Genomic DNA, 56872 nt, shown 5'->3' on the forward strand with positions numbered 1-56872 from the left:
TGGTTTGTGGGCTGACGGCAAACTGTTCCACCAGCTCTTCGGTGCTGACGTATCCCTGTTTTTTTACCAGTTCGATAATGGCGTCATGACGTTGTGTTTGTTTCATGAAATATCCCTGGGAATTATGTTCGTTTTCGCGCATGGAGCGTGTCGGCAAACGCCATTGCCAGCCCGACGGCCAGCCCGGTGACGTGTGCACCATTGGCGATAGACATACCAAACAGATCAAACCATCCGGCAATTAGCCATATTAACGCAAAGGTTATTAATCCGCGCTGCAGATAGATGCCACTTTCGGGGTCGCGCTCGCCTCTGAGCCAGACATAGCCCATCAGGGCATACACCACGCCGGATAAACCACCGAACCACGGGCCGCTGAATTTATGCTGCACATAGCCGCTCAGCAGGGCGCTGATAAGAGTGATAACAATCAGCTTGCCGCTGCCCAGACGCTTCTCCACCGCGCCACCGAGATACCACCACCACAGCAGGTTAAAGAGAATATGCATCACCGAGAAGTGCATCAGCGCGTGGGTGAAATAGCGCCAGACGTCAAAATCGAGAGACGGGTCGTACGGCCACGCAAGCGCGATCATCACGCTCTGGTCACCCACCACGTTCATAATGATGAAGACGATAATGCAGGCCGCCATCAGCAGCAGCGTAAACGGACCTGCGCGCTCGCGAATGGTGGCAAGGAAGGGGAAGCGCCGATAGTGCAGTCCGCTCCCCGTCTGCCCCGACTGCCAGCTCGCGGCCAGATAGCGAGGGTCGCCGGGATTCTCAAGAAAGCGGGCCAGTTCCGCATTCACGCGATCGGCCTGGCTTTCATCCGCCAGCCAGACATCGGTTTTCGTGTGCTGCTGAACGGTCAGGATGATGCCCTGGGTTGCCATATAGTCGACAAACGCCTGGGCGACGCGCGGATTGGTAAAAGAGGTGATCATCAACATGGGCGGCGGTCGCTTATTTCCACACAAAAGGGGACAGTATAGCGGGATCAGCGCTCAAAAGCGTATTCCACTTCTGCCGGGAAATGACGATGCCAGGCATCGAAACCGCCGTCGACGCTGTAGACCGCATCATAGCCCTGCTGAATAAGGTACTGCGCCGCACCTTTGCTGCTGTTGCCGTGATAGCACATCACCATCACCGGCGTATCGAAGTCGTTATCGCGCATAAACGCGCCCAGCGTATCGTTGGTGAGGTGGAACGCACCCGGGGTGTGGCCCATCGCAAAACTCTGCGGATCGCGGATATCCACCAGCACCGCCGTTCCCTGGTGCATCTTCTGGTGGGCTTCTTCTACGTTAATACATTCAAACTGATCCATGGTGTTCTCTTTCTGTTGTTCAGGTTGGGTGCGCTCTGATGCCCTCACCCCAGCCCTCTCCCACGGGGAGAGGGAGAAAAGTTAGTCGCACTATTTTACCCCGTAGTGTACGTCCTGGCGGCGGGTAAACGCCATTATGTTATCCATATCACTCTAAATTGTTTTTTTGATGTTACCAAAAGCGCGTTCCTTTGCTATTATGAGCGATATCGAACATTTCTGAGCTTTAACGAAAGTGCGTGAGGGTGTTATGGAAACCAAAGATCTGATTGTGATAGGCGGTGGCATCAACGGTGCCGGTATTGCGGCAGACGCCGCAGGACGCGGATTATCCGTACTGATGCTGGAAGCTAACGACCTCGCCTGCGCGACGTCGTCCGCCAGCTCCAAACTGATTCACGGTGGCCTGCGCTACCTGGAACACTATGAATTCCGTCTGGTCAGTGAAGCGCTGGCCGAACGTGAAGTGCTGCTGAAGATGGCACCGCACCTGGCCATCCCGATGCGCTTCCGCCTGCCCCATCGCCCGCATCTGCGTCCGGCGTGGATGATTCGAATCGGTCTGTTTATGTACGATCATCTGGGTAAACGCACCAGCCTGCCGGGTTCAAACGGTTTGCGTTTTGGCTCAGAATCGGTCCTTAAGCCTGAAATCGTGCGCGGTTTCGAATATTCCGACTGCTGGGTGGACGATGCGCGTCTGGTGCTGGCTAACGCACAGATGGTTGAGAAGAAAGGCGGCGAAGTGAAAACCCGCACCCGCGCCACCGCTGCGCGCCGTGAAAACGGCCTGTGGATCGTCGAAGCGGAAGACGTAGATACCGGCGAGAAGTTCAGCTGGAAAGCGCGCGGTCTGGTGAACGCCACCGGCCCATGGGTGAAACAGTTCTTCGACGAGGGTATGCATCTGCCATCTCCGTACGGTATCCGCCTGATCAAAGGCAGCCACATTGTGGTACCACGCGTGCACACCCAGAAGCAGGCCTACATTCTGCAGAACGAAGACAAGCGCATTGTGTTTGTGATCCCGTGGATGGACGAATTCTCCATCATCGGCACCACCGACGTGGAGTACAAAGGCGATCCGAAAAACGTCGAGATCGACGAGAGCGAAGTGAACTACCTGCTGAAGGTGTATAACGCGCACTTCAAGAAACAGCTGTCCCGCGATGACGTGGTCTGGACTTACTCCGGCGTGCGTCCGCTGTGCGATGACGAATCTGACTCACCGCAGGCGATTACCCGCGACTATACGCTCGATATTCACGACGTGGACGGTCAGGCACCGCTGCTCTCCGTGTTTGGCGGCAAGCTCACCACCTACCGTAAGCTGGCCGAGCACGCGCTGGAAAAACTGGCGCCGTACTACAAAGGCATTGGCCCGGCATGGACCAAAGGCGCGGTACTGCCTGGCGGTGATATCGGCGACAACCGCGATGATTACGCCGCGAAGCTGCGTCGTCGCTATCCATTCATCACGGAAGGCATGGCGCGCCACTATGCCCGTACCTACGGCAGCAACACGGAATTGATCCTGGGTGACGCGAAAGAGATTGCCGACCTGGGCGAACATTTTGGCCACGAGCTGTATGAAGCCGAACTGCGCTATCTGGTGGAACATGAGTGGGTTCGCCGTCTGGATGATGCCATCTGGCGTCGTACCAAAGAGGGTATGTGGCTGAATGCCGAACAGCAGTCGCGTGTGGCGCAGTGGTTGCTGCAGCATGCGGGGAAGCGTGAGCTGTCGTTGGCGTCGTGATGTAAAAAAGCCGGGTGGCGGCTCCGCTTTACCCGGCCTACTCGATCCCGTAGGCCCGGTAAGCGCAGCGCCACCGGGCTTTGTTTTTACAACCGCACCGGATCAATATGCCAGATATTCTCGGCATACTCCTTAATGGTCCTGTCGGACGAGAAATACCCCATATTGGCGATGTTATGCATCGCGACGCAGGTCCACTTCTCCTGCTGACGATAAAGCTCGTCCACCCTGTCCTGACAATCCACGTAGCTGCGGTAATCCGCCAGCACCTGATAGTGGTCGCCAAAGTTAATCAGCGAATCCACCAGGTCCCGATAGCGCCCTGGCTCGTCTGGGCTAAACACCCCGGTGGCGATTTGCGTCAGCACCTGACGTAGCTCCTCATCCTCTTCGTAATACTCACGCGGCGAGTAGCCTTTCTTGCGCAGCGCCTCCACCTCTTCCGTGGTATTTCCGAAGATAAAGATATATTCCGCCCCCACGTGCTCCAGCATTTCGACATTGGCCCCGTCCAGCGTGCCGATGGTCAGCGCGCCGTTAAGGGCAAACTTCATGTTACTGGTGCCGGACGCTTCCGTCCCGGCGGTGGAGATCTGCTCAGAGAGATCGGCCGCCGGAATGATCAGCTGCGCCAGGCTGACGCTGTAGTTAGGAACAAAGACCACCTTCAGCTTGTCGCCGATATCCGGATCGTTGTTGACCACCTTCGCCACATCGTTGATGAGGTGAATGATGTGCTTCGCCATGTAGTAGGCGGACGCCGCCTTACCGGCAAAGATCTTCACGCGCGGCACCCACTCCGCCGTCGGATCGGCCTTGATGCGGTTATAGTGGGTGATCACATGCAGCACGTTCATCAGTTGGCGCTTGTACTCATGAATACGCTTGATCTGTACGTCGAACAGCGCTTTCGGATTCGCCACCACGTTCAGATGCAACGCCAGCCAGACTGACAGACGTTTCTTGTTCAGCAGCTTGGCTTCTCGTACGGCTTTGTTCACCGCCGGAAAATCAATGTGCTGTTCAAGCTCGCTCAGCTGGCTGAGATCGGTTCGCCAGGTGCGGCCAATGTGCTCATCCAGCACCTCAGAAAGCGGCTGGTTTGCCAGCGCCAGCCAGCGACGCGGCGTGACGCCATTGGTCACGTTGCAGAAACGCGTCGGGAAGATCTTCGCAAAGTCCGCAAACAGCGACTGGACCATCAGGTTCGAGTGCAGCTCTGAAACCCCGTTCACCTTGTGGCTGATCACCACCGCCAGCCAGGCCATGCGTACGCGACGACCGTTCGATTCATCAATGATAGAAGCGCGGCTCAGCAGGCCGGTATCGTTCGGATACTGCTCCTGCAGCGTCTTGAGGAAGTAGTCGTTAATTTCAAAGATGATCTGCAGATGGCGCGGCAAAATTTTGCCGAGCATATCCACCGGCCAGGTTTCCAGCGCTTCGCTCATCAACGTGTGGTTAGTGTAAGAGAAGACCTGACAGGTCACCTCAAACGCATCGTCCCAGCTGAACTTATGCTCGTCGATAAGCAGACGCATCAGCTCCGGGATCGACAGCACCGGATGGGTATCGTTGAGGTGAATGGCGGTTTTTTCCGCCAGATTGGCGTAGGTCTTGTGCAGCTGATAGTGACGGCTGAGGATATCCTGAATCGTCGCGGAGACGAGGAAATACTCCTGACGCAGGCGCAGCTCGCGCCCGGAATAGGTCGAGTCGTCCGGGTAGAGCACGCGGGAGACGTTCTCGGAGTGGTTTTTATCTTCCACCGCCGCGAAGTAGTCGCCCTGGTTAAATTTACCCAGGTTAATCTCGCTACTGGCCTGCACGTTCCACAGACGCAGCGTATTGGTCGCATCGGTGTCGTAGCCCGGGACAATCTGGTCATAGGCGACGGCAAGGATCTCTTCGGTTTCCACCCAGCGGGACTTTTTCCCTTCCTGCTGAATACGTCCGCCAAACCGCACCTTATAGCGCGTATTGTGACGTTTAAACTCCCACGGGTTGCCGTATTCCAGCCAGTAGTCCGGGGACTCTTTCTGACGTCCGTCCACGATGTTCTGCTTGAACATCCCGTAGTCGTAGCGAATGCCGTAGCCACGCCCCGGCAGGGCCAGCGTCGCCAGCGAGTCGAGGAAGCAGGCGGCAAGTCGCCCCAGGCCACCGTTACCGAGCCCCGGGTCGTTCTCTTCGTCAATCAGCTCTTCCAGGTCCAGCCCCATCTCTTCCAGCGCGGTTTTAACGTCATCGTAAATACCGAGCGATAACAGCGCGTTAGAGAGGGTGCGGCCAATCAAAAATTCCATCGACAGGTAGTAAACCTGACGCGTTTCCTGCGACAGCTGGGCGCGGTTGGAGCGCAGCCAGCGTTCAACCATGCGGTCACGCACCGCAAACAGGGTGGCGTTGAGCCACTCGTGTTTGTTGGCGATGACCGGATCTTTCCCGATGGTAAACATCAGCTTATAGGCGATAGAGTGCTTCAACGCCTCAACGCTGAGCGTGGGGGAAGAGTAGCTAAAAGGAGCGTTCATATCAGTAACTTCGCCTCGTTACATCAAGCGTTGATAGAGATCGCGGTATGACTGCGCCGCAACGTGCCAGCTAAAGTCCATGGACATCGCCTGACGTTGAACGTAACGCCACAGCGACGGACGGGACCACAAGACGAAAGCACGCCGAATCGCCCGAAGCAGCGACCAGGCATTACTGTCCTCAAAGACAAACCCGCTGGCGATACCGTCCGCCAGGTTTTCCAGTGAGCTGTCAGATACCGTATCCGCCAGCCCGCCCGTGCGTCGCACCAGCGGCAGGGTGCCGTACTTCAGGCCGTAGAGCTGCGTCAGGCCGCAAGGTTCAAAACGGCTCGGCACCAGAATGATGTCCGCGCCGCCCATGATCCGGTGCGAGAACGCTTCGTGATAGCCAATCTGCACGCCCACCTGCCCCGGGTGTTCCGCCGCTGCCGCCAGGAATCCTTCCTGCAATACCGGGTCGCCCGCGCCGAGCAGCGCCAGCTGTCCGCCCTGCTCCAGCAGACCCGGCAGGGCCTCCAGCACCAGGTCCAGCCCTTTCTGGCTGGTCAGACGGCTCACCACCGCAAACAGTGGCACTTTGTCGTTGACCTTCAGCCCCATCGCAATTTGTAACTGGCGTTTGTTTTCCGCTTTGTCTTCCACGGAATCACGGCCATAGCGGGCCGCGAGCAGCAGGTCGGTCTCCGGGTTCCAGATCTGTTCATCGACGCCGTTGAGGATCCCCGACAAACGCCCTTCACGATGGCGCTGACGGAGCAACCCTTCCAGGCCGTAGCCGAACTCCGGCTGCGTAATTTCACGGGCGTAGGTCGGGCTCACGGCCGTGATGTGGTCGGCATAGTAAAGCCCGGCCTTCAGGAACGAGATCTGCCCGTTAAACTCCAGCCCGTGCATGTTATAGAACGACCATGGCAGATCGATGTCATTCATGTGATGGGCGTAGTACATGCCCTGATACGCCAGGTTATGCACCGTAAAGACCGATTTCGCCGGATGGCCGCGCGCCGCCAGATATGCCGGAGCGAGCCCCGCGTGCCAGTCGTGTGCGTGCACAATGTCCGGGCGCCAGAACGGATCCAGCCCTACCGCCATTTCAGCCCCAACCCAGCCGAGCAGCGCAAAACGCAGCACGTTGTCGGTATAGGCAAACAGGTTCGTATCGTGATACGGGCTACCTGGTCGGTCATATAAGTGCGGCGCGTCGATCAGGTAGATGCCCACGCCATTGTAATGTCCATACAGCAGGGTGATGCGTCCGGCGAAGGTGTCACGGCGCGTCACCACCTTTGCATCGGGAATGCCGCGCCGGATATCCGGGAAGGCAGGCAGCAGGACTCGGGTATCGACTCCGCCAGCGATTTGCGCCGCGGGTAATGCACCAAGAACATCCGCCAGGCCGCCCGTTTTTAACAACGGGAACATCTCAGAACATACGTGTAAAACCTGCATCATCGCTCCTGTTTGATCTGCAGCTTCCGCAACATTTCCCGTGTGACTAACACGATCCCCTCTTCAGAACGGTAGAAGCGACGTGCATCTTCTTCCGCGTTTTCACCAATCACCATTCCTTCAGGAATGACGCAGGCACGGTCGATCACGCAGCGACGCAGACGACACGAACGCCCGACCCAGACATCCGGCAGCAGCACCGCCGAATCGATATTACAGAATGAGTTTATACGCACGCGCGGGAACAGCACCGACTGCACCACCACCGAGCCGGAGATAATGCACCCGCCGGAGACCAGCGAGTTCAGCGTCATGCCGTGGCTGCCGGAGCGGTCCTGAACGAATTTCGCTGGCGGCAGGGATTCCATATGGGTACGGATCGGCCAGTTCTGGTCGTACATATCCAGCTCAGGCGTGACGGAGGCCAGATCGAGGTTGGCTTTCCAGTACGCTTCCAGGGTCCCCACATCGCGCCAGTAAGGTTCCGCATTCGGATCTGACTGCACGCAGGACAATGGGAAAGGATGTGCATAGGCCATGCCAGCTTTGGTAATTTTCGGAATGATGTCTTTACCGAAGTCGTGGCTGGAGTGTTCGTCTTTGTCGTCTTCTTCCAGCAGCTCATAAAGGTAATCTGCATCAAAGACATAGATCCCCATGCTGGCGAGCGATTTGGTGTCATCTCCCGGCATGGTTGGTGGGTTGGCCGGTTTTTCAACGAAGTCGATAATTTTATCGTCCGCGTCCACGTGCATCACGCCAAACGCCGTCGCCTCGGCAACGGGCACCGGCAGACACGCCACGGTGCAGCGCGCCCCTTTCTCGACGTGGTCGATGAGCATGTGGGAGTAGTCTTGCTTGTAGATGTGGTCCCCGGCGAGGATCACGATGTACTCCGCGTTGTAGCGGCGAATGATATCGAGGTTCTGGGTCACCGCATCAGCGGTGCCGCGGTACCAGTTTTCACCGTGAACACGCTGCTGGGCAGGCAGGAGATCGACAAACTCATTCATCTCTTCGCTGAAGAATGACCAGCCGCGCTGAATATGCTGCACCAGGGTGTGCGACTGATACTGCGTAATGACGCCAATGCGGCGAATACCTGAGTTCAGGCAGTTGGACAGTGCAAAATCGATAATTCGGAACTTACCACCAAAGTGAACAGCCGGCTTGGCGCGCTTGATGGTCAAATCTTTAAGACGGGTTCCGCGCCCGCCAGCGAGGATCAGGGCAACCGTTTTTAAGGGGAGCTGGCGTGCCAACATTAAGGGATCGTTCTTCTCTAATCTAACCATGACTAACTCCTTTTTTATCATCTTGGAATACGCACACTCCGTGCGCAGGCCCGTGCCAGACAGCCATTACTACCGGATTATCCGCTCCGGCAAAGGGGGGAACGGCGCGCCATTCCCCGTCAGGTAAAACAATCTCAGCGACGTCATCCGTCGCGTTCAGCGTAACCAGCCAGCGATCCGAAAGCAGGATCTGCAGGCGCGGTACGCCGTGTTGCCACTCTTGCGCGCTTAACGGTTGCGCGTCTTTATTCAGCCAGCGAACGTTGCCGTCGCCCTCCTCCCACCAGCGGTTGGCGGTGAGCGCGGGGATCTGCTGACGAAGGTGGATCAGCGCCGCGGTAAAGTGGATCAGGCCGCTGTTCGCTTCTCCCCAGTCGAGCCAGGTTAAGGTGTTGTCCTGGCAATAGGCGTTGTTGTTACCGTGCTGGCTGTGGCCGTGTTCATCCCCTGCCAGCAGCATCGGCGTACCCTGCGACAACAAAAGCGTCGTCAGCAGCGCATGCACGCTGGCGCGTCGCCGCTCAATAACATCCAGACTTCCGCCTAACCCTTCTATACCATGATTAAAGCTATGGTTATTGTTAGTGCCATCGCGATTCTCCTCGCCATTTGCCTCATTGTGTTTCTGATTGAAACAAACGCAGTCCCGGAGCGTAAAACCGTCATGCGCGGTCACCAGGTTGACGGTGGCAGACGGTCGTTTGCCATCACGTTTAAACAGATCGCTGGAAGCGGCAAAGCGTCCGGCGAACTCCCCCAGCGACAGGCTTCTCTCCAGCCAGAAGCGGCGTACGGCATCGCGATAGTGGTCGTTCCATTCGGCAAACAGCGGCGGGAAGTTCCCCACCTGGTAGCCGCCTTCACCAATGTCCCACGGCTCGGCAATCAGTTTCACCCGCGAGAGCACCGGGCAGTTTTTGATTGCCTCAAACAGCGGCGCCTGCTGGCTGAACCCCGGCGTGCGGCCCATCACCGGCGCCAGGTCAAAACGAAAACCGTCGACGTGGAACGTTTCCACCCAATATTTCAGGCATTCATACGCAAAATGCGTCACCGCCGGATGGCTGAGGTTGAGCGTGTTACCGCAACCGGTCCAGTTGTGGTAATCACCATCCTCTCTGATCCAATAATAGCTACGGTTATCAATTCCGCGCATGGAGAGCGTCGGACCGTCGAGATCGCTTTCCGCGCTGTGGTTCAGCACCACGTCCAGAATCACTTCGATACCGGCCGCATGAAGCGCTTTCACCGCATCACGAAACTCGTCCCGCGCCTTGTCCGGGTGGACGGCGTAGCGGGGGGCGAGCGCAAACATCGCCAGCGGGTTGTAGCCCCAGTAGTTGCTCAGGCCCAGTCGCTGCAGGCGAGGCTCGCTGGCGAAATGGGCGATGGGCAACAACTCCAGCGCGGTGATCCCGAGATGTTTCAGATAGGCGATCATGGTCGGATGGCCGAGCGCCTTATAGGTGCCGCGCATCTCTTTGGGAATAGACGGATGGAGATAGGTCAGCCCTTTTACATGGGCCTCGTAAATCACGGTGTTGCCCCACGGCGTGCCCGGCGGAGCATCGTCTTCCCAGTCGTAGCGATCGCCCACCACCACGCTTTTTGGGGCCACGTGGGCGCTGTCGCGGTGGTCGGGTTCCCCGTAGCCGACGTGGAAAATCGGGTCGTCTTTAAACTCGCCTTCCACGCGGTGGGCGCAGGGGTCAATCAGCAGCTTTGCCGGGTTAAACCAGTGCCCCTGAGCAGGCGCCCAGGGACCGTGAACGCGAAAACCGTAATGCATCCCTGGCCGCCCACCGGCCAGGTAACCGTGCCAGGTATCCCCGGTGCGCGCCGGTAAATCGTAACGATGTTCGTTACCTTCCCCATCAAACACACAGAGTTCGACCCGCTCCGCGTGAGCAGAAAAGAGGGTGAAATTCACACCCTTTCCGTCAAAGCTCGCCCCGAGCGGTTCGGGTTTACCTGCCGTAAGCTGCGTCATTCGCCCTCCCGCACCAGCCAGATGGTACCGAGCGGCGGCAGCGTCAGGCTCAGGGAGTTGGGGCGCCCGTGGCTTTCGATGGCATCACTCTGGACCAGTCCGCCATTACCGGCGTTACTGCCGTGGTAATGCATAGAATCGGTGTTGAGGATTTCGCGCCATTTACCGGCCTGATTAATGCCAAAGCGGTAATGATGACGTGGAACCGGCGTAAAGTTGCTGGCAACGATAATCTCGTTGCCCGCTTTATCCCGGCGCACAAAGACAAATACCGAGCGCTCATGGTCGTCCACCACCAGCCACTCAAAACCGTACGGATCGAAGTCCAGCTCGTGCAGTGCTTTATGGTGGCGGTAGGTCAGGTTCAGATCGCGGACCAGCCGCTGCACGCCGTGGTGCCAGTTGTCAGCGCCCTCCAGCAGATGCCAGTCGAGGCTGGTATCGTGGTTCCACTCGCGCCCCTGGGCGAACTCGTTGCCCATAAACAGCAGTTTTTTGCCCGGGAAGGCGAACATCCAGCCGTAGTAGGCGCGCAGGTTGGCAAACTTCTGCCACGCGTCGCCCGGCATGCGGTCGAGAATGGATTTTTTACCGTGCACCACTTCATCGTGCGACAGCGGCAGCATGAAGTTTTCGGTGTAGTTGTAGAGCAGCCCAAAGGTAAGCTTATCGTGATGATACTGACGATAAACCGGGTCGAGCTTCATGTAATCAAGCGTGTCGTGCATCCAGCCCAGGTTCCACTTGTACCAGAAGCCCAGGCCACCCATTGACGGCGGACGCGAAACACCGGCGAAGTCGGTGGACTCTTCCGCCATCGTCACCGCACCCTCAACCTGCTCGCCAATAATGCGGTTGGTGTTGCGCAGAAACTCAATTGCTTCCAGGTTCTCGCGACCGCCATACTCGTTCGGGATCCACTCGCCCTCTTTGCGGCTATAGTCGCGATAGATCATCGACGCCACCGCATCCACGCGCAGGGCATCAATGCCGAAACGCTCGATCCAGTAAAGCGCGTTCCCGACCAGGTAGTTCGCGACTTCACGACGACCGTAGTTGTAGATCAGCGTATTCCAGTCCTGGTGATAGCCTTCGCGCGGGTCGCTGTGCTCGTACAGTTTTGTGCCGTCGAACTCGGCCAGCGCAAAATCATCCGACGGGAAGTGGCCCGGCACCCAGTCAAGAATGACGTTCAGCCCGGCGGCGTGTGCGGCATCAACGAAATAGCGGAAGTCGTCGCGCGTGCCAAAGCGGCGAGTCGGTGCGTATAACCCGGTGGGCTGATAGCCCCAGCTTCCGTCGAACGGGTGCTCGTTAACCGGCAGCAGCTCCAGATGGGTAAAGCCCATCCATTTGGCGTACGGTACCAGCTGGTCAGCCAGCTCACGATAGCTCAGCCAGAAATTGTCATCGGTGTGGCGACGCCAGGAGCCGAGATGCACCTCATAAACGGAGATTGGCGCGTCGAAGCGGTTAGCCTGCTTGCGCTCTTCCGTCTGGACCACCTTCTCCGGCAGGCCGCAAATAAGCGAGGCAGTATTCGGGCGCAGCTCCGCTTCAAAGGCGTACGGGTCAGCCTTAATGCGCAGCTTGCCGTTGGCATCGATCATCTCAAATTTATAGAGCTGACCGTTATGCGCGCCGGGGATGAACAGCTCCCAGATGCCGGTTTCCCGACGCAGGCGCATGGGGTGACGACGACCGTCCCAGTAGTTGAACTGCCCGACGACGGAGACGCGCTGGGCGTTTGGCGCCCACACGGCAAACCGCGTGCCGGTAATACCATCCATGGTATCCGCATGGGCACCCAGCGTTTCATAAGGCCGCAGATGGGTACCTTCGGACAGCAGCCAGGCATCCATCTCTTTTAAGAGCGGGCCAAAGCTATAGGGATCGTCAATCAGGTTTTGCTGACCGTGCCAGATGACGGCAAGCTGATAACGAAAGGGGTTTTTACGACGGGGCATGACGCCCGAGAAGAAGCCACGTGAGTCGAGGCATTCCAGATTACCCACCTTGCGGCCGGTTTTGGGTTCGATGACCCACACTTCTGTGGCATCCGGTAACAGCGCGCGAACTTCCAGCCCGGCCTCTGTACGCTGCATCCCTAGCACAGAAAAGGGGTCGGCAAAATGACCCGCAATAAGCGCATTAATCACGTCTCTCGAAATACGATCGGACATGGTATTCATCCTGTTTTTTTATGTCGCCCTTTTTATTCGCTCCGGGACGACTTTTAATGTGACCTAAACGGTGCAGCTCATCCTCTCTGCTCCGCCCTACCCTCAGGTGAGAAATAAATCTTCCTTAAAGCATAGCCAACGACGAGGTTCCTCCTGATAAAAAATAAGACATCTGCGTTTTACTCCATGTAGTACGCAAAAAAAGGGGGTGAAAATCACCCCCGGTAGTTAACAAATTATTACGCCAGCTGGCGCAGCATGCGGCGCAGCGGCTCTGCGGCACCCCACAGCAGCTGGTCACCCACGGTGAACGCGGAGAGGTACTCTGGCCCCATGTTCAGCTTGCGCAGACGGCCAACCGGCGTGGTCAGCGTGCCGGTGACGGCCGCAGGCGTCAGTTCGCGCATGGTGATATCGCGATCGTTTGGCACCACTTTCGCCCACGGGTTGTGTGCGGCAAGCAACTCTTCCACGGTCGGAATAGACACATCTTTTTTCAGTTTAATGGTGAAGGCCTGGCTGTGGCAGCGCAGCGCGCCGATACGCACGCACAGACCGTCAACCGGAATGGTGTTCGCGGTAGCGAGGATTTTGTTGGTCTCCGCCTGACCCTTCCACTCTTCACGGGTCTGGCCGTTATCCAGCTGTTTGTCGATCCATGGGATCAGGCCACCGGCCAGCGGTACGCCAAAGTTATCTACCGGCAGTTCGCCGCTGCGGGTCAGCTCGGTGACCTTACGCTCGATATCGAGGATCGCGGACGCCGGATTTGCCAGCTCGGTCGCAACGCTCTGGTGCAGCTGGCCCATCTGGGTCAGCAGTTCACGCATGTGACGCGCACCGCCGCCGGATGCGGCCTGGTAGGTCGCCACGGAGACCCACTCAACCAGGTCCTGCGCGAACAGGCCACCGAGGGACATCAGCATCAGGCTGACGGTACAGTTACCGCCGACAAAGGTTTTCACGCCGTTGTTCAGGCCGTCGGTGATCACGCCCTGGTTCACCGGGTCGAGGATGATGATGGCATCGTCTTTCATACGCAGCGAAGAGGCCGCGTCAATCCAGTAGCCCTGCCAGCCGCTTTCACGCAGCTTTGGATAGATTTCGTTGGTATAATCGCCGCCCTGGCAGGTCACAATAATGTCGAGTGCCTTCAGCGCTTCCAGATCGTAAGCACCCTGCAACGTCCCTGTGGTACCACCAAAGGACGGTGCAGCCTGGCCGAGCTGGGAAGTGGAGAAGAAGACCGGGCGGATAGCGTCGAAATCGCGCTCTTCAACCATGCGTTGCATGAGTACAGAGCCGACCATACCGCGCCAGCCGATAAAACCAACGTTTTTCATAGCATTTGTTTCCTGCAGAGGGTGTGTGCTGTTTGTGCAAGCCAGTATTGAACTGGGATATGCTTCACATTACAAAATGCTGCCAAAGTCGCAAGCGAAATTAATCGATGATTGCCCGGCAATCAGAAAAAGAGCTAATCATCCTAATAACCATAGAGAAATTCAGGGCTAATTTACATGAGTGAAATCATTTCTGCGGCGGTTTTATTGATCCTGATAATGGATCCACTGGGAAACCTGCCGATCTTCATGTCGGTGCTGAAGCACACCGAACCCAAGCGCCGCCGGGCAATCATGATCCGCGAGCTGCTCATCGCCCTGCTGGTGATGTTTATCTTCCTGTTTGCCGGCGAAAAAATTCTCGCTTTCCTGAATCTGCGTGCCGAAACGGTCTCCATTTCCGGCGGAATTATTCTGTTCCTGATTGCCATTAAGATGATTTTCCCGAGCGCAGAAGGCAGCAGCAGCGGCCTGCCTGCGGGTGAAGAGCCGTTTATCGTACCGCTGGCGATCCCGCTGGTCGCCGGGCCGACCATTCTGGCCACATTGATGCTACTGTCGCATCAGTATCCCAACCAGATGAGCCATCTGGTGATTGCTTTGCTGATTGCCTGGGGCGGAACGTTCATTATTCTGCTGCAGTCGTCGCTGTTCCTGCGCCTGCTGGGCGAAAAAGGGGTCAATGCGCTGGAACGCTTGATGGGGCTGATTCTGGTGATGATGGCGACGCAGATGTTCCTGGACGGGATACGTGCGTGGATGAAGGGATAGCAAGGTAAATGCAAAACGGAGTGACTTGTAGGTCGGGTAAGGCGAAGCCGCCACCCGACAAAATAAGATCTCTGCGGCCTGATGCCCTCACCCCAACCCTCTCCCACAGGGCTGAGGGATCCCCAGTAATTTTTTTACCGGAAGCGACGAATGTTGTTTCAGGAAAATGAATGATTTACAGCGACGTCCTGGTCCGGCTGTAAATCGCTGAGGCGTTTCCTGCAGGCCGGGGCGAGGCGCATGGATGCGCCGAGAGGGCGGCTTTACAGGGACGTTACATCCGCCCGTCCCCGATAAGCCGGAAGGAATAAGCCGAGGGCACCGCGAAGCGGCGATTTACCGCCGGGAGCCCGGGTCGCCAGGGTGGTGGCGATTGAGCCACCCTGGCACGTTCACGGGTCATGTTGTTACAGAGCAGCAAGGAACGTAAAGTGAACGGAATTACCTCTACAGCCATATGTTCCCCCTCACCCCAGCCCTCTCCCTCAAGGGAGAGGGAGTCCTCCGTGCAGGCATTATTTTGTGGGGAACCCTCAGCCCACAGGGAGAGGGAGAAAACCGGGGTTAGCTCAGCAGCGTAAACGCAATCATCCCGACAATCGCACCCGTAGTGCCGAGGATAGTTTCCATCAGCGTCCAGGTTTTCAGGGTTTGCGCTTCGGTCGCACCGGTAAATTTACCGAACAGCCAGAAGCCCGCATCGTTCACGTGCGACACCACAATCGAACCACCCGCGATACAGATAGACAGCGCCGCCATCTGCGCACCGGAATAGTTCAGCTGTTCAATCACCGGCATCACCAGGCCAACAGCCGTTAAACAGGCAACGGTCGCGGAGCCCTGAATGATACGCACCGCCGCCGCCAGCACAAAGCAGGTGACCGCGATGGGCAGTCCCATTCCGGTCAGCGCTTCACCCAGCGCCGGACCGACGCCTGAATCCACCAGCACCTGCTTGAACACGCCACCCGCACCGATCACCAGCAGGATAATGCCCGCTGGCTGCAGCGCAGCACCGCAGATTTCCATCACGCGGTCTTTCGGCATCCCCTGACGCATCGCCAGGCCATAAATCGCCACCAGACACGCCACCAGAATTGCCGTGAACGGGTGACCGATAAATTCGAACCATTCGTACGCGGTAGAGCCCACCGGTACAAAGCGCGCGGCAATGGTTTTCAGACCCACCAGCACCAGCGGCAGCAGGATCAGAGACAGGCTGAAGCCGAAGGACGGCATTTTACCTTCGCCCAGGTGCGGCTCGGTAATATCATCAGGAATATGCAGTTCAACGTAGCGGCTGATGAAGTTGCCCCACAGCGGACCGGCGATAATCATTCCCGGGATTGCCGCGCACAGGCCAATCAGGATCATCCAGCCAAAGTCGGCGTGCATCTGAGAAGCCAGCAGCATCGGCGCAGGCCCCGGCAGCAGAAACGCCGCGGCTGCCGCCACGCCCGCAAACAGCGGAATAACCAGCTTCACAAGGTTAGTACCGGTATGGCGCGCCATGGAGAACGCCACGCTAATCAGCAGCACCACGGCCACTTCAAAGAACAACGGCAGCGCGCAGATCAGACCGGCCAGGCCAATTGCATAGTGTGCACGACTGTGACCAAACGATTTCAGCATCTTGACGGCAATCTGGTCGACCGCGCCCGTCTCATGCAGGATCTTGCCAAACATCGCGCCCAGCGCGACCACAATAGCCAGGAAGCCCAGTGTGCCCCCCATCCCTTTTTCCATCGTCGCAGCGATCTTGTCGAGCGGCATACCGGAAAAGAGACCTGCACCAATAGAAACCACCATCAAAGCAACAAAAGCATGCATACGCGCTTTCATCACTAAAAACAGCAGCAGCAATACCGAACCCACTGCTGTCAAAACTAGCGTTAATGTACTCAAAACTTACTGCCTTTTATTAATGACCTCGATGGTGCTGGCAACAACACCCTCCAGTGACTGATCGATATCAACCACTAAGACGTCTTTTTCATCTTCACCTGGCTCCTGCAGCGCTTCGAACTGTGTGACCAGCATCTGGGTTTTGAAGAAGTGGCCTTTGCGCGCCTTGAGACGGCTTTCGATGACGTCGAAATCGCCTTTCAGGTAGATGAAAGAGAGGTTCGGGTTGCCGTCACGCAGCAGATCGCGGTAGGTTTTTTTCAGCGCAGAGCAGACGATCAGGGAAACTTTATTGGTGCGCTGCATGGCAAACGCGGCATCGTTCAGCGCCTGTAACCACGGTTTACGATCGTCGTCGTTCAGCGGCTCGCCGGAAGCCATCTTCATGATGTTGCTGCGCGGATGGAGGAAGTCGCCATCAAGAAACGCCGCATTAAGTTGATGCGCCACTTCGCTTGCCACGGCAGATTTACCGCTACCGGAAACGCCCATCAGGACGTAAACGTGGTGATCATGATTAGTCGTGCTCAAAGGGTGTCCCTCAGTCAATTGTTACGGGTAACAGTTATCGGTAACATTGTCCTGCCGGGGCAAAAGAGAAGCAATATCCAAACGTGCGCGATGTGAATAAGTGTGAGCTACTTCAAATTTGTCGGATTAAATAGATCCACCCGGTGACAAGGTGAAACCTAAATCTAACATTTTTGGCGTAACCGCTTCACCGCGAATGCGCGCCAGCAGGCGTTCTGCGCCAATGCGGCCCATGCGTTCACGCGGTGTCAGGACGCTCGCCAGACGCGGCTCCATCACCTGGCCGATGTCATGGCCGTGGAAACCGGCTATCGCCATATCATCGGGGATCTTCAGCCCCAGGCGCTGGCATTCGAACGCTGCACCGACCGCAAGGTCATCGTTGGTACAGAAAATACCGTCCAGTTGTGGATACTCGCGCCGTGCCTGCCGCATCAGCTCAATACCCGACGTATAGGAAGAGGACTGCTCCACCATCACGCTGTACGGGGTTAAATTTGCGTCAAGCATCGCCTGCTCGTATCCCTTCTGTTTGATGATAGTACGTTCATCAAGACGCGCACCCAGGTAGGCGATATGACGATGACCGCGCGCGATGATCGCCGCCGTCATCTGCCGCGCCGCTTCGAAGTTGTCAAAACCCACGGCAATATCAAGGCACGGCGACTGGCTGTCCATCAGTTCCACCACCGGTATCCCGGCCACTTCGATCATCTTCAGCGTACGGGGGGTGTGAGTACGTTCAGTTAAAATCAGGCCATCGATGTTCCAGGAAAGCATCGATTCAAGACGTTCTTCTTCCAGTTCCGGTTTGTAGCCGTAGTGTGCCAGCATGGTCTGGTAACCAAACGCATCCGTGACGCTTTCAATACCGCGCAACACTTCGGCAAAGACCTGGTTAGTTAAAGAAGGCAGGAGGACGCCCACCGCACGACTGGTGGCATTAGAGAGAATATCGGGTGCGCGGTTGGGGATATAACCCAGTTCATCGAGAGCAGCGGCAATCTTGCCACGCAACGCTACGGAAACCTGTTCCGGGTTACGTAAAAAACGGCTGACCGTCATTTTGGTCACACCAACACGATCGGCGACATCCTGAAGTACGGGGCGTTTCTTTTTCATCGTCCTGAGAAATCTTGAAGAGAGAGATTTGCTCAGTTTATCACGGACAAAGCCCATCCTTCCCCTGTCAAAGGGAAGGATGGGCATTTATTTATGATTTATTACACCGGTGGCAGATCAAACAGCAGAATTTCACTTTCGCTGTCGGCATGCACGGAGAGCGCTTGCTCATCCCAGATGGCCAGACCATCTGCCGTTGTCGCTTTGGTGCCGTTGATGGACACTTCACCTTTCACCACCTGGATCCAGACGCGGCGGTTCGCGGCGATCTGGTGTACAGACTGTTCGTCTTTCGCCAGCGCCCAGCGGTACAGTTCCATATCCTGATGCACTTTCAGCGAACCTTCACGCGCATCCGGGGAGAGCACCAGCTGTTTGCCCTGTCTGGCGTCGAAGCGGCGCTGCTCGTAGCGCGGCGTGATGCCGGTTTCTTCTGGAATGATCCAGATTTGATACAGGTGCAGTTTTTCCGTTTTGCTCGGGTTGTACTCCGAGTGACGAACACCGGTACCCGCACTCATGATCTGGAACTCGCCCGCCGGAACCTGCTCTTTGTTGCCCATGCTGTCCTGGTGCTCAACCGCCCCTTCCAGCACATAGGTCAGGATTTCCATGTCTTTATGCGGGTGGGTACCGAAGCCCTGGCCTGCATCAATCACGTCATCGTTAATCACGCGCAGTGCGGAGAAGCCCATGAAGTTCGGGTCGTAGTAGTCGGCAAACGAGAATGAATGCCATGAGTCCAGCCAGCCATGATTCGCGTGACCACGTTCGTTTGCTTTGCGTAAGTAGATCATTGTTTTCACCCTCAGTTCGTTTCGATGGAGTAAGTGTGGACGCAAACCGCCTGGGATCATAGAGGGTGAAAATTGACTCCTCTGTTCAAAAATTATGAACAAGTGCAGAGGAGCCATTTTTGCTTATTTCGCAAGGGTTACCGTGGCAGGAGAAGCCTGTTCGAAGGCCCGTTCGAGGATTTCGAGGTTGGTCAGAACGTCAGATTCCTTGACGTAATTCGCCACGCCGCGGGTCAGGGTTGCATGCAGCGCGTCGTAGACGCGACCATAGTCGCCGGTTTCAGGCGTCAGCTCTTCTCTGACCGTCACACCTTCTGCGTTCACATACTCCAGTACGCCAACCGAATCATCCGCCGCAAAGCCCGGTTCACCCGGCATGATATTGGCCTTCAGGCTGGTCTCCTGCTGATCGATACCGTACTTGATAAACGAACCTTTCGTGCCGTGAACGATAAATTTCGGGTAGTCGATTTTCACCAGATGGCTGGTTTTAACGATGGCTTTCAGGTCGCCGTAGAACAGCTGCGCTTCAAAAGTATCGTCCGGGTTGGCTTTATTACGCAGGCTGCGAATGTCATACGCCACGTGGTCCGGGCGGCCAAACAGGGAGATGATTTGGTCCATGGTATGGACGCCAAGACCGTAGAAGGAACCGTCCTGCGGCAGGCCGGACTTGGTCTCCGCCACTGGGCGGTAATAGTCAAAATGGCTTTCCATTTCGACGATGTCGCCAAGCTTGCCGCTCTCAATCGCCTTTTTCGCCGTCAGGAAGCAGCTGTCGAAGCGACGGTTCTGATACGGCGTGACGGTCAGCCCTTTGCTTTTCGCCAGTGCGAAGAGGGTTTTCGCTTCAGCGATGGTCGGGGTGAAGGGTTTTTCTACCAGCACGTTTTTACCCGCCTCGAGCGCGCGTTTCGCATAGTCGAAATGGCTGTCGGCATGGGTACAGACGATGACCAGTTTAACCTGCGGATCGCCCAGGACTTCATTGAGATCGCTGGTGAAATGAATATGGGAATACTGCGGAGACTGCTCTTCCGGCTTCGCGCTGCGGCGGTAGATATGCGCCACATGCCAGCTGTCTTTACGGTTGAGAACATACGGAAGGTGATAGCGGGTCGTACTTTTACCAAATCCAATAAATGCGCAATGTAAGATCATAGCTCAGTCCTTTTGGAAGGTTACTGGGTTTTACCATAGCGCATGTTTTGCCCTCACCCCAGCACTCTCCCACGGGGAGAGGGCGAAAAAGGGCAAAAAAAAAGCCAGCTAAAAGCTGGCTAAAGTAATACTGGAAGCAATGTGAGCAATGTCGTGCTTTCAGGTTCCCGTAGTGGTCTTCCTGAATGCAGAGCAATAATAATCATTCTCATTCGCACTTGTCCAATACTTTTTGCAAAAAATAGCGGTTGACTCAAATTTCAAAGTCACTGATGTTGGAAAGGATGTTTAACTGACTGAGGAATAAGGAATGAGTGAGATAGTGATACGCCATGCGGAACCGGGAGATGCCGAAGCCTTACGCCAGAACTACACGCATCCAGGGGTGTATCACGACACGCTACAGCTACCTCATCCTTCCCTTGAGTACTGGCAAGAACGTCTTATTGTAAAACCCGGGCAAAGACGGCTGGTCGCCTGCATTGATGAGCAAATCGTTGGCGATCTGATGCTTCAGGTGGAAACCAGCCCGCGACGCAGCCATGTGGCCACGTTCGGTATCAGCGTTGCGGCGCACGCTCAAGGGCGCGGCGTCGGGAGCGCGCTCATGCGCGAGATGATCAACCTGTGCGATAACTGGCTGCGCATCGAACGTATCGAGTTTACGGTTTTTGCCGATAACCCTTCCGCACTGGCGCTGTACCGGAAGTTTGGCTTTGAAATCGAAGGCACCGGCAGAAAATTTGCCCTGCGCAACGGCGAGTATGTGGATGCGTATTATATGGCGCGAATGAAGTAGTTAGTTGCCCTCTCCCACCGGGAGAGGGAATTACACAACAGATTAATACCCCGCCGTTAAATCATCCACCGACCGCGGGTCTGACGCGCCAAACAGCGCCCCGTCCGGCCCCACCATAATGCTCTGGGTGCTGCCCATCGCCTCTTTTACCGCTACCTTCTGTCCGCGCTGCTCCAGCAGTTTGAGGGTGTCCGGGCTAAAGCCCTTCTCGACGCGCAGCTCATCCGGCAGCCACTGGTGATGGAAGCGTGGGGCGTTGGTCGCCTCCGCCACGTTCATACCAAAATCGATACTGTTCACCACCATCTGCAGCACGGTGGTGATAATCCGGCTGCCGCCCGGGCTGCCGGTTACCAGCCAGGTTTTGCCGTCTTTCACCACAATGGTTGGTGACATCGACGACAGCGGACGTTTCTTCGGCCCCACCGCGTTGGCATCCCCACCGACCAGCCCGTAGACGTTCGGTACGCCCGGTTTGGCAGAGAAGTCATCCATCTCGTTGTTCAGCAGAATGCCGCTGTTGCCCGCCACAATCCCGGTTCCAAAGGTGGTATTGAGCGTATAGGTAACCGCCACCGCGTTACCGTCTTTATCCACCACCGAGAAGTGGGTGGTCTGGTTACTTTCATACGGTGCCAGCTTGCCGGGGCGGATCTCGCTCGACGGCTTAGCCTTATTGATGTCGATCTGATCGGCAATGGATTTGGCATACGCTTTGTTGGTCAGCGCCTGCCACGGCACCTTCACAAAGTCCGGGTCGCCAAGGTATTCCGAGCGGTCGGCATAGGCGCGTTTTTCCGCCTCGGCCATCACCTGCATGGCATCGGCACTGCCGAAGCCAAACTTGTGCATATCGAAGTTTTCCAGAATATTGAGGATCTGCACGATGTGGATCCCGCCGGAGGACGGTGGCGGCATGGAGAAGACCTCATAGCCACGGTAGGTGCCGCTAATTGGCTCGCGCTCCACCGCCTTATACTCCGCCAGATCCGCTTTGGTGATGAGCCCGCCGTTCTTTTGCATCTCTTCGGCAATCTGGTCGGCAATCGCCCCTTTGTAGAAGGCGTCCGGGCCATGCTCCGCAATCAGCTCCAGGCTTTTGGCTAGGTTCTTCTGCACCAGCTTATCGCCCTTCTTCAGCGGCTCTCCGTCTTTCCAGAAGATCGCCTTACTGTTTTCATGGTTCGGAATGACTTCGCTGCCGTAGGTTTTAAGGTCATCGGCCAGGGCGTCGTTCACCACAAAGCCGTCGCGTGCCAGCTTAATGGCAGGCTGGACCACTTTGTTCAGCGGCATCGTGCCGTATTTTTCCAGCGCCAGCGAGAAGCCTGCGACGGTGCCCGGCGTGCCGGACGCAAGGTGCGAGGTCAGCGATTTTTTACTGTCCGGATTGCCCTGATCGTCAAGGAACATATCGCGGGAGGCCTGAGCTGGCGCCATTTCGCGGAAGTCGATAGCCGTCGTCTTCCCGTCTTTGGTGCGCAGCATCATAAAGCCGCCGCCGCCCAGATTCCCCGCCTGCGGGTGTGTTACCGCCAGCGCATAGCCGACCGCCACCGCGGCATCCACCGCATTACCGCCCTGTTTGAGAATATCGACGCCCACTTTCGTTGCCAGCGCATCCACCGAGGCCACCATCCCGTGCGTGGCCCGCACGGGATGAAACACATCTTCCTCCACGCCATAAGAGACCGGAGGAGCCGCAGGCGGGTTAGCCGCCACGCTAAATGTACCGCCTGCCATCAGCGCAGCGATGGCGACCCAGCGCAAAAGGGTTGGTTTCATCATTATTGTTCTCCAGGTGAAGGGAGCCATATTCCCCGCTTAAGCCTGGTTCACAACTCCTAAAAAATCATCGTCATGGTGAATTCGGGGTAAACTTAAGAGAAACCTCAAAGAAGGAGATGATCATGAAACGCTTCCTGATCCTTACGGCGTTGCTCCCGTTTGCCGCACTTGCACAGCCACTCAATACGATGAATAACCCTAACCAGCCGGGCTATGTCATTCCGAGCCAGCAGCGTATGCAGACGGAGATGATGAGTCAGCAGCAACAGCAAAAAGGAATGCTAAACCAGCAGTTGAACACGCAGACCCGAATGCAGCAGCAGAGCCTGCAAAATCAGATGAACACTAACACCCAGCGCGTGCAGCAGGGGCAGATGCGCGAGCAACCGCTGCCGAATAAAAACGGCGGGATGCTGGGAGGGATGAGTTCGTCAGGCAGCGGACAGCAGCATATGCTGCCGTCGCAGTCGAATGGCAGTATGCTTAATCCGCAGAACTAAAGTCCGGACCGATCAGGTCAATCGCATCGGTACAGATGCTGTCCACACCCCAGCGCAGCAGCTCAGCCGCACGCTGGGGTTTGTTGACGGTATACACCAGAATATGCAGCTCTGCCGCTTTCAGCATCTTAACCCTCGCCTCATCCAGCAGCTTATGATTGAGATGGATCGACACGCACGCTAAGCGGGTGGTCAGCTCACGCCAGTCCTCGCGCCACTCGTCCAGCAGCAGCCCGCGCGGCAGCTCCGGCACCGCAGCCTGTGCCGCTTCAAGGGCATCAATTTCAAATGACGACAGCAGCGGTGGGGTCATGCCTTCCCACAGCTCGCGCGCGGCCAGCGCAATCACTTTGCCCGTGAGCGGCCCGGTACCGGTCGTCGGTTTGATTTCGATGTTGGCCATCATCCCGTGTTGACGACAACGGTCGGCCACTTCCGCCAGCAGCGGCAGCGGTTCGCCTTTGTACTCGCCGCTGAACCAGCTTCCGGCATCCACCTTTAGCAGATCGCGCCACGGCAGTTCCCCCGCCACGCCCCAGCCGTTGCTGGTGCGTTCGAGATTGTCATCATGCAGCAGGAAAATTTCGCCGTCTTTCGACAGCTTGGCATCGAACTCAATCATCGTGTGGCCGTAGCGTGCGCCAACATCAATTGCCGCCAGGGTATTTTCCGGCGCCAGTTTACCGCCGCCACGGTGGGCGACGATGTGGGGATAAGGCCAGTTGCTCATACTCGTTGTCCTGTTTCACCGTCAAATAAGTGCAGGTGATTTTCCGGCAGATGCAGCCACAGCGTGCTGCCTGCTTTCGGGCGTTCCTGATGCGGCAGACGCACCACCATTTTTTGCTCGCCCCAGCGTCCGTGCGCCAGGTTATCTGCACCCAACATCTCCAGCGTGTCCATCACCAGCGGCACGCCGCCGTCCGCCTGAGAGGTTAAACCAATATGCTCCGGGCGAATACCGAGCGTCATCTTACGCCCGGCGTAGCCACGATAGTACCAGTTGATGGGCAATGCCATCCCGCTTTCCAGCTCAAAGTGGGTGCCCGCGCTGCTGATCCGCCCTTCCAGCAGGTTCATTGCCGGGCTGCCGATAAAGCTCGCCACAAAACGGCTGGCCGGTTTTTCGTACACCTCCACCGGCGTGCCAATCTGTTCGGCAACGCCTTTGTTCATCACCATCACCCGCTGGGCAAGGGTCATGGCTTCGACCTGATCGTGCGTCACGTACAGGGAGGTGGTTTTAAGACGGCGATGCAGTTGCTGCAGTTCCAGACGCATCTGCACGCGCAGCTTGGCATCGAGGTTAGAAAGCGGTTCATCGAACAGGAACACCGCCGGATCGCGCACGATGGCACGCCCCATCGCCACGCGCTGGCGCTGGCCGCCGGAGAGCTCGCGCGGACGGCGCTTAAGCAGGCCATCCAGCTCCAGAATGCGCGCCGCCTCTTTCACCCGCTCCTCGATATGCCCCTTGCCCATGCCGCGGATTTTCAGCCCCCAGGCCATGTTCTCTTCCACGCTCATGTGCGGATAGAGGGCGTAGTTCTGGAACACCATCGCGATGCCGCGGTCTTTGGGCTCCATCTCGGTCACGCGCTGGCGGTCAATCCAGATATCGCCGGAGGAGACGCGCTCAAGCCCGGCCACCATGCGCAGCAGCGTGGATTTGCCGCAACCGGACGGGCCGACCATCACGATGAACTCCCCGTCCGCCACGTCGAGGGTGAGCGGCTGAATCACCTGGGTTTTGCCATCCCAGCTTTTGGTCACTGCCTGAAGTTTTAAACCTGCCATCTTATTTCTCACTGTCCACTAAACCACGCACAAACGCACGCTGCATGGCTAAAACGATAACGACCGGGGGGATAAGGGTGAGCAGCATCGCCGCCATCACCTGGTTCCAGAGGGTGGTGCCTTCGCCGGTGGCGATCATGCCCTTGATGCCCGCCACGGCGGTGCCGAGGTTGACGTCCTGAATAATCAGCAGCGGCCACAGGTACTGGTTCCAGCCGTAGATAAAGGTGATCACAAACAGCGCCGCGAGGTTGGTTTTCGACAGCGGCAGCACGATGTCGCGGAAAAAGCGCATCGGTGAGGCGCCGTCAATGCGCGCGGCTTCAATCAGCTCGTCCGGCAGCGTCATAAAGAACTGGCGGAACAGGAAGGTGGCGGTCGCAGATGCCATCAGCGGCAGAGTTAAGCCCGCGTAGCTGTCGAGCATCTTCAGGTTGGCGATCACTTCCACCGTCGGGAAGATACGCACCTCCACCGGCAGCATCAGGGTGATAAAAATCATCCAGAAGAAGAGGTTACGCAGCGGAAAGCGGAACCAGACGATGGCGAAGGCCGAGAGCATCGACACCGTGATTTTGCCCACCGTAATGCCGAACGCCATGATGAAGCTGTTGAGCATCATCAGCCAGAACGGCGCGCTGTTGGCCCCCACGCCCTGGGTCCAGATGGTTTTCATGTTCTCAAAAAGATGCGTGCCTGGGATCAGCGTCATCGGCGTGTCGAACACCGCTTTGGTGTCCAGCGTGGCGGCGACAAACGCCACGTACAGCGGAAAGAGGATGACGATAATCCCCAGAATCAGCATGGTATGGCTGAAAATCGTCAGCCCGCGACGGTTCTCAATCATTGGTAGCGCACCTTACTTTCGACATAGCGGAACTGCACCACTGTGAGGATGATGACAAGGAACATCAGCACGACGGACTGCGCGGCGGAGGCCGAGAGATCCAGCCCGGCAAAACCTTCGCGGTAGATTTTATAAATCAGCGTCGTCGTGGCCTGCACCGGGCCACCGGCGGTGGCCGCGTCGATGACCGGGAAGGTGTCGAAAAAGGCATACACCAGGTTCACCACCAGCAGGAAGAAACTCACCGGGGCAATCAGCGGCAGCGACAGCCTGAAGAAGCGGCGGATCGGGCCTGCGCCGTCAATGGCGGCGGCTTCCACCAGCGAACGCGGAATGGACTGTAGCGCGGCAAAGAAGAACAGGAAGTTGTAACTGATTTGCTTCCACACCGAGGCGAACACCACCAGGAACATCGCCTGGCCGCTGTTCTGGGCGTGGTTCCAGTCGTATCCGAATTCCGCCAGAAAATGGGTAATTAACCCGCGTCCGGGGTTAAACAGGAAGATCCACAGCACGGCGGCGACCGCTGGTGCTACGGCGTAGGGCAGCAGCATCAGGGTCTGATACAGACGGCTGCCACGCACCACGTAATCCACCAGCGCGGCGAAGAACAGCGAGGCAACAAGGCCGCTCACGGTGACCAGCGCGCTGAATTTGATCGTCGTCCAGAAAGAATCCAGGTAGTAGCTGTCGTGGAACAGCGCGGTGAAGTTGTCCAGGCCAACAAACTGGCTGGAAAGCCCAAACGGATCAACGCTTTGCACCGAGTACCAGAGCGCTTCGCCCGCAGGCCAGATAAAGAAGATAACGGTGATGACCAGCTGAGGCGCGACCAGCAGATACGGCAGCCAGCGGGAACGAAACACCGGACGGGATGATGACATTGAGATTTGGTTCCTGAACAGTGCCGGGTGGCGGCTACGCCTTACCCGGCCTACATATGGCACGTCGTAGGCCCGGTAAGCGCAGCGCCACCGGGCATTTTTTTACGATTTGGTGGACTGCTCAAAGCGGCGCAGCAGCTGATTTCCGCGCTCTACCGCTGAATCCAGCGCCTGCTGTGGCGTTTTCTTGCCGGTCCAGACGCTTTCCAGCTCTTCGTCGACAATGGTGCGGATCTGCGGCATGTTGCCCAGACGCAGACCTTTGGTGAACGGCAACGGCGGCTTGTTCAGCATCTGACGCGTCGCGATATCCGCACCCGGATTCTTGCTGTAGAAGCCCTGCTCGCGGGTCAGGTCATAGGCAGCTTTGGTGATCGGCAGGTAGCCGGTTTTCTGGTGCCATTCGGCCGCGTTTTCAGGTTTCGTCAGGAAGTCGAGGAACTCGGCCACTCCTTTGTAGGTGCCGGCGTCTTTACCCTGCATCACCCACAGGCTTGCTCCGCCGATGATGGCGTTCTGCGGCGCGCCTTTCACGTCTGCGTCGTACGGCATCATGCCCACGCCGTAGTTGAATTTGGCGTAGTGACGGATATCCGCCAGCGAGCCGGACGAGGCGGTGGTAATGGCGCAGTCACCGTTGTAGAACTTCTCGGTGGATTCGTCTTTACGTCCGAAGTAGCTGAAATCACCCTTCTTGTTCAACTCTTCCAGCAGCGCGATGTGCTTCACCTGCTCTGGCTTGTTGAACTCCAGTACCGCGTCGGTGCCATCGAAACCGTTGTTTTTGGTGGCTACCGGCAGGCCGTGCCAGGCGCTGAAGTTTTCAATCTGGATCCAGCCCTGCCAGCCGCTGGCGTAGCCGCACTTCATCCCCGCCGCTTTCAGCTTCGCGGTGTACTCCGCCAAATCCTGCCAGGTTTTTGGCGGCTGCTCCGGGTCTAGACCGGCTTTCTTAAAGGCGTCTTTGTTGTAGTACAGCACCGGCGTCGAGCTGTTAAACGGCTGAGACAGCAGATGGCCGGTTTTAGAATCGGTGTAATAACCCGCTACGGTCGGCACAAACTGGGATTCGTCGAAGTTGATCCCCGCCTCTTTGAACACTTCGTAGACCGGTTTGATGGCTTTGGAGGCCATCATGGTCGCGGTGCCTACTTCGTATACCTGCAAAATGGCAGGCGCATTACCGGTACGGAAGGCGGCAATGCCCGCGCTCAGGCTCTGCTCGTAGTTACCTTTGTACACCGGCACAATTTTGTAATCCGGATGGGAGTCGTTGAAACGCTGCGCCAGGGAGTCAACCTCTTTACCCAACTCCCCTTCCATGGAATGCCAGAACGGAATGGTCGTCACAGCCATTGCGTTCGTCGCAAAAGCCAGACCCAGTGCCAGACCCAAAGCTGTGTGTCGTAACGATGTCATTGTCATCTCTCTTATTGTGCCGGATGCGCGATATCACGCGTTTTATGCTCGCGAGGTAACATGACATGCTCGAATGACAGAAAAATAACTGTTTGTTTACAGATAAGTGACAACAAAAGGTCAGCGGGATGATGGTTGTGTGAAGGGGTTTGGGGTGTGGTTGGGTGCGGTATGGTGCCCTCACCCCGGCCCTCTCCCACGGGGAGAGGGAGAAAACACTAAAAATGGCAACGTGCGTTGCCATTTTGCTTTTACCTATCCGCCTAAATACGCACTCCGCACCGCTTCATTGGCCAGTAGCGCATCGCCGGTATCCTCAAGCACCACGTGGCCGTTCTCCAGCACATAACCGCGATCGGCGAGCTTCAGCGCCTGGTTGGCGTTCTGCTCGACGAGGAAGATGGTCATCCCCTCTTTACGCAGCTGTTCAATGGTGTCGAAGATCTGCTGAATGATAATTGGCGCAAGACCCAGCGACGGTTCATCCAGCAGCAGCAGGCGCGGCTGGCTCATCAGGGCGCGGCCGATCGCCAGCATCTGCTGCTCACCGCCGGACATGGTCCCCGCACGCTGAATACGACGCTCCCACAGGCGCGGGAAGAGTTCGTACACCCACTTGATACGGGACTGATACTGGTCGCGGTCAGCGAAGAAGCCGCCCATCGCCAGGTTCTCTTCCACCGTCATGCGCGAGAAGACGCGACGCCCTTCAGGGACTATCGCCACCGCTTCACGCATGATTCTGGCGGTCTGCCAGTCGGTGATGTCTTTGCCATCAAACACAATCCGACCGCTGGTGGCGCGCGGGTCGCCGCACAGGGTACCAAGCAGCGTGGTTTTGCCCGCGCCGTTAGCCCCAATCAGGGTGACGATTTCGCCCTGATTGATATGCAGGCTGACGTCGTGCAGCGCCTGGTTCTTGCCGTAGTGGGCACTTACCTTGTCAAACGTTAACATCGCTTTTTCCATCTTATGCCTCACCCAGGTATGCGCGGATCACGTCCGGGTTGTTGCGGATCTCATCCGGCGTGCCGTTTGCCAGCGGCGTCCCCTGGTTCACCACGTAGATACGGTCAGAGATCCCCATTACCAGCTTCATATCGTGCTCAATCAGCAGGATAGTGGTGTCGTGATGATCGCGAAGCTCAGCAATCAGCTCGTCCAGCTCTTTGGTCTCTTTCGGGTTGAGGCCCGCAGCGGGTTCATCGAGCATCAGGATTTCCGGCTGCGTTACCATGCAGCGCACAATCTCAAGGCGACGCTGGTCACCGTACGCAAGGTTACTTGCCTGGCGGTTGGCATGCGGCAGCAGACCGATACGGTCAAGCCATGTTGCCGCACGATCCAGCGCTTCGCTCTGCGCCCGGCGGAAGGCTGGCGTCTTCAGCAGGCCGGAGAACAGACCGGTTTTCAACTGCTGATGCTGTGCCACCAGCAGGTTCTCAATCACCGTCATCTCGCGGAACAGACGCACGTGCTGGAAAGTACGCACTACGCCCATGCGGGCAATCTGCTGGCCCGGCAGCCCTTCCAGGTGCTGGTCGCGCAGCATGATGGTGCCGCCCGTCGGCTTGTAGAAACCAGTCAGGCAGTTAAAGACCGTGGTTTTTCCCGCACCGTTCGGGCCAATCAGGGAGACGATCTCTTTCTTGTGCAGATCCAGATTCACATTGTTGACCGCCAGCAGGCCGCCAAAACGCATCATCAGACCGTTAACGGATAATAATGGCTGACTCATGCCTGCTCTCCTTTTGCTTGCCCGTTCTTCAGCTTCAGCTGTGGACGGGTCATCGGCAGCAGACCCTGCGGACGCCAGATCATCATCAGCACCATCAAACCACCCAGCATCAGCATGCTGTATTCGTTAAAGTCACGCATCAGCTCGCGTGAGACCACCAGCAGAATGGCGGCGAGGATAACGGCAAACTGCGAACCCATCCCGCCGAGTACCACAATCGCCAGCACAAAGGCGGATTCGGCAAAGGTGAACGATTCCGGGCTGACAAAGCCCTGACGCGCGGCAAACAGCGTGCCGGCAAAACCGGCGAACGCGGCGCTGATGGTGAACGCAGTCAGCTTAATGCGGGTCGGGTTGAGGCCCAGGGAGCGGCAGGCGATTTCATCTTCACGCAGCGCTTCCCACGCGCGGCCCAGCGGCATACGCAGCAGGCGGTTAATCACGAACAGGGTGATGACCACCAGCAGCAGCGCCACCATGTAGAGCCAGATGACGCGATCGGACGGATCGTATTTCACGCCGAAGAAGTTGCTGAAGGTATCCCAGCCGCCTTCACGGGCGGTACGGCTGAACTCCAGACCAAAGAAGGTTGGTTTCGGAATCTGGCTGATGCCGTTCGGGCCGCCGGTCACCTCGGTATTGTTGAGCAGCAGGATACGGACGATTTCGCCGAAGCCTAAGGTCACAATCGCCAGGTAGTCACCGCGCAGGCGCAGCACCGGGAAGCCAAGCAGGAAACCTGCCGCGGCAGAGACCAGCCCCGCCAGCGGCAGGCACGTCCAGAAGCCGAGACCGTAATAGTGGTTCAGTAGCGCAAAGGTATACGCGCCAATGGCGTAGAAACCGCCGTAGCCCAGTACCAGCAGGCCAGAGAGCCCCACCACCACGTTCAGGCCCAGACCCAGAATAACGTAGATCATGGTCAGGGTGGCGATATCTACCGTGCCGCGCGAGACCACGAACGGCCACGCCACCGCAGCCACCAGCAGCGCCACGAGGAACAGCTTCTGCTTAACGGTGGAGCCGTCGATAGCTGGCAGGACAAACTTCGGTCCCGAGACGCCTTTCAGCGTTTTCTGGAACAGCGGACGCAGCAGCTGGAACAGGAACACCACGGCGGTGCCGATAAAGACCCACTGCCAGCGAATGTCAGCGGCGGTGTCTACCACAAGCTTTGTGCCGTTCAGCTCTAACTGAACGCCCATAAAGACGCCCGCCAGCACGAAGAACATGGCGGCAGAGAGCAGCGCCATTGCAAAATGCATCGGTTTCATACTTTCTCTACCTCCGGACGACCCAGAATACCGGTAGGCATCACCAGCAGAACCAGAATCAGCAGGGCAAACGACACCACATCTTTATACTCGGTACTCAGATACGCTGAGGAGAGCGCTTCTGCCACGCCCAGAATCAGGCCGCCAATCATCGCGCCAGGAATACTGCCGATACCGCCCAGTACCGCCGCGGTAAAGGCTTTCATCCCGGCCATAAAGCCGATGTACGGATTAATTACGCCGTAGAACTGGCCGAGCAGGACACCCGCCACCGCCGCCATCGCCGCGCCGATCACAAAAGTGAGCGCAATCACGCGGTCGGTGTTAATACCGAGCAGGCTCGCCATCTTCAGGTCTTCCGCGCAGGCGCGGCAGGCGCGTCCCATGCGGGAGTAGCGGATGAATAGCGTCAGGGCGAGCATCGCAATAAAGGTCACCACCCAGATCACCAGTTGCATGGTGGTGATAGAGGCAGAGAAGTTTTCGCTGGCGCCGACAATCCACTGGCCGTTGAACAGGCTTGGCAGCGCCACATCGCGCGAGCCTTCGGTCAGGCTGACGTAGTTTTGCAGGAAGATAGACATCCCAATCGCGGAGATCAGGGCAATCAGGCGCTTGGAGCTGCGTACCGGCCGGTAGGCCACCCGCTCGATGCTCCAGCCGTAGGCGCTGGCAATCACAATCGCGCCGACAAACCCGGCGGCGACCAGCAGCCAGCTGCTGTCGATACCCATCATCATCAGGGCGGCGATAATCATAAAGGAGACGTAGCTACCGATCATGTACACCTCGCCGTGGGCGAAGTTGATCATGCCGATAATGCCGTACACCATCGTATAGCCGATGGCAATCAGCGCGTAGGTGCTTCCCAGCGTGACGCCGTTAAACATCTGCTGCAGGAAATAGAGAAACTGCTCGGACATATGCAAACCTTTTTATACCCGCCCGGCGGTCCGGGCGGCGGGATAATTATTTGGCGGCCGAAGACGAACCGTCGGCGTGCCACTTAAAGACACCAAATTCAAATCCCTTCAGATCGCCTTTCTCATCCCAGTTCAGCGGCCCAATCACGGTGTTCGCCCCGTGTGCTTTTAAATCTTTCACCAGATCCAGCGGTTCTTTGCTGCCAGTACGGTCCAGCGCGGTGGCCAGTGACTGCACGGCGGCGTAGGTGATCCAGACGTATGGACCACTTGGATCTTTCTTCTGCGCCTTGAGCGCATCCACGATAGCCTTGTTCGCCGGATCCTGGTCATAGCGTTTTGGCATCGTCACCAGCATGCCTTCAGCGGCATCCCCGGCGATGTTAGACAGGGAGGCGTTACCCACGCCTTCTGGCCCCATGAACTGGGTTTTCAGACCGACCGAGCGCGCCTGGCGCAGCATCTGGCCCATTTCCGGGTAATAACCACCGTAGTAAACGAAGTCGATATTCTCTTTTTGCAGACGGGCGATCAGCGCAGAGAAATCTTTCTCACCCGCGGTAATCCCGTCGAAGAAGACGATATTTGCGCCGCCTTTTTTCAGCCCGTCCTGAACGGAACGCGCCAGGCCTTCGCCGTACTGCTGTTTGTCATGAATAATGGCAATGCGCTGCGGTTTAACTGTCTCGAGGATGTATTTCGCCGCGGTTGGCCCCTGGGAGGAGTCCAGACCGGCGGTACGCATAATATGCTGGTAGCCGCGCTGGGTCAGCTCCGGGTTGGTGGCACCAGGGGTAATCATCAGAATACCTTCGTCTTCGTAGATATCAGACGCAGGCTGAGTGGACGATGAGCACAGATGGCCGATCACATACTGGATGCCATCGTTCACGATTTTGTTCGCCACCGCGACGGCCTGTTTTGGATCGCAGGCGTCGTCGTATTCCACGCCCACCAGCTTGTCGCCTTTGATGCCACCTTTGGCGTTGATGTCTTTAATTGCCTGACGTGCGCCGTTGAACTCCATGTCACCCCACTGGGCAACAGGCCCGGACATGGCACCGACCACCGCAACTTTAATCTCTTCCGCCATGGCTGCATGCGAGAGAGACAATGCAACCATGCCCGCGATTAACGTCTTCGCGTTCCTTTTCATCTCTGAATCCCCATTCGTGATGTCGTGTATATATTTTGTTTTATTATGGTTAAAAAGCATTCTGTACTTTTAATGCACAACGCTATTTTTACCAGTGCCTTTAATGGTTTAGCGCAGGTTTTTATCAAAAACCAGACTAAAATCTCTATTTTTCAGGCGATTAAGCAAAGATAATATTCTGAAATCAGGCAGAGATAAACAAATAAAAGTGCAGTTTGCAGCATAAAATAACGGCACAAAGCGCCGAATAAATCACTGCCATTCAGGTTAAAATTCTGCTTATTTTTCGATCCATGTGTTTTCAAACTGCACTTCGCCCTGGCAAAAAACTAATCACCTGGTAACGGGGAATAAAAAGAGGAAGCCGCTGAGCGAATAAATTGAGTACACTGCCTCTACTCAATTTGATTTGGACAAGCAGCTAATGAAACTGACTATCGTTCGTCTGGTGACCTTTAGCGACCAGGATCATATCGACCTGGGCAAGATCTGGCCGGAATATTCCCCTTCGTCGCTGAGCGTTGACGAAACCCACCGTATTTACGCCGCGCGCTTCAACGAGCGTCTGCTGGCTGCTGTGCGCGTGACGCTGAGCGGCACGGAAGGGGCGCTGGACTCTCTGCGCGTGCGCGACGTCACCCGTCGTCGCGGCGTAGGACAGTACCTGATTGAAGAAGTGATCCGTGAAAACCCGAGCATTACCTCCTGGTGGATGGCCGACGTAGGCGTGGAGGACCGTAGCGTGATGGCGGCGTTTATGCAGGCGTTAGGGTTTACGGCGCAGAAAAATGGGTGGGAGAAGCACTAGATTTGTGCGGCCTGATGCCCTCACCCCAGCCCTCTCCCACGGGGAGAGGGGGCAAACATTAAAAAAGGCAACTTACGTTGCCTTTTTGCTTTTATTTGGCGTCAGTAGCAGTACCGTTGGCATGCCAGTCAAACACGCCGAACTCGAAGCCCTTCAGATCGCCCTTCTCATCCCAGGAGAGCGGCCCCATCACGGTATCAACAGAGTTCGCTTTCAGCCAGGTGGCAATCTCAGCCGGATCGGCTGACTGGTTCAGACCCGCCTGCAGAGACTGCAGTGCTGCGTAGGTGGTCCAGACGAATGCGCCGCTTGGATCCTGTTTCTTCGCCTTAATGGCATCTACAATCGGTTTGTTCGCAGGGACCTGGTCGTAGTTCTTCGGCTTGGTCACCAGCAGGCCTTCCGCAGACTCACCGGCAATGTTAGACAGGGAAACGTTCGCCACCCCTTCCGGCCCCATGAACTGGGTTTTCAGACCCGCTGCACGAGCCTGACGCAGGATCTGCCCCATTTCCGGGTGGTAGCCACCGTAGTAAACGAAGTCGATATTCTCTTTCTTCAGACGCGCTACCAGGGTAGAGAAGTCTTTCTCACCGGCGGTGATACCATCAAAGAAGACGATGTCAGCATTCGCTTTCTTCAGGTTGTCCTGCACGGAGCGCGCCAGACCTTCACCGTACTGCTGTTTGTCATGAACGATCGCGATACGCTTCGGCTTCACTTTTTCGACAATGTATTTGGCGGCCGTTGGGCCCTGATCGGAGTCCAGACCGGTGGTGCGCAGGATCAGCTTATAGCCGCGCGACGTCAGCTCCGGTGCCGTTGCCGCCGGGGTGATCATCAGGATGCCTTCGTCTTCGTAGATATCAGACGCAGGCTGGGTGGAAGAGGAGCACAGGTGACCGATAACGTATTTGATGCCGTCGTTCACCACTTTGTTCGCCACGGCAACCGCTTGTTTCGGGTCACAGGCATCATCATATTTTACGATCTGCAGTTTTTCGCCTTTGATACCGCCCTTCGCATTAATATCGGCAACCGCCTGCTCTGCGCCCGTAAATTCCTGGTCGCCATACTGTGCTACCGGACCGGACATCGCGCCCACCACGGCCACTTTAATATCGGCCTGCGCCATGGTGCTGAATGCCAACGCGATACATCCTGCCAGTAACGCTTTACCCTTCATGTTCATCCTGAGATTCCCCATTATTATGGTTATTACGATTGTTGTGATGTTGTTGTGTAGCGCTTTATTTCAGTTATAGGTATACCAGTCGCGCTTTTTCAGCATACTCTGCTAAAACATACCCCATTTTTATGATTTTGGAATAGCAAATTTGAAATGAATATATGATAAGCCCGGCAGGAATTTCACCGGGCTTCTGGCTTTAACGAGTCAGCGACGCAGAAATAATGTCCAGCGCTTTACGGAACTGCACTTCAGGGATTGTGAGCGGATAGAGGAAACGGATGACGTTACCGTACACGCCGCAGCTCAGAAGCAGAAGGCCTTCCTGCAGGGCTCGCTCCTGAACCTGACGGGTGAATTCCGGTGACGGCAGCCCGGATTGCGGATCGTTAAACTCCACCGCCACCATTGAGCCTTGCGCGCGGATATCCGCGATATACGGACAATGTTCCTTCGCTTTGTTCAGTACTTCCACCAGATGATGACCCAGGTGCGCTGAGCGCGTGCAAAGATCGTCTTCATCAATCACGTCCAGCACGGCATGTGCGGCGGCGATCGCCAGTGGGTTACCGGCGTAGGTACCGCCCAGTCCACCAGGCGCAGGCGCGTCCATCACCTCGGCGCGGCCCGACACCGCCGAGAGCGGCATACCACCCGCCAGGCTTTTCGCCATGGTGATCAGATCCGGCTTCACGCAGTGGTGTTCCATCGAGAACAGTTTTCCGGTACGCGCAAAACCGCTTTGCACCTCGTCGGCGATCAGCAAAATACCGTGGGTATCGCACAGGGCGCGCAGGGCCTGCATAAAATCCGCCGGTGCGATATTGAAACCGCCCTCGCCCTGAACCGGTTCAATAATGATGGCTGCCACCTGGTCCGGGGCAATGTCCGCTTTGAAGATACGCTCTAGGCTTTTTAATGCCTCCGCCGTACTGACACCGTGCAGTTCATTGGGGTATTGGGCGTGATATACCGAGCCAGGAAACGGCCCGAAACCCAGCTTGTAAGGGGCAACTTCCCCCGTCAGCGCCATGGTCATCGAGGTGCGTCCATGAAAAGCACCGCCAAAGGCGATCAGGCCAGGGCGTCTGGTGTATGCGCGGGCAATTTTTACCGCGTTTTCGACGGCTTCTGCCCCCGTTGAGAAGAAGGCGGTTTTGGCCGGGCCGTCAATCGGCACACGCGCGTTGATTCGCTCGGCAAGCGACACATAGCCTTCGTACGGCACAATCTGGTACGCCGTGTGGGTGAAGGCATGAAGTTGTTTTTCAATGGCGGAAATGATTTTTGGATGGCGATGCCCGGTGTTCAGCACCGCTATTCCGGCGGCAAAGTCGATATACTCGTTGCCCTCGACGTCCCACACCGTGGCGTTTTCAGCTTTATCGGCATAGAAGTTACACATCACGCCGATGCCGCGCGGCGTCGCCTGTAAACGCCGGTCGTTCAGTTCGTTATTTTTCACCCTGTCCCCCTGAAAAAGTCGCCTGCTTAGCGCATCAGTAAGTGTTTGCCAGGGGGGAGAAATTCGCCAGAGCGGGCGCTAAAAAAACAAAACCCCCGGATTCGCATCCAGGGGCTCTCGTCATACTTCGCGGAAATTACGCTTCAATCGCGGCGCGAAGTTTTTTCATGGCGTTCTTTTCAAGCTGACGCACACGTTCAGCGGACACGCCGTAGCGGTCGGCCAGCTCCTGCAGCGTGGACTTGTTGTCTTCGTCCAGCCAGCGGGCACGGATAATATCCTGGCTACGCTCGTCAAGGCCTTCCATCGCATAGCTCAGCTTGTTCGCGGCCTGATCTTCCCAGTTGTCCTCTTCAATGCCGTCAGCAAAGTTAGAGGTCTTATCCTGCAGATACAGTACCGGCGCCATTGGCTGGCTGTCGGACGCATCGTCATCGGAAGACATGTCAAAAGTCATGTCCTGCGCGGCCATACGGGATTCCATCTCACGCACGTCTTTGCTGGAAACACCCAGCTCGCGCGCCACCATTTCTACTTCATCCTGATTGAACCAGCCCAGACGCTGCTTGGTTTTACGCAGGTTGAAGAAGAGTTTGCGTTGCGCTTTTGTCGTGGCGACTTTCACGATACGCCAGTTGCGCAGCACGTATTCGTGAATCTCTGCTTTGATCCAGTGCACAGCGAAGGAGACCAGTCGTACACCCACTTCCGGGTTAAAGCGACGTACAGCCTTCATCAGGCCGATGTTACCTTCCTGAATCAAGTCCGCCTGCGGCAGGCCATAGCCCGCATAATTACGAGCAATGTGAACAACAAAGCGCAGGTGAGACAGGATCAGCTTTTTCGCTGCTTCCAGATCGCCCTGGTAATGCAGCTTTTCAGCAAGCTCCTTTTCTTCCTCGGCCGTTAACATCGGCCAGGTGTTCGCAGCCCGGATATACGATTCCAGGTTACCAACAGGGGCTAAAGCTAAAGTTTGCATTTCTTTGGTCATTCATTCCTCTCAATGTTTCTTCTGGTCCAGGTTGTCCCCATCAGGCAACAACCATGCCAAAGCGTTTGAGCAACGAGATTAGCATTCACTCTTTTATCAGACAGTGATTTTATCCACAAGTTCCAGGTGCAACGGTGAATAAATTACGCACAAAATGTGACATGGAGATGATAACAGGGGAAGAGACAACAGGGACGCTTTCCCTGCAGAGCGAACATCTCGGTGCAGGGAAAGATTATATCACGCTTTTCTTAGTCGGGAGTAAAGTGGCGTAAATGTTGAACCGTCGCCAGCCATGCTGCCACCCAGCCAATCATGGAGCAGACCAGCAGCAGAAGAAGGCACTCATCGAACCCTAAGCCACTGATATCAAACTTAGTTCCGAAGACCTGCGCCACCTCGGTCACGGCGGAGGAGAGCCGCATCACCAAAATTTCTGACAATATCAGTGAAAGAAATGCGCCGGAAAAACCGAGCAATGCGCCGCCATAAAGGAACGGACGCAGGATGAAGCCATCCGTCGCACCAATCAGCTTTTGCACGTTGATGGTATCGCGGCGGGCGAAAATGCTCAGGCGCACGCTGTTACCGATGACGAGGAACACCGCCGCAACCATCAGCACGCCAATCATCGCCGACACGCGCCCCACCAGCCCGGTCAGTGCGGCAAGACGCGCAAACCAGCTGTCGTCCATACGCACTTCATCAATGCCTTTAATGGTAGAGATGCGGTCGCGCAGCGTATTAAGTGAATCCGTTCCCTGGAAGTCGAGCTTCGGGATCACCACCGCCACGGCCGGCAGCGGGTTCTCTTCGAGCATATCCAGCGCGCCGCCAAAGCCTGACCAGTTACGGAACTCACCCAGCGCTTCTTCGCGGGAAAGGTAGTTCACCTTCTCCACGCCCTTCTCGGCCTGGATTTGCCCCACCACCTGCGCCGCGGCGTTATCGTCGAGCGCTTTGTCCAGATAGACCGTGATCTGCGGAGACGGATAATACTGCGACGCCGCCTGATTCACGTTCTTATAGACCATATAGCAGACGCTTGGCAGCGTCAGCGAAATGGCGATAACCATCACCGTCAGGAACGTCGCCAGCGGTTTACTTTTCAGATCCTGCAACGCGCCGTGGAAGGCGTAGCGTACCTGTTCATTGAACACGTTGGTTTTGCGGGAGTTTGGCTTCGGCGCGGCTTTCGCCCGCTTCGGCGCATTACGGTTACCGTCACCGCCACCCTGCGGCTTACGGAAACGGTCAAACCGGTTCCCGAACTGCCGAATCTGGTTCATTGCATCACGCTTGTTCACCGTGGCCTCCGTGCAAATGCCCGTCGCTCAGGGTCAGCATGCGGTACGAACGGCGGGAAATGAGCCCGATGTCGTGCGTCGCCATCAATACCGTCACCCCAACGCGGTTGAATTCCTCAAACAGACGCAAAATCCCTTCAGAAAGGGCGTCGTCCAGGTTACCGGTCGGTTCATCCGCCAGCAATACCGCAGGCTTGTTCACCACCGCACGGGCAATGCCCACACGCTGCTGTTCACCGCCAGAGAGCTGGATCGGAAAGTTCTTCGCTTTGTCCAGCAGCCCGACCTTATCCAGCGCCGCAGAGACGCGACGGCGGATATCATCATAGCTGGCACCGGCAATAATCAGCGGGATCGCCACGTTATCGAAAACGGTGCGATCCATCAGCAGGTGGTGATCCTGGAAAATCATCCCGATCTGGCGACGCAGGAACGGCACTTCGCGGTTCTTAAGACGGCTAATTTCATGGCCGCTGAACCAGATTTTCCCGGCGCTTGGCCGTTCAATCCCACAGATAAGCTTGAGCAGGGTACTTTTCCCCGCGCCGGAATGGCCGGTCAGGAATGCCATCTCGCCTGGCTGCAGGTGGAAGGTCACCCCCTGCAGCGCTTGTCTCCCACCGAGATAGGCCTTGCTGACGTGTTCAAAGCGAATCATTGTTAGTCCTCTCGGGCAAATAATGCCTCAATAAAGTCGTCCGCCTTAAACGGACGCAAATCCTCAATACGCTCGCCCACACCGATGTAACGAATAGGAATGCCGAACTGATCGGCCACGGAGAAGATCACCCCGCCTTTCGCGGTGCCGTCCAGTTTGGTCAGCGTGATCCCGGTCAGTCCTACCGCTTCATGGAACAACTTCGCCTGGCTGACGGCGTTCTGTCCGGTGCTGGCATCGATGGTCAGCATAATTTCATGCGGTGCGTCTTCGTCCAGCTTCTTCATGACGCGGACGATTTTCTTCAACTCTTCCATCAGGTGCGATTTGTTCTGCAAACGCCCTGCGGTATCGGCAATCAGGACATCCACATTTCGCGACTTCGCCGCCTGGATGGCGTCAAAGATCACGGACGCGGAATCTGCACCGGTGTGCTGCGCAATCACCGGAATGTTGTTGCGCTGGCCCCACACCTGCAGCTGTTCAACCGCCGCCGCGCGGAAGGTATCACCCGCCGCCAGCATCACCGTTTTACCCTGCTGCTCGAACTGACGCGCCAGTTTGCCGATGGTGGTGGTTTTCCCGACACCGTTAACGCCAACCATCAGAATAACAAATGGCGTTTTGCCTTCAATATTAAGCGGTTCGTCAACTTTTGCGAGAATTTCACCCATCTCGTCTTTCAGCAGGCCGTACAGCGCTTCGGCGTCGCGCAGCTGTTTGCGGCTCGCCCCTTCGGTCAGGTTGGCGATGATCTTACGGGTGGTTTCCACCCCAACGTCCGCAATCAGCAACTGCTCTTCCAGCTCTTCAAACAGATCGTCGTCGATCTTTTTGCCGCGGAACAGACTGATAAATCCGGAACCTAAATTTTCTTTGGTTTTTAACAGGCTGCGTTTCAGGCGGGCAAAGAAACCTTCTTTGGTCGGTTTTTCCTGCTCCTGAACGATCTCCTCTTCGGCCTGCTCTTCCACGGGCACGACGATAACCGCTTCTTCAGCCGCCTGAGCGGCCAGCGCCTGGGCTTCCAGCTCTTCGTCGGTCAGCGCCGGCTCATGTGCCGCTTCTTCTTCCACCGCGTCGACAATTTCCACGGTTTCCGCTTCGGCCTGCCACTCTTCAGGGGAAACGTCCTCCGCTTTTACCTCTTCCGGCAGCGGCAACTCTTCATGTTCGATAACGGCCTGCGGCGCTTCAGTAACCGCTTCAACAACAGGTTCTGGCTTTTCGCTCTCCTGAACCTGTTCGGTGACCTCAACCACCTCTTCAGCAAAGGCTTCAGTCTCTTCTTTGCTGTGCGCATGCTCTTCCGCTTCGACAACCGCGGCGGTTTCTACAGGCGTTTCAGGCTGAGACTGCTCTTCAACGGCTTGTTGTTCTTCGGTTTTCTGTTCTGTTTCTTGCTCTTTTTCACCGAAACCCAGCCAGGAAAAGAAGCCACGTTTTTTTTGTTTTGCCATCTGCGACTACACTCCTCGCGGCGCTATATACATGGAAGCTAAAAAAATGATGAAATAGTCTAACACTTTACTTAATTGACATCACCGCCCGCAATCGCAGGCCAATTGTTAACAGAGCTTTCCTGAGATGAAGAAACCCAACCGCGCCCCAGCCGGTCAAATTCGTATTATCGGTGGCCAGTGGCGAGGCCGGAAACTCCCGGTGCCGGACAGCCCCGGTTTACGCCCAACCACCGACCGCGTGCGTGAAACGCTGTTTAACTGGCTGGCCCCGTCAATGGTAGACGCCCACTGCCTCGACTGCTTTGCGGGCAGCGGCGCATTAGGGCTGGAAGCCCTCTCGCGCTACGCCGCCAGCGCCACGCTGCTGGAGATGGAGCGCGGCGTCGCGCAGACGCTGCAGCAAAATCTGGCGACGCTGAAAGCCACCAACGCCAAAGTGGTGAACACCAATACGCTCAGTTTCCTCGCGCAGCCTGGCACGCCACACAACGTGGTGTTTGTCGATCCGCCGTTCCGTAAGGGGCTGCTGGAAGAGACGTTATCCCTGCTGGAAAGCAACGGCTGGCTGGCGGATGACGCGCTGATTTACGTTGAAAGCGAAGTGGAAAACGGGCTACCGCCAGTGCCGGTTCACTGGGATTTACACCGCGAAAAAGTGGCGGGTCAGGTCGCTTATCGTCTGTATCATCGTCAGGCACAAGGAGAATCCAATGCCAGTACTGATTAATCTGGGACGTTTGCTGATGCTGTGCGTCTGGGCGTTTTTACTGCTCAATCTGGTGCATCCGTTCCCGCGCCCGATGAATATCTTTGTGAACGTGGCGTTTATCTTTACCACCTTCATGCATGCCCTGCAGATGGTGATGCTGAAAAATGGCCTGCCAAAAGACGGCCCGCAGATGACCGGCTGGCAGCAGCTGCGCGTGTTTATTTTCGGCGTGTTTGAACTGCTGGTGTGGATGAAGAAGTTTAAGGCGCAGGTGAAGAAGTAAGGTGCGGTCTGATGCCCTCACCCTAACCCTCTCCCACTGGGAGAGGGGACCGTATTATTCAGCCCTGACCCCTTCAAACCGCGACCCTTTGTAACTCAGCATCCCTTTCTCACCTACCGTCAGCTGATGGTACTGCTGCGCCTCCAGGCGGAAGGTCATCTCCAGGCCGCCCGTTTCCGGCTTAAAGCTCGCTTCATAGCGCATGGTCGTTCCCGCAGGGGTAACCTGTTGCTGGCGCGATCGCCGGTCATTTAGGGGTTTTTCGCGTTTATTGCTCACCACCACGCGCTTTTGCATCAACGGCACGGCGTCGTTATCCGCTTTCTCGCGGCGCTGCTGCACAAAACGGAACGAGGCGGCAATGACGATAATAGCCACCACGATAATGAAAAACAGCGGCATCTTGCTCATTCAACAATCCCATAAGATTATGCGGAATTCAGGATACCCTGACTCCCCCGGCATTGCCAAACGCCTGCCCGCATCACTACACTGAAGATGAAACTGATTATTCAGCCTTAACAGATACAGGGAGTTAATATGCTTTGGTCATTTATCGCTGTCTGTTTTTCCGCATGGCTTTATGTCGATGCGTCATACCGCGGTCCGGCCTGGCAGCGCTGGTTGTTTAAACCCGTCACGCTGTTGCTGCTCCTGCTGCTTGCCTGGCAAGCGCCGATGTTTAACGCCATCAGCTACCTGGTCCTCGCCGGGCTGTGTGCTTCTCTGATTGGCGATGCCTTAACCCTGTTGCCGCGTCAGCGTCTGCTGTATGCCGTGGGGGCGTTCTTCCTGTCGCATCTGCTTTACACCATCTACTTTGCCAGCCAGATGACGCTATCCTTCTTCTGGCCGCTCCCGCTGGTGCTGCTGGTGATCGGCGCGCTGTTGATCGCGGTGATCTGGTCACGCCTGGAAGAGATGCGTCTGCCCGTCTGCACGTTTATTGCCATGACGCTGGTGATGGTGTGGCTGGCCGGTGAACTGTGGTTCTTCCGCCCAACCTCACAGGCGATGTCCGCTTTCTTTGGCGCGGCGCTGCTGTTAATCGGCAATATCGTCTGGCTGGGCAGCCACTATCGCCGTCGTTTCCGGGCTGATAACGCGATTGCCTCCGCCTGTTACTTTGCCGGGCACTTCCTGATTGTGCGTTCGCTGTATATCTAAATAAGCCTTGACTCTGGAGTCGACTCCAGAGTGTATGCTGCGGTTAATGAGAAAATTATCATTACCGGAGAGTGCCATGTCGACTCCAGAAACACCTAAAAAAGCCCCACAATTTTCAGCATTTAAGCTCAGCCCGGTGCCGGCGAAAGATGACTGCTGCTGTGAAGGAGCATGCGAAACGCAAAACGCGCAGCCGCTGCCTGAAAGCGGAAACCATTACAGCTGGGTGGTTGACGGCATGGATTGCGCGGCCTGCGCCCGCAAAGTCGAAAATGCGGTAAAACAGATCCCCGGCGTCAGCCACGTGCAGGTGCGCTTTGCGACCGAAAAACTGCTGGTCAGCGCCGAGAGTGACGTTAGCGAGCAGGTTGTGTCCGCCGTCAGCCAGGCCGGTTATTCCCTGCGTAGCGAAACGACCCCCGCCGAAAAAACCGCTCCGCTGCGAGAAAATCTGCCCCTTATCGCGCTCGTGATGATGATGGCCCTGAGCTGGGGTCTGGAACAGATCAACCACCCGTTTGGCAATCTGGCGTTTATCGCCACCACGCTTGTCGGGTTGTATCCCATTGCCCGTCAGGCGCTGCGGCTGATGAAAAGCGGCAGCTGGTTCGCCATCGAAACGCTGATGAGCGTGGCGGCTATCGGCGCGCTGTTCATTGGTGCCACAGCGGAAGCGGCCATGGTGCTGCTGCTGTTCTTAATTGGCGAACGTCTTGAAGGCTGGGCGGCAAGCCGGGCGCGTAAAGGGGTCAGCGCCCTGATGGCGCTTAAGCCCGAAATCGCCACACGAGTAACAGGAAACGAACGCCAGACGGTGGCCATTAACGCGCTGCGTCCGGGCGATGTGATTGAAGTCGCCGCCGGAGGGCGCCTGCCTGCGGACGGTACCCTGCTCACCGCCACCGCGAGCTTCGACGAAAGCGCCCTCACCGGGGAGTCGATTCCGGTTGAACGCACGGCCGGTGAAAAAGTACCTGCGGGCGCCACCAGTGTCGACCGTCTGGTCCAGCTCACGGTACTTTCCGAACCCGGTGACAGCGCCATCGACCGTATCCTGAAACTGATCGAAGAGGCCGAGGAGCGTCGCGCCCCCGTCGAGCGATTTATTGACCGCTTCAGCCGGATTTACACCCCCGCCATCATGCTGGTTGCCCTGCTGGTCACTATCGTTCCGCCGCTGTTCTTTGGTGCGCCGTGGGAAGGCTGGATTTACAAAGGTCTGACCCTGCTGCTGATTGGCTGTCCGTGTGCGCTGGTGATCTCCACCCCGGCGGCCATTACCTCCGGTCTGGCGGCAGCGGCACGTCGCGGTGCCCTGATAAAAGGCGGCGCGGCGCTGGAACAGTTAAGCCAGGTGCAGCAGGTGGCGTTCGATAAAACCGGCACCCTGACCGTGGGGAAACCGCAGGTCACCGGCGTGTATCCGCAGGATATCGGTGAAGATGAACTGCTTACGCTGGCCGCCGCCGTAGAGCAGGGTTCCACTCACCCGCTGGCGCAGGCGATTGTGCGTGAAGCGCAGTCGCGCGGGCTGGCAATTCCGACGGCAACGGCACAGCGGGCGCTGGTTGGGTCCGGGATTGAGGCCGACATCGACGGTAAAAAGGTGCTGATTGTCGCGGCGGGTAAGTCTTCTAACCCAGAGGTTGAGGCGTTAGAACAGACCGGACAAACTGTCGTGACCGTCATGCAGGACGGCGTCGCCAAAGGCATGCTGGCACTGCGCGATACTCTGCGTGATGATGCGAAAGAGGCCGTCGCGGCGCTCCATCAGCTGGGTGTCCAGGGTGTGATCCTCACCGGCGATAACCCGCGTGCCGCCGCCGCGATTGCCGGAGAGCTGGGGCTGGACTTTAAGGCCGGATTACTGCCTGCGGACAAGGTCAGTGCCGTGACGGAGCTGAACAGCCATGCTCCGCTGGCGATGATCGGCGACGGAATCAACGATGCGCCAGCGATGAAAGCATCCACCATCGGGATTGCCATGGGCAGCGGTACCGACGTGGCGCTGGAAACCGCCGATGCCGCGCTCACCCATAACCGCCTGACCGGGCTGGCGCAGATGATTTCCCTGGCACGCGCCACGCGCGCCAATATTCGCCAGAACATCAGCATCGCCCTGGGGCTGAAAGGGATTTTCCTCGTCACCACCCTGCTCGGCATCACCGGGCTGTGGCTGGCGGTGCTGGCGGATACCGGCGCGACGGTGCTGGTGACGGCCAACGCGCTCCGCTTACTGCGACGCAAATAACACGCAATGCACACCTGGCCGGGTAAAGCGTAACGGCAACCCGGCCTTCCCTTCTCAAAAATCTAAACCAGCGTTTCAGAAATTCACGCTTTTGTGAGGCGCTTCACCTCCGTTTTCCAGGCCATAGTGTAATTTTTAAACGTACAAAACTAAAACACCGTTTTAACACTTACCTCACTACCCTGGAGTTGACTTGATGAAAACGACCCTCAAGCCGTTACTGGCCGCTCTGTGTCTGTCTGCTTTTGCCTGCTCCGTTTCTGCGCAAACCATTAAAGCCGCCGATGTGCATCCTGAAGGCTACCCGAACGTGGTAGCCGTACAGCACATGGGGGAGAAACTCAAACAACAAACCGACGGCAAGCTGGAGATCAAGGTCTTTCCCGGCGGCGTGCTCGGGGATGAAAAGCAGATGATTGAACAGGCGCAGATGGGGGCGATCGACATGATCCGTGTCTCCATGGCTCCGGTGGCGGCGATCCTGCCCGATATCGAAGTCTTTACCCTCCCCTATGTGTTTCGCGATGAAGACCACATGCACAAAGTCATCGACGGCGATATCGGCAAGCAGATTGGCGACAAACTGACCGCCAACCCCAAATCGCGGCTGGTGTTTCTCGGCTGGATGGATTCCGGCACCCGTAACCTGATCACCAAAACGCCGATCGTCAAACCGGAGGATCTGAAAGGCAAAAAAATCCGCGTTCAGGGAAGCCCGGTGGCGCTGGCGACACTGAAAGACATGGGGGCTAACTCGGTGGCAATGGGGGTCAGTGAGGTCTACAGCGGCATGCAGACCGGCGTAATCGACGGCGCTGAGAATAATCCGCCGACCTTCATCGCCCATAACTATATGCCGATCGCCAAAAACTATACCCTCAGCGGCCACTTCATTACCCCGGAAATGCTGCTCTACTCGAAAGTGAAATGGGACAAGCTCAGCGCAGACGAACAGCAGAAAATCCTGACCCTGGCGCGTGAAGCGCAGTTCGAACAGCGCAAGCTGTGGCAGGCCTATAACGCCGAGGCGCTGGCGAAGATGAAAGCCGGTGGCGTGCAGTTCCACGAGATCGACAAATCGGTATTTATCAAAGCCACAGAGCCGGTGCGCGCGCAGTATGGCGAAAAGCATCAGGACCTGATGAAAGCCATTGCTGACGTTCAGTAAACGGAGAACGTATGTCCGAACTCTACCTGAAGTGGATGGACCGGCTGTATCTGCTCGCCATGGGCGTAGCGGGATGCGCGCTGCTGGTGATGACGGTGGTGATCCCGATTGGCATCTTCTCGCGCTATGTGCTGAATCGCGGTGAATCCTGGCCGGAGCCGATTGCCATCATCTGCATGGTGACCTTTACGTTTATCGGCGCGGCGGTGAGCTACCGTGCCGGGTCACACATCGCGGTGAACATGCTGACCGACCGACTGCCAGACATGCTGAAAACAGCGTGTGCGCGCGTGGTGGATCTGCTGATGCTGCTGATCTCGCTGATTATGTTCTGGTACAGCTACTGGCTGTGTGTCGAGCTCTGGGAGCAGCCGGTCGCCGAGTTTCCGATCCTGACGTCAGGGGAGAGTTATCTGCCGCTGCCGATTGGTTCTGCGGTGCTGATCCTGTTTGTCATTGAACGTCTGCTGTTTGGCTCACAGGAAAACCGTCCTGTGGTGCTGATCGGCAACCACAGTTAAGGGGTGAACAATGGATGCATTCGTTTTGTTATTCACCCTCGCCATTTTGCTGGCGCTGGGTATGCCGGTGGCGTTTGCCGTCGGCTTAAGCGCCGTCGCGGGCGCGTTGTGGATCGAGTTACCGCTCGAAGCGCTGATGATCCAGATCACCAGCGGGGTTAACAAATTTACCCTGCTGGCGATCCCGTTTTTCATCCTGGCGGGGGCGATCATGGCGGAAGGTGGCATCGCCCGACGGCTGGTGAATTTCGCGTATGTCTTTGTCGGTTTTATTCGCGGCGGGCTGTCGCTGGTGAATATTGTGGCCTCCACCTTTTTCGGCGCGATTTCCGGTTCATCGGTGGCGGACACGGCCTCCATTGGCAGCGTGATGATCCCGGAGATGGAGAGAAAGGGGTATCCCCGCGAGTATGCGGCGGCGGTCACCGCCAGCGGGTCGGTGCAGGCGATTTTAATCCCGCCCAGCCACAACTCGGTGATCTACTCGCTGGCCGCAGGCGGTACGGTCTCCATTGCCACGTTGTTTATCGCAGGCGTGCTGCCGGGGCTGCTGCTGGGACTGTGCCTGATGACGCTGTGTCTGTGCTTTGCCCATAAGCGCGGCTATCCAAAAGGCGAAAAGATCCCCTTTAAACAGGCGCTGAAGATTTTGCTGGACGCTCTCTGGGGGCTGATGACGGTGGTAATTATCCTCGGCGGGATCATGTCCGGGATATTCACCGCCACCGAATCCGCGGCGGTCGCCTGTCTGTGGGCATTCTTTGTCACCATGTTTATCTACCGCGACTACACGTGGAGCGAACTGCCGAAGTTGATGTGCCGGACGGTGAAAACGGTCACTATCGTAATGATCTTGATTGGCTTTGCGGCGGCGTTTGGCGCGGTGATGACCTACATGCAGTTGCCTGTGCGCATCACGGCGTTCTTCACCTCGCTCTCGGATAACAAGTACGTGATCCTGATGTACCTCAACATCATGCTGCTGCTGATTGGCACCCTGATGGATATGGCGCCGATCATTCTGATCCTGACGCCGGTGCTGTTGCCGGTGACCCAGTCGCTTGGGATCGACCCGGTCCATTTCGGGATGATCATGATGGTGAATCTGGGGATCGGGCTTATCACGCCGCCAGTGGGTTCGGTGCTGTTTGTGGCCAGTGCGGTAAGCAAGCAGAAAATCGAACATGTGGTGCGCGCGATGCTACCGTTTTACGGCATGCTGCTGCTGGTGCTGGTGCTGGTGCTGGGAATGATAACGTACATCCCGGCGATTTCGCTGTGGCTGCCGGGATTGTTAGGCATGCAGTAAGGGGGTTACCCCTTGCGGATCAAATACCGGTACGGCAGCGCTTCGGTCTGCTGTGCCACCAGTTCATGCTCCATAAAGGTACAAAAACCGGGGATATCGCGGGTGGTTGCCGGATCGTCAGCGATGATCAGCAGCGTTTCGCCGGTTTGCATATTGCGCACGGTTTTGCGCACCATCATTACCGGCTCAGGGCAGCGGAGGCCCTGCGCATCAAGGGTGTGGTCTGGAGTGGAAAACAGATCGGTCATGGTGTTCTCGGTCAGATAAAAACGGCTGTAGTTTACGCCCCGTAGCCAGCAATGCAAACCAGGTTAACGGTTGCGTAAAAACTAACCATTGCATTGTCCTGCCAAAGCAGTATCATGCTGCGGTTTTTATTGGGTTCCCTCACCCCAACGTATAAAAAGGTCACAATATGACGCCGTTTTCTGAATCGCAGCGCGTAAAAGCGTTGTTCTGGCTTTCGCTTTTTCATCTGCTGGTGATCACCTCCAGTAACTATCTGGTGCAGCTGCCGATCGCCATCTTTGGTTTCCATACCACCTGGGGCGCGTTCAGCTTCCCGTTTATTTTTCTCGCCACCGATCTGACCGTGCGTATTTTTGGCGCTCCGCTGGCTCGCCGCATTATTTTTGCGGTCATGCTGCCGGCGCTGTTCGTGTCGTACGTTATTTCCTCCCTGTTTTACATGGGGAGCTGGCAGGGCTTTGAGGCGTTAACCCACTTCAACCTGTTTGTTGCCCGAATCGCCACGGCAAGCTTTATGGCCTATGCGCTGGGGCAGATCCTCGACGTGCACGTATTTAACCGCCTGCGTCAGAATCACCGCTGGTGGATGGCCCCCACCGCCTCGACGCTGTTCGGCAACGTCAGCGATACGCTGGCCTTCTTCTTCATTGCCTTCTGGCACAGCCCGGATGCGTTTATGGCCGAACACTGGATGGAAATTGCGCTGGTGGACTACTGCTTCAAGGTGCTTATCAGCATTGTCTTCTTCCTGCCGATGTACGGCGTGCTGCTGAATATGCTGCTGAAAAGACTGGCAGATAAATCTGAAATCACAGCATTGCAGGCTGGTTAAGGGTTCGCTTTATCAGTTGTGATAAGATGGACAAATGAGCCGTTATGGCCGTTTATCGAAAGGAAGAAGTCAATGCGCAATCTGGTTAAATATGTCGGGATTGGCCTGCTGGTTGTCGGCCTTGCAGCCTGTGATAACAGCGACACGAAAACGCCTGCTCAGGGCGCGTCTGCAGAGAGCAACGCAACCGGTCAGCCGGTGAACCTGCTGGACGGTAAACTCAGCTTCTCTCTGCCAGCGGATATGACTGACCAGAGCGGCAAGCTGGGTACCCAGGCGAACAACATGCACGTCTATTCCGATGCAACCGGGCAGAAAGCGGTGATTGTGATTGTGGGCGACGATACCAGCGAAGACCTGGCCGTGCTGTCCAAACGTCTGGAAGATCAGCAGCGCAGCCGCGACCCGCAGCTGCAGGTGGTGACGAACAAGTCCATCGAACTGAAAGGCCACACGCTGCAGCAGCTGGACAGCATTATCTCTGCAAAAGGTCAGACGGCTTACTCTTCCGTGGTACTGGGTAAGGTTGATAACAAACTGCTGACCCTGCAGATCACCCTGCCAGCGGAAGATCAGCAGAAAGCGCAGACTGCCGCTGAAAACATCATCAACACCATCGTGATTCAGTAACACGTCAGGATGATGACGTGGCCTCCGGTGCCTGCACCGGGGGCCATTTTTTTAGCCGCCACGTGAGCATCAGGGCCATCACCACCAGACCCGCAGCCGCAAGATAGATAACCGGCACACCTGCCCAGGCCATGACCAGCCCTGCCAGCGGCCCGGTAATGCCCAACGACATATCCATAAACACCGTGTAGGTTGCCAGCGCCGCCCCCTGATTCTGCGGCGGCACGGCTTTCACCGCCACCACACCCAGCGCCGGGAAGACCAGCGAAAAACCGGCTCCGGCGAAGAACACGCCAACTTTTGCCATCCACGGCGCGGTCGCTATACCGGTCAGCAGCAGCCCGACAATCTCAACCGCAAAGCAGATCATCGCCACATTCAGCCCGCCCAGGCGGTTAATACCGTTCGGGAAGAGCAAACGGGCACCCACAAACGCACAGCTGAACAGGGTTAACGCAAAGGCCGCCCCATCCCAGCCTTTGGCGTCATAAAACAGCGTGATAAAGGTGGCGATCACCCCAAAGCCGGTAGTTGCCAGCGCCAGTGCCATACCATACGGCCAGACGCGCCCCAGCACTGCCCGGAACGGCAGCGGTTTACCTTTGCTGGCCTTCACTTTCGGACGCGGCAGGGCAAACAGGATCGCCACCAGCGCGACCACCATAATGGTGCCCGCCAGCCCGTACAGTCCGCCATACGCATAGCACATCACCCCAAGCGGGGCGCCAAGCGCCATTGCCCCGTAGGTGACAATGCCGTTCCAGGAGATCACCCGGCCAATGTGCGGTGCCCCGACCACGCCTACGCCCCACAGCGTCGAGCCGGTTCCTGCCAGGCTCTGCCCAATACCGAGGATCACCCGGCCCAGGCACAGCAGCACCAGGCTGACCAACGGCCAGTGGCTGGTCGTTGCCGCCAGCAGGTAACTCAGGCCACTGAGAAAACAGCCGCATAATCCTGTGATCACAATGCTCTTCGGCCCGAACAGATCCGCGTAGCGACCCGCATGCGGGCGGCTCAACAGCGTGGCGAAGTACTGCAGGCTAATCACCAGCCCCGCCCAGAATGCGCTAAACCCCATCACGTCATGCACATAGCCCGGCAACACCGCCAGCGGCAGGCCAATCGTCAGATAACTGGCAAAGTTAAAAATCACAACGGAGACAATGCGCAGATTAAGGCGTAATCCGCTTAATGCCGGTTCGGCGGCGGGTTCGGGCATGAGGTTTTACCTGGATTTTTGCAACAGTGTTTCACTATTACCACGACGCCAGCAGAAAATCAGCAGCGACTTTCAGATTAACGGTGCCAGACGAAGCGGAACCCGCGCACTACACTTAACGGGCAATCACATTAAGGAACACGAATGACCCCTAACCCGCCCGACAAAGCAGGACTCCACATCCTGTTAAAACTCGCCTCTCTGGTGGTGATCCTCGCCGGTATCCATGCTGCCGCCGATATTATTGTCCAGCTTCTGCTGGCGCTCTTTTTTGCCATTGTGCTTAACCCGCTGGTGACCTGGTTTTTGCGCCGGGGTATCAGCCGCCCGGTGGCCATAACCATTGTGGTTATCGTGATGCTGATTGCCCTCACCGCCCTTTTCGGCGTGCTGGCCGCCTCGCTGAGCGAATTCTCCACGATGCTGCCGCAATACAACAAAGAGCTGACGCGCAAGATCGTGGCGCTTCAGGAGATGATGCCGTTTCTGAACCTGCATATTTCGCCGGAACGGATGTTGCGCCGGATGGATTCCGAAAAAATCATGACCTACGCCACCACGCTGATGACCGGCCTGTCCGGCGCTATGGCCAGCATTTTGCTGCTGGTCATGACGGTGGTGTTTATGCTGTTCGAAGTGCGCCACGTGCCCTATAAGCTGCGTTTCGCGCTGAATAATCCGCAAATTCACATCGCCGGTTTACACCGCGCGTTAAAGGGCGTCTCCAAATATCTGGCCTTAAAAACCCTGTTGAGCGTCTGGACCGGCGTGATTGTCTGGCTGGGGCTGATGCTGATGGGCGTGCAGTTCGCGCTGATGTGGGGAGTGCTGGCGTTTTTGCTGAACTACGTGCCCAACATTGGCGCGGTACTCTCCGCCGTGCCGCCCATGATTCAGGCGTTTCTGTTTAATGGCTTCTATGAGTGCATGCTGGTGGGGGCGCTGTTCCTCGTGGTGCATATGGTGCTGGGGAATATTCTTGAACCACGGATGATGGGCCACCGGCTGGGCATGTCGACGCTGGTGGTGTTCTTATCCTTACTGATTTGGGGATGGCTGCTGGGCCCGGTTGGGATGCTGCTGTCGGTACCGCTCACCAGCGTCTGTAAAATCTGGATGGAGACCACCAAGGGCGGCAGCAAACTGGCGATACTGCTGGGGCCGGGCCGACCCAAGAGTCGGCTTCCCGGTTAATCGTCTGGGGTGAGACGGAACACGACTCTACGGGAAATTTTTAGGAGAAACGTTATTCGCAAGCCTGCGACAACACTGTACGATGTACGCTGTAACATCGCGCTTGCGAAGTAAAAATCACAGAAACAGGTTTATCGCGGACGCGCGTAGATGAAATTTACCCTCACCATTATCGACTGGCAGGCCAGAGCGCCAGGACTCAGCGATGCCGGCGCATGGCAGGCATGGTCGCGCCAGTCTGACGCCATCGATCCCGCCGCGCCGCTTGCAAAACTGACCGATCTGCCGATGATGACCGCCCGCCGCCTTAATTCGGGCAGTAAGCTGGCGGTGGATATTGGCCTTGCGATGCTGCGCAAACATCGTATCGATGCCGTGGTCTACAGCAGCCGCCATGGCGAGCTGGAACGCAACTACCGTATTCTGCAAGCGCTGGCGACGGAGCAACCCGTCTCCCCCACCGATTTTGCAATGTCTGTTCATAACGCCGCGGTCGGCAATCTTACGATCACTGCAGGTCAGCCGATTGTCTCATCCTCGGTCTCCGCCGGGATGGACACCTTCCAGCAAAGTTTGTGCGAAGTGTTGAGTCTGCTTCACGCGGGCTATTCCCGCGTTTTGCTGGTGGATTTTGACGGCGTCCTGCCCGCGTTTTATCACGCCGGGCTCCCGCCGCAGATGCCCGTCTGGCCTTACGCCCTTGCGCTGGTGATTGAAGCCGGGGACGCACTCTGCTGTGAAACCCATCGCGAAAGCACAGGGGAAGAGCCCGCGCTGCCGCAAAGCCTTCAGTTCCTGCGACATTACCTGAGCGACGCGCGGCAATTTGCCCTGGCAGGCGAGCGTTTGCAGTGGCAGTGGACGCGCCAATGAGCCATATCCTCTCCCGCCTCGATCGGTTATGGCGCATGCTGATGACCGGGTTTTGCTTCGCCCTGTTTGGCCTTGGCGGGCTGCTGCTGTCGCTGGTCTGGTTTAACCTGCTGCTGATTTTTCAGCGCGATCGCACGGCACGCCGCCGACTGGCGCGACGCAGCATCTCCGCCAGTTTTCGGCTGTTCCTGGCGGTCGTTCGCGGAACCGGCGTGCTGGATTACAGCTTTAACAATCTGGACGTTCTGCGCGCCGAGCGCGGCTGCCTGGTGATAGCCAACCATCCTTCGCTGCTGGACTATGTGATCCTCGCCTCGGTGATGAACGAAACCGACTGTCTGGTGAAAAGCGCGCTGCTGCGTAACCCCTTTGTCAGCGGCGTGATCCGTGCAGCCGATTACCTGATCAACAGCGAAGCAGAAACGCTGCTTCGTGCCAGCCTGCAGCGTCTGGCGCAGGGCGACACCCTGCTGATTTTCCCGGAAGGCACCCGCACCCGCGTGGGCGAAGCCATTACCCTGCAGCGGGGAGCGGCGAATATTGCCGTTCGTTGCAACAGCTCTCTGCGCGTGGTGGTGATCCACTGTAGCGAACGCATGCTGGATAAACAGAGTCGCTGGTACAATGTGCCGCCCAAAAAACCCATTTTTACCGTGGATGTTCGCGAACGCATCAACATTCATGATTTTTACGATGCGAGCCAGCACGAACCTGCGCTGGCGGCAAGGCAGTTAAACCGGCATATGCAGCAGCAATTAACATCCGGTCTTCAATCTTTGTCAGGAATGAAAGATGCAAGCGCTCTATCTTGAAATTAAGAATCTCATTATCTCTACGCTGAATCTGGAAGAACTTACCCCAGAGGATATCGACACCGACGCTCCGCTGTTTGGTGACGGACTGGGTCTGGACTCTATTGATGCCCTGGAGCTGGGGCTGGCTGTGAAAAATCAGTACGGCGTAGTGCTTTCTGCCGAGAGCGACGAGATGCGTCAGCACTTCTATTCCGTTGCCACGCTCGCCGCTTTTATTCATCAACAACGCGCCTGAGAATGGCCCGCTATGACAGAACAAGAAACCCTTTATCAGGAAGTCTCTGCGCTTCTTATTAAACTTTTTGAACTCGACCCTGAGCTCATTACGCCGCAGGCCCGGCTTTACGAAGACCTGGATCTCGACAGCATTGATGCCGTAGATATGGTGGTTAACCTGCAGAAGAAGACGGGGCATAAAATTAAGCCTGAAACCTTCAAAGCGGTGCGTACCGTTCAGGACATCGTCGACGTTGTGGAACAACTCCAGCGCGACGCCTGACGTGCCTGCCATTCCGCTCATCCCGATACTGACGGGCCTGATGCTGCTGGCCTGGCCGTTTTTGATTGGCTATGGCCTTGCAAGCCACCATTTGCAATGGATATTGCCCCTGATGGCGCTGGTGTTGCTGCTGCGTGTCTGGCAGACGCGCCAGCAGCGCGGCCCCTTGCGCTACATTTTCCTGAGCGTGACGCTGGCCGGGGCAGTGCTGTGCGTGGCGAGCCTTTTTCACGCTCACCTGTGGGTGCTGTTTTATCCGGTGGTCGTTAATCTGGTGATGCTGGTGGTCTTTGGGGGCTCGCTGTGGACGTCCATGCCGATAGTGGAACGGCTGGCGCGGATACGGGAGCCCCAGCTGTCTCCTGCCGGGGTTCGTTACACGCGTAAAGTGACGAAAGTCTGGTGCGGCTTTTTTATCGGCAACGGCGCAGTCGCGCTGTTTACCGTGCTGTACGCCGACCTGCGCCTGTGGACGCTATGGAACGGGATGCTTTCCTACATCCTGATGGGAACGTTAATGGCGGGTGAATGGCTGGTGCGACAACGGGTAATAAAAAACGATGGATAAACCGCTTCCTCTGAGCCAGTGGCTAAATGCCCCGCGTCCTGATGAGACGCCTGTCGCCTGGCTTGACGATCGTATCTGGACGCTGGGCGATCTGCGCCACGATGTTACGCAGCTGGTCGACGCGCTGCGTCAGGAAGAGGGCGAGCGCTGGGCGCTCTGTTTTGAAAACGGCTATCTTTTTATCGTCGCCCTGCTGGCGGCGCTTCATGCGGGTAAAACCCCCGTGCTCCCCGGGCACAGCCGGGGGGCGCAGCTTAACGAACAGCGGGCCATGTTCAGCGGCGTCCTGAGCGACACCACGCTCGAGTATTCAGGGCGACTGCGGTTGGTCACCGCCACTGCGCCGACAAACACCCCCTTTTCCCCCTTGCCTGCCATTGACGAGACGCGCGTTATCGAGCTCTTTACCTCTGGCTCCACCGGCACGCCGCAGCGGGTGATTAAGCCGGTGATCGGCCTGGATCGGGAAGCCCGTCTGCTCGCCGATCGGTTTGGCGAACGGCTGACAGGCTGTCACGTCGTGGCCTCCGTGGTGTTGCATCATCTGTATGGCCTGACGTTCCGTGTTGTATTACCCATGGCGCTTGGCCTGCCGCTGCATGCCTCCCTGCTGCAGTACGCAGAACAGCTGTCAGCGCTGCCGCAGGACAAACGGTATCTCTTTATCAGCAGCCCGGCATTCCTCAAGCGGCTCGACACCTCGCTTGTGCCGCCTCCGGTTGCCCTGCTGATCTCAGCCGGGGGCGAACTGCCCTGGCGCGACATCATCCCTTGTCATGACTGGCTGAACGTCTGGCCTGATGAAATTTACGGCAGCACCGAAACGGGCGTTATGGCCTGGCGTCACCGTCTGGATGAGACAACGCTCTGGCAGCCATTTCCCGGCGTGACGTTCCACGGCGATCGGGTAACGTCGCCACTGATCCGCGAGGCTGAAGGAGTCGTGCTGGATGATATCCTGCATTTCGCGGCTGACGGGCAGTTCAACATCGTCGGACGCCGTGGCCGGGTGGTCAAAATTGAAGATAAACGCATTTCGCTCGATGAGATTGAGCAGCGGTTACTGGCGCTGGACGGCATCTGCGACGCCGCCGCGCTGGCGGTCACTCGCCGTGGTCGTCAGGCCATTGGCGTGCTGCTGGTACTCAGTGACGCGGCGCGCTTGCACAGAGACAACGGGGGTAAAAATGCCCAGGAATCCGCGTGGCGTCGCGCCCTTCGCCCCTGCCTTGAACCGGTTGCCGTGCCCCGCTACTGGCGCATTGTCGATGAAATCCCGGTCAACAGCATGAACAAGCGTGTGACTGCACAGCTACAGGAGTTATTTCATGAAGATTCATGAAATCGAACGCCACCAGACTCATCCGGAGCATCTGGAGATAACGCTTTATCTTGAT

Annotated in this window: 55 protein-coding genes and 1 pseudogene (2 of these 56 only partly in view); 22 read left to right on the plus strand and 34 right to left on the minus strand. The window is 57.0% G+C overall.

Annotated elements, in window-relative coordinates:
* The 3 genes in view from HX884_RS00235 to glpE are tightly spaced (at most 47 nt apart) and all read right to left on the minus strand, a layout consistent with a single transcriptional unit that may run on beyond the window.
* Positions 1-106: the 5' portion of a DeoR/GlpR family transcriptional regulator gene (locus HX884_RS00235; protein WP_013099103.1), read on the minus strand. Its footprint begins 653 nt before the window's first position; 106 of the gene's 759 nt are visible here — the first part of the coding sequence; it begins with the start codon at positions 104-106; the stop codon falls past the left edge of the window.
* 16 nt (positions 107-122) lie between these two features.
* Positions 123-953 carry a rhomboid family intramembrane serine protease GlpG gene (glpG, locus tag HX884_RS00240; protein ID WP_013099104.1) on the minus strand — a complete coding sequence of 277 codons (831 nt, stop codon included), beginning with the start codon at positions 951-953 and terminating at the stop codon, positions 123-125.
* Positions 954-1000: 47 nt separating this feature from the next.
* On the minus strand, positions 1001-1333 hold the full coding sequence (gene glpE, locus HX884_RS00245) for a thiosulfate sulfurtransferase GlpE (RefSeq protein WP_014833569.1): 333 nt from the start codon (positions 1331-1333) through the stop codon (positions 1001-1003).
* Between the two features lie 250 nt (positions 1334-1583).
* On the opposite strand from glpE, the gene glpD reads away from it, so the two are divergent.
* A complete protein-coding gene (gene glpD / locus HX884_RS00250; protein ID WP_020687762.1) occupies positions 1584-3092 on the plus strand; it encodes a glycerol-3-phosphate dehydrogenase in 1509 nt (502 codons plus the stop codon).
* A gap of 86 nt (positions 3093-3178) precedes the next feature.
* On the opposite strand, the gene glgP is transcribed toward glpD, so the two are convergent.
* From glgP to asd, 6 genes are all read right to left on the minus strand, one after another.
* Positions 3179-5626 (minus strand): glycogen phosphorylase, encoded by a 2448-nt coding sequence (glgP, locus tag HX884_RS00255; protein WP_178327445.1) that lies wholly within the window; start codon positions 5624-5626, stop codon positions 3179-3181.
* A gap of 18 nt (positions 5627-5644) precedes the next feature.
* The gene (gene glgA, locus HX884_RS00260; protein ID WP_178327446.1) at positions 5645-7078 is read right to left on the minus strand and encodes a glycogen synthase GlgA; all 1434 of its coding nucleotides are present in this window, start codon (positions 7076-7078) and stop codon (positions 5645-5647) included.
* Positions 7078-8373 (minus strand): glucose-1-phosphate adenylyltransferase, encoded by a 1296-nt coding sequence (gene glgC / locus HX884_RS00265; RefSeq protein WP_013099110.1) that lies wholly within the window; start codon positions 8371-8373, stop codon positions 7078-7080. The genes glgA and glgC overlap by 1 nt, the downstream gene beginning before the upstream one ends.
* Positions 8366-10363: a glycogen debranching protein GlgX gene (gene glgX / locus HX884_RS00270; protein WP_178327447.1), complete on the minus strand. Its 1998-nt coding sequence runs from the start codon at positions 10361-10363 to the stop codon at positions 8366-8368. Before glgX ends, glgC begins: the two co-directional genes overlap by 8 nt.
* Positions 10360-12546, minus strand: a complete 2187-nt coding sequence (glgB, locus tag HX884_RS00275) for a 1,4-alpha-glucan branching enzyme (protein WP_178327448.1) — start codon at positions 12544-12546, stop codon at positions 10360-10362. Before glgB ends, glgX begins: the two co-directional genes overlap by 4 nt.
* A 239-nt stretch (positions 12547-12785) precedes the next feature.
* A complete protein-coding gene (gene asd, locus HX884_RS00280) occupies positions 12786-13889 on the minus strand; it encodes an aspartate-semialdehyde dehydrogenase (protein WP_178327449.1) in 1104 nt (367 codons plus the stop codon).
* 177 nt (positions 13890-14066) lie between these two features.
* Here asd and yhgN point away from each other — a divergent pair, with 177 nt between their 5' ends.
* Positions 14067-14660 (plus strand): NAAT family transporter YhgN, encoded by a 594-nt coding sequence (gene yhgN / locus HX884_RS00285; protein ID WP_003861574.1) that lies wholly within the window; start codon positions 14067-14069, stop codon positions 14658-14660.
* 564 nt (positions 14661-15224) lie between these two features.
* On the opposite strand, the gene gntU is transcribed toward yhgN, so the two are convergent.
* The 5 genes from gntU to HX884_RS00310 form a co-directional block, all read right to left on the minus strand.
* Positions 15225-16565 carry a gluconate transporter gene (gene gntU / locus HX884_RS00290; RefSeq protein WP_014833577.1) on the minus strand — a complete coding sequence of 447 codons (1341 nt, stop codon included), beginning with the start codon at positions 16563-16565 and terminating at the stop codon, positions 15225-15227.
* 3 nt (positions 16566-16568) lie between these two features.
* On the minus strand, positions 16569-17096 hold the full coding sequence (gene gntK, locus HX884_RS00295) for a gluconokinase (protein WP_038420757.1): 528 nt from the start codon (positions 17094-17096) through the stop codon (positions 16569-16571).
* Positions 17097-17222: 126 nt separating this feature from the next.
* Positions 17223-18218, minus strand: a complete 996-nt coding sequence (gene gntR, locus HX884_RS00300; RefSeq protein WP_014833579.1) for a gluconate operon transcriptional repressor GntR — start codon at positions 18216-18218, stop codon at positions 17223-17225.
* Positions 18219-18319: 101 nt separating this feature from the next.
* The gene (locus HX884_RS00305) at positions 18320-19015 is read right to left on the minus strand and encodes a pirin family protein (protein WP_023621443.1); all 696 of its coding nucleotides are present in this window, start codon (positions 19013-19015) and stop codon (positions 18320-18322) included.
* A gap of 123 nt (positions 19016-19138) precedes the next feature.
* The gene (locus HX884_RS00310) at positions 19139-20176 is read right to left on the minus strand and encodes an oxidoreductase (RefSeq protein ID WP_178327450.1); all 1038 of its coding nucleotides are present in this window, start codon (positions 20174-20176) and stop codon (positions 19139-19141) included.
* Between the two features lie 310 nt (positions 20177-20486).
* Here HX884_RS00310 and yhhY point away from each other — a divergent pair, with 310 nt between their 5' ends.
* The gene (gene yhhY / locus HX884_RS00315) at positions 20487-20975 is read left to right on the plus strand and encodes an N-acetyltransferase (RefSeq protein ID WP_178327451.1); all 489 of its coding nucleotides are present in this window, start codon (positions 20487-20489) and stop codon (positions 20973-20975) included.
* 42 nt (positions 20976-21017) lie between these two features.
* On the opposite strand, the gene ggt is transcribed toward yhhY, so the two are convergent.
* Positions 21018-22763, minus strand: coding sequence for a gamma-glutamyltransferase (gene ggt, locus HX884_RS00320; RefSeq protein WP_013099121.1), 1746 nt, complete (start codon positions 22761-22763; stop codon positions 21018-21020).
* A gap of 122 nt (positions 22764-22885) precedes the next feature.
* Between ggt and HX884_RS00325 the strand changes: the two genes are divergently transcribed.
* The gene (locus HX884_RS00325; RefSeq protein WP_013099122.1) at positions 22886-23263 is read left to right on the plus strand and encodes a DUF2756 family protein; all 378 of its coding nucleotides are present in this window, start codon (positions 22886-22888) and stop codon (positions 23261-23263) included.
* Here HX884_RS00325 and ugpQ read toward each other — a convergent pair.
* The 10 genes from ugpQ to livK all read right to left on the minus strand — a co-directional run bounded on the left by ugpQ (position 23247) and on the right by livK (position 33301).
* A complete protein-coding gene (ugpQ, locus tag HX884_RS00330; RefSeq protein WP_058661189.1) occupies positions 23247-23993 on the minus strand; it encodes a glycerophosphodiester phosphodiesterase in 747 nt (248 codons plus the stop codon). The genes HX884_RS00325 and ugpQ overlap by 17 nt on opposite strands.
* Positions 23990-25060: a sn-glycerol-3-phosphate import ATP-binding protein UgpC gene (locus tag HX884_RS00335; protein ID WP_020687753.1), complete on the minus strand. Its 1071-nt coding sequence runs from the start codon at positions 25058-25060 to the stop codon at positions 23990-23992. The genes ugpQ and HX884_RS00335 overlap by 4 nt, the downstream gene beginning before the upstream one ends.
* A 1-nt stretch (position 25061) precedes the next feature.
* Positions 25062-25907, minus strand: a complete 846-nt coding sequence (ugpE, locus tag HX884_RS00340; protein WP_013099125.1) for a sn-glycerol-3-phosphate ABC transporter permease UgpE — start codon at positions 25905-25907, stop codon at positions 25062-25064.
* The gene (ugpA, locus tag HX884_RS00345; protein WP_013099126.1) at positions 25904-26791 is read right to left on the minus strand and encodes a sn-glycerol-3-phosphate ABC transporter permease UgpA; all 888 of its coding nucleotides are present in this window, start codon (positions 26789-26791) and stop codon (positions 25904-25906) included. The genes ugpE and ugpA overlap by 4 nt, the downstream gene beginning before the upstream one ends.
* 102 nt (positions 26792-26893) lie before the next feature.
* Entirely contained in the window at positions 26894-28210 is a 1317-nt protein-coding gene (gene ugpB, locus HX884_RS00350) for a sn-glycerol-3-phosphate ABC transporter substrate-binding protein UgpB (RefSeq protein WP_048972511.1), read from the minus strand.
* Positions 28211-28465: 255 nt separating this feature from the next.
* Positions 28466-29179 carry a high-affinity branched-chain amino acid ABC transporter ATP-binding protein LivF gene (gene livF / locus HX884_RS00355; protein WP_178327452.1) on the minus strand — a complete coding sequence of 238 codons (714 nt, stop codon included), beginning with the start codon at positions 29177-29179 and terminating at the stop codon, positions 28466-28468.
* Position 29180: 1 nt separating this feature from the next.
* Complete coding sequence (gene livG, locus HX884_RS00360; RefSeq protein WP_013099129.1) at positions 29181-29948, minus strand: high-affinity branched-chain amino acid ABC transporter ATP-binding protein LivG; 768 nt, start codon at positions 29946-29948, stop codon at positions 29181-29183.
* A complete protein-coding gene (gene livM / locus HX884_RS00365) occupies positions 29945-31222 on the minus strand; it encodes a branched chain amino acid ABC transporter permease LivM (RefSeq protein ID WP_014833590.1) in 1278 nt (425 codons plus the stop codon). Before livM ends, livG begins: the two co-directional genes overlap by 4 nt.
* Complete coding sequence (gene livH / locus HX884_RS00370; RefSeq protein WP_013099131.1) at positions 31219-32145, minus strand: high-affinity branched-chain amino acid ABC transporter permease LivH; 927 nt, start codon at positions 32143-32145, stop codon at positions 31219-31221. Before livH ends, livM begins: the two co-directional genes overlap by 4 nt.
* Positions 32146-32191: 46 nt before the next feature.
* Entirely contained in the window at positions 32192-33301 is a 1110-nt protein-coding gene (livK, locus tag HX884_RS00375; protein ID WP_028028112.1) for a high-affinity branched-chain amino acid ABC transporter substrate-binding protein LivK, read from the minus strand.
* 424 nt (positions 33302-33725) lie between these two features.
* On the opposite strand from livK, the gene panM reads away from it, so the two are divergent.
* Positions 33726-34109 (plus strand): aspartate 1-decarboxylase autocleavage activator PanM, encoded by a 384-nt coding sequence (panM, locus tag HX884_RS00380; RefSeq protein ID WP_178327453.1) that lies wholly within the window; start codon positions 33726-33728, stop codon positions 34107-34109.
* A gap of 91 nt (positions 34110-34200) precedes the next feature.
* On the opposite strand, the gene livJ is transcribed toward panM, so the two are convergent.
* The 6 genes from livJ to ftsY form a co-directional block, all read right to left on the minus strand.
* A complete protein-coding gene (livJ, locus tag HX884_RS00385; RefSeq protein WP_072264484.1) occupies positions 34201-35301 on the minus strand; it encodes a branched chain amino acid ABC transporter substrate-binding protein LivJ in 1101 nt (366 codons plus the stop codon).
* A 196-nt stretch (positions 35302-35497) separates the two neighbouring features.
* The gene (locus HX884_RS00390) at positions 35498-36763 is read right to left on the minus strand and encodes a 4-aminobutyrate--2-oxoglutarate transaminase (RefSeq protein WP_178327454.1); all 1266 of its coding nucleotides are present in this window, start codon (positions 36761-36763) and stop codon (positions 35498-35500) included.
* Between the two features lie 136 nt (positions 36764-36899).
* Positions 36900-37757 (minus strand): RNA polymerase sigma factor RpoH, encoded by an 858-nt coding sequence (gene rpoH, locus HX884_RS00395; RefSeq protein WP_008500093.1) that lies wholly within the window; start codon positions 37755-37757, stop codon positions 36900-36902.
* Positions 37758-38008: 251 nt separating this feature from the next.
* A complete protein-coding gene (gene ftsX, locus HX884_RS00400; protein ID WP_013099139.1) occupies positions 38009-39064 on the minus strand; it encodes a permease-like cell division protein FtsX in 1056 nt (351 codons plus the stop codon).
* A complete protein-coding gene (gene ftsE, locus HX884_RS00405; RefSeq protein WP_013099140.1) occupies positions 39051-39722 on the minus strand; it encodes a cell division ATP-binding protein FtsE in 672 nt (223 codons plus the stop codon). The genes ftsX and ftsE overlap by 14 nt, the downstream gene beginning before the upstream one ends.
* Before the next feature lie 2 nt (positions 39723-39724).
* Positions 39725-41182, minus strand: coding sequence for a signal recognition particle-docking protein FtsY (ftsY, locus tag HX884_RS00410; RefSeq protein WP_023621804.1), 1458 nt, complete (start codon positions 41180-41182; stop codon positions 39725-39727).
* Between the two features lie 127 nt (positions 41183-41309).
* Here ftsY and rsmD point away from each other — a divergent pair, with 127 nt between their 5' ends.
* Both rsmD and HX884_RS00420 read left to right on the plus strand, forming a co-directional pair.
* Positions 41310-41912: a 16S rRNA (guanine(966)-N(2))-methyltransferase gene (gene rsmD / locus HX884_RS00415; RefSeq protein WP_029883606.1), complete on the plus strand. Its 603-nt coding sequence runs from the start codon at positions 41310-41312 to the stop codon at positions 41910-41912.
* Positions 41896-42177, plus strand: a complete 282-nt coding sequence (locus tag HX884_RS00420) for a DUF1145 family protein (protein WP_013099143.1) — start codon at positions 41896-41898, stop codon at positions 42175-42177. The genes rsmD and HX884_RS00420 overlap by 17 nt, the downstream gene beginning before the upstream one ends.
* A gap of 54 nt (positions 42178-42231) precedes the next feature.
* Here HX884_RS00420 and HX884_RS00425 read toward each other — a convergent pair whose 3' ends face one another.
* Complete coding sequence (locus HX884_RS00425) at positions 42232-42588, minus strand: DUF2500 domain-containing protein (RefSeq protein ID WP_178327455.1); 357 nt, start codon at positions 42586-42588, stop codon at positions 42232-42234.
* 129 nt (positions 42589-42717) lie between these two features.
* Here HX884_RS00425 and HX884_RS00430 point away from each other — a divergent pair, with 129 nt between their 5' ends.
* The 5 genes from HX884_RS00430 to HX884_RS00450 all read left to right on the plus strand — a co-directional run bounded on the left by HX884_RS00430 (position 42718) and on the right by HX884_RS00450 (position 48593).
* Complete coding sequence (locus HX884_RS00430) at positions 42718-43344, plus strand: lysoplasmalogenase (protein WP_013099145.1); 627 nt, start codon at positions 42718-42720, stop codon at positions 43342-43344.
* Positions 43345-43420: 76 nt separating this feature from the next.
* Positions 43421-45595, plus strand: coding sequence for a Zn(II)/Cd(II)/Pb(II) translocating P-type ATPase ZntA (zntA, locus tag HX884_RS00435; protein ID WP_178327456.1), 2175 nt, complete (start codon positions 43421-43423; stop codon positions 45593-45595).
* 196 nt (positions 45596-45791) lie between these two features.
* Entirely contained in the window at positions 45792-46763 is a 972-nt protein-coding gene (locus tag HX884_RS00440; protein ID WP_013099147.1) for a TRAP transporter substrate-binding protein, read from the plus strand.
* An 11-nt stretch (positions 46764-46774) separates the two neighbouring features.
* Positions 46775-47284 (plus strand): TRAP transporter small permease, encoded by a 510-nt coding sequence (locus HX884_RS00445; protein WP_013099148.1) that lies wholly within the window; start codon positions 46775-46777, stop codon positions 47282-47284.
* A gap of 10 nt (positions 47285-47294) precedes the next feature.
* Positions 47295-48593 carry a TRAP transporter large permease gene (locus tag HX884_RS00450; RefSeq protein WP_178327457.1) on the plus strand — a complete coding sequence of 433 codons (1299 nt, stop codon included), beginning with the start codon at positions 47295-47297 and terminating at the stop codon, positions 48591-48593.
* A gap of 5 nt (positions 48594-48598) precedes the next feature.
* Here HX884_RS00450 and tusA read toward each other — a convergent pair whose 3' ends face one another.
* A complete protein-coding gene (tusA, locus tag HX884_RS00455) occupies positions 48599-48841 on the minus strand; it encodes a sulfurtransferase TusA (protein WP_014833603.1) in 243 nt (80 codons plus the stop codon).
* A gap of 167 nt (positions 48842-49008) precedes the next feature.
* Between tusA and HX884_RS00460 the strand changes: the two genes are divergently transcribed.
* On the plus strand, positions 49009-49674 hold the full coding sequence (locus HX884_RS00460) for a 7-cyano-7-deazaguanine/7-aminomethyl-7-deazaguanine transporter (protein WP_013099151.1): 666 nt from the start codon (positions 49009-49011) through the stop codon (positions 49672-49674).
* A 72-nt stretch (positions 49675-49746) separates the two neighbouring features.
* Entirely contained in the window at positions 49747-50304 is a 558-nt protein-coding gene (locus HX884_RS00465; RefSeq protein WP_013099152.1) for a DcrB family lipoprotein, read from the plus strand.
* Positions 50305-50308: 4 nt separating this feature from the next.
* Here HX884_RS00465 and HX884_RS00470 read toward each other — a convergent pair.
* A pseudogene (locus tag HX884_RS00470) lies at positions 50309-51561 on the minus strand (MFS transporter).
* A gap of 109 nt (positions 51562-51670) precedes the next feature.
* Here HX884_RS00470 and HX884_RS00475 point away from each other — a divergent pair.
* From HX884_RS00475 to HX884_RS00510, 8 genes are all read left to right on the plus strand, one after another.
* Positions 51671-52720, plus strand: coding sequence for an AI-2E family transporter (locus HX884_RS00475; RefSeq protein ID WP_013099154.1), 1050 nt, complete (start codon positions 51671-51673; stop codon positions 52718-52720).
* A gap of 150 nt (positions 52721-52870) precedes the next feature.
* Positions 52871-53593 carry a beta-ketoacyl synthase chain length factor gene (locus HX884_RS00480; protein ID WP_038985063.1) on the plus strand — a complete coding sequence of 241 codons (723 nt, stop codon included), beginning with the start codon at positions 52871-52873 and terminating at the stop codon, positions 53591-53593.
* On the plus strand, positions 53590-54405 hold the full coding sequence (locus HX884_RS00485) for a 1-acyl-sn-glycerol-3-phosphate acyltransferase (protein WP_178327458.1): 816 nt from the start codon (positions 53590-53592) through the stop codon (positions 54403-54405). Before HX884_RS00480 ends, HX884_RS00485 begins: the two co-directional genes overlap by 4 nt.
* Complete coding sequence (locus tag HX884_RS00490; RefSeq protein ID WP_010436544.1) at positions 54386-54643, plus strand: phosphopantetheine-binding protein; 258 nt, start codon at positions 54386-54388, stop codon at positions 54641-54643. The genes HX884_RS00485 and HX884_RS00490 overlap by 20 nt, the downstream gene beginning before the upstream one ends.
* A gap of 12 nt (positions 54644-54655) precedes the next feature.
* Positions 54656-54907, plus strand: coding sequence for an acyl carrier protein (locus HX884_RS00495; protein WP_020687737.1), 252 nt, complete (start codon positions 54656-54658; stop codon positions 54905-54907).
* Complete coding sequence (locus HX884_RS00500; protein WP_178327459.1) at positions 54879-55475, plus strand: hypothetical protein; 597 nt, start codon at positions 54879-54881, stop codon at positions 55473-55475. The genes HX884_RS00495 and HX884_RS00500 overlap by 29 nt, the downstream gene beginning before the upstream one ends.
* On the plus strand, positions 55468-56817 hold the full coding sequence (locus HX884_RS00505; RefSeq protein ID WP_178327460.1) for an acyl-CoA synthetase: 1350 nt from the start codon (positions 55468-55470) through the stop codon (positions 56815-56817). The genes HX884_RS00500 and HX884_RS00505 overlap by 8 nt, the downstream gene beginning before the upstream one ends.
* On the plus strand, positions 56804-56872 hold the 5' portion of the coding sequence (locus HX884_RS00510) for a hydroxymyristoyl-ACP dehydratase (RefSeq protein ID WP_013099160.1). Its footprint extends 285 nt past the window's final position; 69 of the gene's 354 nt are visible here — the first part of the coding sequence; its start codon is at positions 56804-56806; its stop codon lies beyond the right edge, outside the window. The genes HX884_RS00505 and HX884_RS00510 overlap by 14 nt, the downstream gene beginning before the upstream one ends.

Source organism: Enterobacter sp. SECR19-1250, assembly GCF_013391025.1.
In the GTDB taxonomy this organism is placed as follows: Bacteria; Pseudomonadota; Gammaproteobacteria; order Enterobacterales; family Enterobacteriaceae; genus Enterobacter; species Enterobacter cloacae.

Excerpts from the sequence above, each read along its gene's own strand:
- livF (WP_178327452.1), bottom strand. The coding sequence starts at position 29,179 with ATGGAAAAAGCGATGTTAACGTTTGACAAGGTAAGTGCCCACTACGGC.
- HX884_RS00445 (WP_013099148.1), top strand. The coding sequence starts at position 46,775 with ATGTCCGAACTCTACCTGAAGTGGATGGACCGGCTGTATCTGCTCGCC.
- ftsE (WP_013099140.1), bottom strand. The coding sequence starts at position 39,722 with ATGATTCGCTTTGAACACGTCAGCAAGGCCTATCTCGGTGGGAGACAA.
- HX884_RS00325 (WP_013099122.1), top strand. The coding sequence starts at position 22,886 with ATGAAACGCTTCCTGATCCTTACGGCGTTGCTCCCGTTTGCCGCACTT.
- glgA (WP_178327446.1), bottom strand. The coding sequence starts at position 7,078 with ATGCAGGTTTTACACGTATGTTCTGAGATGTTCCCGTTGTTAAAAACG.
- HX884_RS00495 (WP_020687737.1), top strand. The coding sequence starts at position 54,656 with ATGACAGAACAAGAAACCCTTTATCAGGAAGTCTCTGCGCTTCTTATT.
- HX884_RS00420 (WP_013099143.1), top strand. The coding sequence starts at position 41,896 with ATGCCAGTACTGATTAATCTGGGACGTTTGCTGATGCTGTGCGTCTGG.
- rsmD (WP_029883606.1), top strand. The coding sequence starts at position 41,310 with ATGAAGAAACCCAACCGCGCCCCAGCCGGTCAAATTCGTATTATCGGT.
- ggt (WP_013099121.1), bottom strand. The coding sequence starts at position 22,763 with ATGATGAAACCAACCCTTTTGCGCTGGGTCGCCATCGCTGCGCTGATG.
- HX884_RS00465 (WP_013099152.1), top strand. The coding sequence starts at position 49,747 with ATGCGCAATCTGGTTAAATATGTCGGGATTGGCCTGCTGGTTGTCGGC.
- livM (WP_014833590.1), bottom strand. The coding sequence starts at position 31,222 with ATGAAACCGATGCATTTTGCAATGGCGCTGCTCTCTGCCGCCATGTTC.
- HX884_RS00475 (WP_013099154.1), top strand. The coding sequence starts at position 51,671 with ATGACCCCTAACCCGCCCGACAAAGCAGGACTCCACATCCTGTTAAAA.
- HX884_RS00460 (WP_013099151.1), top strand. The coding sequence starts at position 49,009 with ATGACGCCGTTTTCTGAATCGCAGCGCGTAAAAGCGTTGTTCTGGCTT.
- asd (WP_178327449.1), bottom strand. The coding sequence starts at position 13,889 with ATGAAAAACGTTGGTTTTATCGGCTGGCGCGGTATGGTCGGCTCTGTA.
- HX884_RS00425 (WP_178327455.1), bottom strand. The coding sequence starts at position 42,588 with ATGAGCAAGATGCCGCTGTTTTTCATTATCGTGGTGGCTATTATCGTC.
- glpG (WP_013099104.1), bottom strand. The coding sequence starts at position 953 with ATGTTGATGATCACCTCTTTTACCAATCCGCGCGTCGCCCAGGCGTTT.
- HX884_RS00505 (WP_178327460.1), top strand. The coding sequence starts at position 55,468 with ATGGATAAACCGCTTCCTCTGAGCCAGTGGCTAAATGCCCCGCGTCCT.
- zntA (WP_178327456.1), top strand. The coding sequence starts at position 43,421 with ATGTCGACTCCAGAAACACCTAAAAAAGCCCCACAATTTTCAGCATTT.
- glpE (WP_014833569.1), bottom strand. The coding sequence starts at position 1,333 with ATGGATCAGTTTGAATGTATTAACGTAGAAGAAGCCCACCAGAAGATG.
- ugpA (WP_013099126.1), bottom strand. The coding sequence starts at position 26,791 with ATGTCATCATCCCGTCCGGTGTTTCGTTCCCGCTGGCTGCCGTATCTG.
- yhhY (WP_178327451.1), top strand. The coding sequence starts at position 20,487 with ATGAGTGAGATAGTGATACGCCATGCGGAACCGGGAGATGCCGAAGCC.
- yhgN (WP_003861574.1), top strand. The coding sequence starts at position 14,067 with ATGAGTGAAATCATTTCTGCGGCGGTTTTATTGATCCTGATAATGGAT.
- ugpB (WP_048972511.1), bottom strand. The coding sequence starts at position 28,210 with ATGACATCGTTACGACACACAGCTTTGGGTCTGGCACTGGGTCTGGCT.
- glgB (WP_178327448.1), bottom strand. The coding sequence starts at position 12,546 with ATGTCCGATCGTATTTCGAGAGACGTGATTAATGCGCTTATTGCGGGT.
- glgC (WP_013099110.1), bottom strand. The coding sequence starts at position 8,373 with ATGGTTAGATTAGAGAAGAACGATCCCTTAATGTTGGCACGCCAGCTC.
- livH (WP_013099131.1), bottom strand. The coding sequence starts at position 32,145 with ATGTCCGAGCAGTTTCTCTATTTCCTGCAGCAGATGTTTAACGGCGTC.
- HX884_RS00310 (WP_178327450.1), bottom strand. The coding sequence starts at position 20,176 with ATGATCTTACATTGCGCATTTATTGGATTTGGTAAAAGTACGACCCGC.
- rpoH (WP_008500093.1), bottom strand. The coding sequence starts at position 37,757 with ATGACCAAAGAAATGCAAACTTTAGCTTTAGCCCCTGTTGGTAACCTG.
- ugpE (WP_013099125.1), bottom strand. The coding sequence starts at position 25,907 with ATGATTGAGAACCGTCGCGGGCTGACGATTTTCAGCCATACCATGCTG.
- HX884_RS00490 (WP_010436544.1), top strand. The coding sequence starts at position 54,386 with ATGCAAGCGCTCTATCTTGAAATTAAGAATCTCATTATCTCTACGCTG.
- glpD (WP_020687762.1), top strand. The coding sequence starts at position 1,584 with ATGGAAACCAAAGATCTGATTGTGATAGGCGGTGGCATCAACGGTGCC.
- HX884_RS00335 (WP_020687753.1), bottom strand. The coding sequence starts at position 25,060 with ATGGCAGGTTTAAAACTTCAGGCAGTGACCAAAAGCTGGGATGGCAAA.
- HX884_RS00440 (WP_013099147.1), top strand. The coding sequence starts at position 45,792 with ATGAAAACGACCCTCAAGCCGTTACTGGCCGCTCTGTGTCTGTCTGCT.
- HX884_RS00430 (WP_013099145.1), top strand. The coding sequence starts at position 42,718 with ATGCTTTGGTCATTTATCGCTGTCTGTTTTTCCGCATGGCTTTATGTC.
- HX884_RS00485 (WP_178327458.1), top strand. The coding sequence starts at position 53,590 with ATGAGCCATATCCTCTCCCGCCTCGATCGGTTATGGCGCATGCTGATG.
- livG (WP_013099129.1), bottom strand. The coding sequence starts at position 29,948 with ATGAGTCAGCCATTATTATCCGTTAACGGTCTGATGATGCGTTTTGGC.
- livK (WP_028028112.1), bottom strand. The coding sequence starts at position 33,301 with ATGAAAAGGAACGCGAAGACGTTAATCGCGGGCATGGTTGCATTGTCT.
- ftsY (WP_023621804.1), bottom strand. The coding sequence starts at position 41,182 with ATGGCAAAACAAAAAAAACGTGGCTTCTTTTCCTGGCTGGGTTTCGGT.
- glgX (WP_178327447.1), bottom strand. The coding sequence starts at position 10,363 with ATGACGCAGCTTACGGCAGGTAAACCCGAACCGCTCGGGGCGAGCTTT.
- HX884_RS00450 (WP_178327457.1), top strand. The coding sequence starts at position 47,295 with ATGGATGCATTCGTTTTGTTATTCACCCTCGCCATTTTGCTGGCGCTG.
- ugpQ (WP_058661189.1), bottom strand. The coding sequence starts at position 23,993 with ATGAGCAACTGGCCTTATCCCCACATCGTCGCCCACCGTGGCGGCGGT.
- tusA (WP_014833603.1), bottom strand. The coding sequence starts at position 48,841 with ATGACCGATCTGTTTTCCACTCCAGACCACACCCTTGATGCGCAGGGC.
- HX884_RS00305 (WP_023621443.1), bottom strand. The coding sequence starts at position 19,015 with ATGATCTACTTACGCAAAGCAAACGAACGTGGTCACGCGAATCATGGC.
- glgP (WP_178327445.1), bottom strand. The coding sequence starts at position 5,626 with ATGAACGCTCCTTTTAGCTACTCTTCCCCCACGCTCAGCGTTGAGGCG.
- panM (WP_178327453.1), top strand. The coding sequence starts at position 33,726 with ATGAAACTGACTATCGTTCGTCTGGTGACCTTTAGCGACCAGGATCAT.
- livJ (WP_072264484.1), bottom strand. The coding sequence starts at position 35,301 with ATGAACATGAAGGGTAAAGCGTTACTGGCAGGATGTATCGCGTTGGCA.
- gntR (WP_014833579.1), bottom strand. The coding sequence starts at position 18,218 with ATGAAAAAGAAACGCCCCGTACTTCAGGATGTCGCCGATCGTGTTGGT.
- HX884_RS00480 (WP_038985063.1), top strand. The coding sequence starts at position 52,871 with ATGAAATTTACCCTCACCATTATCGACTGGCAGGCCAGAGCGCCAGGA.